The organism is Sphingobium sp. TomTYG65, assembly GCF_055395525.1.
On sequence record NZ_AP027330.1, the window covers coordinates 1,621,380 to 1,676,940 of the forward strand.

At 62.8% G+C, this 55,561-nt stretch carries 55 protein-coding genes, 1 tRNA gene and 1 riboswitch (2 of these 57 only partly in view); of the genes, 31 read left to right on the forward strand and 25 right to left on the reverse strand.

What is annotated here, in order from left to right; genetic code table 11:
• The 3 genes in view from ACZ5Y5_RS07940 to ACZ5Y5_RS07950 are tightly spaced (at most 58 nt apart) and all read left to right on the forward strand, a layout consistent with a single transcriptional unit that may run on beyond the window.
• Positions 1 to 76, forward strand: the 3' end of a protein-coding gene (locus ACZ5Y5_RS07940) for a hypothetical protein (RefSeq protein ID WP_464808113.1). It extends 986 nt beyond the left edge of the window; 76 of the gene's 1,062 nt are visible here — the last part of the coding sequence; its start codon lies beyond the left edge, outside the window; it ends in the stop codon at positions 74 to 76.
• A gap of 58 nt (positions 77 to 134) precedes the next feature.
• Complete coding sequence (locus ACZ5Y5_RS07945) at positions 135 to 1,049, forward strand: sulfite exporter TauE/SafE family protein (RefSeq protein ID WP_464808114.1); 915 nt, start codon at positions 135 to 137, stop codon at positions 1,047 to 1,049.
• A 2-nt stretch (positions 1,050 to 1,051) separates the two neighbouring features.
• Positions 1,052 to 1,816, forward strand: a complete 765-nt coding sequence (locus tag ACZ5Y5_RS07950) for a TIGR02186 family protein (protein WP_464808115.1) — start codon at positions 1,052 to 1,054, stop codon at positions 1,814 to 1,816.
• On the opposite strand, the gene ACZ5Y5_RS07955 is transcribed toward ACZ5Y5_RS07950, so the two are convergent.
• Positions 1,806 to 2,237 carry a DUF488 domain-containing protein gene (locus ACZ5Y5_RS07955; protein WP_464808116.1) on the reverse strand — a complete coding sequence of 144 codons (432 nt, stop codon included), beginning with the start codon at positions 2,235 to 2,237 and terminating at the stop codon, positions 1,806 to 1,808. The genes ACZ5Y5_RS07950 and ACZ5Y5_RS07955 overlap by 11 nt on opposite strands.
• Positions 2,238 to 2,318: 81 nt before the next feature.
• Here ACZ5Y5_RS07955 and ACZ5Y5_RS07960 point away from each other — a divergent pair, with 81 nt between their 5' ends.
• From ACZ5Y5_RS07960 to ACZ5Y5_RS07995, 8 genes are all read left to right on the forward strand, one after another.
• Complete coding sequence (locus ACZ5Y5_RS07960; protein ID WP_464808117.1) at positions 2,319 to 3,314, forward strand: aspartate carbamoyltransferase catalytic subunit; 996 nt, start codon at positions 2,319 to 2,321, stop codon at positions 3,312 to 3,314.
• 66 nt (positions 3,315 to 3,380) lie between these two features.
• Positions 3,381 to 4,604, forward strand: a complete 1,224-nt coding sequence (locus ACZ5Y5_RS07965; RefSeq protein ID WP_464808118.1) for a dihydroorotase — start codon at positions 3,381 to 3,383, stop codon at positions 4,602 to 4,604.
• Positions 4,605 to 4,660: 56 nt separating this feature from the next.
• Positions 4,661 to 4,736, forward strand: a tRNA-Trp gene (locus tag ACZ5Y5_RS07970).
• Positions 4,737 to 4,904: 168 nt separating this feature from the next.
• The gene (secE, locus tag ACZ5Y5_RS07975; RefSeq protein ID WP_464808119.1) at positions 4,905 to 5,111 is read left to right on the forward strand and encodes a preprotein translocase subunit SecE; all 207 of its coding nucleotides are present in this window, start codon (positions 4,905 to 4,907) and stop codon (positions 5,109 to 5,111) included.
• Between the two features lie 21 nt (positions 5,112 to 5,132).
• Positions 5,133 to 5,669 (forward strand): transcription termination/antitermination protein NusG, encoded by a 537-nt coding sequence (gene nusG, locus ACZ5Y5_RS07980; RefSeq protein WP_021238462.1) that lies wholly within the window; start codon positions 5,133 to 5,135, stop codon positions 5,667 to 5,669.
• Between the two features lie 216 nt (positions 5,670 to 5,885).
• Positions 5,886 to 6,317 carry a 50S ribosomal protein L11 gene (gene rplK / locus ACZ5Y5_RS07985; RefSeq protein ID WP_150294672.1) on the forward strand — a complete coding sequence of 144 codons (432 nt, stop codon included), beginning with the start codon at positions 5,886 to 5,888 and terminating at the stop codon, positions 6,315 to 6,317.
• A 4-nt stretch (positions 6,318 to 6,321) separates the two neighbouring features.
• Positions 6,322 to 7,020, forward strand: coding sequence for a 50S ribosomal protein L1 (rplA, locus tag ACZ5Y5_RS07990; RefSeq protein WP_464808120.1), 699 nt, complete (start codon positions 6,322 to 6,324; stop codon positions 7,018 to 7,020).
• A 219-nt stretch (positions 7,021 to 7,239) separates the two neighbouring features.
• Positions 7,240 to 8,988, forward strand: coding sequence for a DEAD/DEAH box helicase (locus ACZ5Y5_RS07995; protein ID WP_464808121.1), 1,749 nt, complete (start codon positions 7,240 to 7,242; stop codon positions 8,986 to 8,988).
• Positions 8,989 to 9,020: 32 nt separating this feature from the next.
• On the opposite strand, the gene ybaL is transcribed toward ACZ5Y5_RS07995, so the two are convergent.
• Positions 9,021 to 10,655 carry a YbaL family putative K(+) efflux transporter gene (ybaL, locus tag ACZ5Y5_RS08000; RefSeq protein ID WP_464808122.1) on the reverse strand — a complete coding sequence of 545 codons (1,635 nt, stop codon included), beginning with the start codon at positions 10,653 to 10,655 and terminating at the stop codon, positions 9,021 to 9,023.
• A gap of 812 nt (positions 10,656 to 11,467) precedes the next feature.
• Here ybaL and rplU point away from each other — a divergent pair.
• The 6 genes from rplU to ACZ5Y5_RS08030 all read left to right on the forward strand — a co-directional run bounded on the left by rplU (position 11,468) and on the right by ACZ5Y5_RS08030 (position 16,203).
• Complete coding sequence (gene rplU, locus ACZ5Y5_RS08005) at positions 11,468 to 11,764, forward strand: 50S ribosomal protein L21 (RefSeq protein WP_464810502.1); 297 nt, start codon at positions 11,468 to 11,470, stop codon at positions 11,762 to 11,764.
• A 30-nt stretch (positions 11,765 to 11,794) separates the two neighbouring features.
• A complete protein-coding gene (gene rpmA, locus ACZ5Y5_RS08010; protein WP_007683600.1) occupies positions 11,795 to 12,064 on the forward strand; it encodes a 50S ribosomal protein L27 in 270 nt (89 codons plus the stop codon).
• A gap of 272 nt (positions 12,065 to 12,336) precedes the next feature.
• Positions 12,337 to 12,912, forward strand: coding sequence for a GNAT family N-acetyltransferase (locus ACZ5Y5_RS08015; RefSeq protein WP_464808123.1), 576 nt, complete (start codon positions 12,337 to 12,339; stop codon positions 12,910 to 12,912).
• A 119-nt stretch (positions 12,913 to 13,031) separates the two neighbouring features.
• Positions 13,032 to 14,126, forward strand: coding sequence for a GTPase ObgE (gene obgE, locus ACZ5Y5_RS08020; RefSeq protein ID WP_464808124.1), 1,095 nt, complete (start codon positions 13,032 to 13,034; stop codon positions 14,124 to 14,126).
• A gap of 25 nt (positions 14,127 to 14,151) precedes the next feature.
• On the forward strand, positions 14,152 to 15,282 hold the full coding sequence (proB, locus tag ACZ5Y5_RS08025; RefSeq protein ID WP_464808125.1) for a glutamate 5-kinase: 1,131 nt from the start codon (positions 14,152 to 14,154) through the stop codon (positions 15,280 to 15,282).
• A gap of 6 nt (positions 15,283 to 15,288) precedes the next feature.
• Complete coding sequence (locus tag ACZ5Y5_RS08030) at positions 15,289 to 16,203, forward strand: NAD-dependent epimerase/dehydratase family protein (RefSeq protein WP_464808126.1); 915 nt, start codon at positions 15,289 to 15,291, stop codon at positions 16,201 to 16,203.
• 13 nt (positions 16,204 to 16,216) lie between these two features.
• On the opposite strand, the gene ACZ5Y5_RS08035 is transcribed toward ACZ5Y5_RS08030, so the two are convergent.
• Both ACZ5Y5_RS08035 and radA read right to left on the reverse strand, forming a co-directional pair.
• Complete coding sequence (locus ACZ5Y5_RS08035; protein ID WP_464808127.1) at positions 16,217 to 16,714, reverse strand: CvpA family protein; 498 nt, start codon at positions 16,712 to 16,714, stop codon at positions 16,217 to 16,219.
• Positions 16,715 to 16,724: 10 nt separating this feature from the next.
• On the reverse strand, positions 16,725 to 18,092 hold the full coding sequence (gene radA, locus ACZ5Y5_RS08040) for a DNA repair protein RadA (RefSeq protein WP_464808128.1): 1,368 nt from the start codon (positions 18,090 to 18,092) through the stop codon (positions 16,725 to 16,727).
• Positions 18,093 to 18,282: 190 nt separating this feature from the next.
• Here radA and ACZ5Y5_RS08045 point away from each other — a divergent pair, with 190 nt between their 5' ends.
• The 3 genes from ACZ5Y5_RS08045 (at position 18,283) to ACZ5Y5_RS08055 (ending at position 21,983) form a co-directional block, all read left to right on the forward strand.
• Positions 18,283 to 18,978, forward strand: a complete 696-nt coding sequence (locus ACZ5Y5_RS08045; protein WP_464808129.1) for an endonuclease/exonuclease/phosphatase family protein — start codon at positions 18,283 to 18,285, stop codon at positions 18,976 to 18,978.
• Between the two features lie 181 nt (positions 18,979 to 19,159).
• A complete protein-coding gene (locus ACZ5Y5_RS08050) occupies positions 19,160 to 21,553 on the forward strand; it encodes a patatin-like protein (RefSeq protein ID WP_464808130.1) in 2,394 nt (797 codons plus the stop codon).
• On the forward strand, positions 21,501 to 21,983 hold the full coding sequence (locus tag ACZ5Y5_RS08055; protein ID WP_464808131.1) for a hypothetical protein: 483 nt from the start codon (positions 21,501 to 21,503) through the stop codon (positions 21,981 to 21,983). The genes ACZ5Y5_RS08050 and ACZ5Y5_RS08055 overlap by 53 nt, the downstream gene beginning before the upstream one ends.
• Here the strand turns inward: ACZ5Y5_RS08055 and ACZ5Y5_RS08060 are convergent, their stop codons facing one another.
• Positions 21,984 to 22,277 (reverse strand): 4a-hydroxytetrahydrobiopterin dehydratase, encoded by a 294-nt coding sequence (locus ACZ5Y5_RS08060; protein ID WP_464808132.1) that lies wholly within the window; start codon positions 22,275 to 22,277, stop codon positions 21,984 to 21,986.
• Between the two features lie 40 nt (positions 22,278 to 22,317).
• Between ACZ5Y5_RS08060 and ACZ5Y5_RS08065 the strand changes: the two genes are divergently transcribed.
• From ACZ5Y5_RS08065 to ACZ5Y5_RS08080, 4 genes are read left to right on the forward strand one after another with little or no spacing between them, the layout of a single operon-like run.
• A complete protein-coding gene (locus ACZ5Y5_RS08065) occupies positions 22,318 to 22,725 on the forward strand; it encodes a metallopeptidase family protein (RefSeq protein ID WP_464808133.1) in 408 nt (135 codons plus the stop codon).
• Positions 22,722 to 23,324 carry a heme ABC exporter ATP-binding protein CcmA gene (ccmA, locus tag ACZ5Y5_RS08070; protein WP_464808134.1) on the forward strand — a complete coding sequence of 201 codons (603 nt, stop codon included), beginning with the start codon at positions 22,722 to 22,724 and terminating at the stop codon, positions 23,322 to 23,324. Before ACZ5Y5_RS08065 ends, ccmA begins: the two co-directional genes overlap by 4 nt.
• The gene (locus tag ACZ5Y5_RS08075; protein ID WP_464808135.1) at positions 23,321 to 23,968 is read left to right on the forward strand and encodes a heme exporter protein CcmB; all 648 of its coding nucleotides are present in this window, start codon (positions 23,321 to 23,323) and stop codon (positions 23,966 to 23,968) included. Before ccmA ends, ACZ5Y5_RS08075 begins: the two co-directional genes overlap by 4 nt.
• A complete protein-coding gene (locus tag ACZ5Y5_RS08080) occupies positions 23,965 to 24,855 on the forward strand; it encodes a DMT family transporter (protein WP_464808136.1) in 891 nt (296 codons plus the stop codon). Before ACZ5Y5_RS08075 ends, ACZ5Y5_RS08080 begins: the two co-directional genes overlap by 4 nt.
• A gap of 48 nt (positions 24,856 to 24,903) precedes the next feature.
• On the opposite strand, the gene ACZ5Y5_RS08085 is transcribed toward ACZ5Y5_RS08080, so the two are convergent.
• Positions 24,904 to 25,182 carry a chorismate mutase gene (locus ACZ5Y5_RS08085; protein WP_464808137.1) on the reverse strand — a complete coding sequence of 93 codons (279 nt, stop codon included), beginning with the start codon at positions 25,180 to 25,182 and terminating at the stop codon, positions 24,904 to 24,906.
• A gap of 101 nt (positions 25,183 to 25,283) precedes the next feature.
• Between ACZ5Y5_RS08085 and ACZ5Y5_RS08090 the strand changes: the two genes are divergently transcribed.
• The 7 genes from ACZ5Y5_RS08090 (at position 25,284) to ACZ5Y5_RS08120 (ending at position 33,890) form a co-directional block, all read left to right on the forward strand.
• Positions 25,284 to 26,312: a polyprenyl synthetase family protein gene (locus tag ACZ5Y5_RS08090; RefSeq protein ID WP_464810503.1), complete on the forward strand. Its 1,029-nt coding sequence runs from the start codon at positions 25,284 to 25,286 to the stop codon at positions 26,310 to 26,312.
• 52 nt (positions 26,313 to 26,364) lie between these two features.
• The gene (locus ACZ5Y5_RS08095; protein ID WP_464808138.1) at positions 26,365 to 27,144 is read left to right on the forward strand and encodes a TSUP family transporter; all 780 of its coding nucleotides are present in this window, start codon (positions 26,365 to 26,367) and stop codon (positions 27,142 to 27,144) included.
• Positions 27,145 to 27,208: 64 nt separating this feature from the next.
• A complete protein-coding gene (gene hrpB / locus ACZ5Y5_RS08100) occupies positions 27,209 to 29,677 on the forward strand; it encodes an ATP-dependent helicase HrpB (protein ID WP_464808139.1) in 2,469 nt (822 codons plus the stop codon).
• A 59-nt stretch (positions 29,678 to 29,736) separates the two neighbouring features.
• Entirely contained in the window at positions 29,737 to 30,015 is a 279-nt protein-coding gene (locus tag ACZ5Y5_RS08105; RefSeq protein ID WP_464808140.1) for an ETC complex I subunit, read from the forward strand.
• A gap of 118 nt (positions 30,016 to 30,133) precedes the next feature.
• Positions 30,134 to 30,376 (forward strand): acyl carrier protein, encoded by a 243-nt coding sequence (locus ACZ5Y5_RS08110; protein ID WP_464808141.1) that lies wholly within the window; start codon positions 30,134 to 30,136, stop codon positions 30,374 to 30,376.
• 136 nt (positions 30,377 to 30,512) lie between these two features.
• The gene (gene spt, locus ACZ5Y5_RS08115) at positions 30,513 to 31,775 is read left to right on the forward strand and encodes a serine palmitoyltransferase (protein WP_464808142.1); all 1,263 of its coding nucleotides are present in this window, start codon (positions 30,513 to 30,515) and stop codon (positions 31,773 to 31,775) included.
• Positions 31,776 to 31,898: 123 nt separating this feature from the next.
• Positions 31,899 to 33,890, forward strand: coding sequence for an ATP-binding protein (locus ACZ5Y5_RS08120; RefSeq protein ID WP_464808143.1), 1,992 nt, complete (start codon positions 31,899 to 31,901; stop codon positions 33,888 to 33,890).
• On the opposite strand, the gene ACZ5Y5_RS08125 is transcribed toward ACZ5Y5_RS08120, so the two are convergent.
• From ACZ5Y5_RS08125 to mraY, 19 genes are all read right to left on the reverse strand, one after another.
• On the reverse strand, positions 33,847 to 34,722 hold the full coding sequence (locus ACZ5Y5_RS08125) for a hypothetical protein (protein WP_464808144.1): 876 nt from the start codon (positions 34,720 to 34,722) through the stop codon (positions 33,847 to 33,849). The genes ACZ5Y5_RS08120 and ACZ5Y5_RS08125 overlap by 44 nt on opposite strands.
• 118 nt (positions 34,723 to 34,840) lie before the next feature.
• Entirely contained in the window at positions 34,841 to 35,485 is a 645-nt protein-coding gene (locus tag ACZ5Y5_RS08130) for a DUF938 domain-containing protein (protein WP_464808145.1), read from the reverse strand.
• Entirely contained in the window at positions 35,482 to 37,053 is a 1,572-nt protein-coding gene (gcvPB, locus tag ACZ5Y5_RS08135; RefSeq protein ID WP_464808146.1) for an aminomethyl-transferring glycine dehydrogenase subunit GcvPB, read from the reverse strand. Before gcvPB ends, ACZ5Y5_RS08130 begins: the two co-directional genes overlap by 4 nt.
• Positions 37,050 to 38,408, reverse strand: a complete 1,359-nt coding sequence (gene gcvPA, locus ACZ5Y5_RS08140; protein WP_464808147.1) for an aminomethyl-transferring glycine dehydrogenase subunit GcvPA — start codon at positions 38,406 to 38,408, stop codon at positions 37,050 to 37,052. The genes gcvPB and gcvPA overlap by 4 nt, the downstream gene beginning before the upstream one ends.
• Positions 38,409 to 38,520: 112 nt before the next feature.
• Complete coding sequence (gene gcvH / locus ACZ5Y5_RS08145) at positions 38,521 to 38,892, reverse strand: glycine cleavage system protein GcvH (RefSeq protein WP_464808148.1); 372 nt, start codon at positions 38,890 to 38,892, stop codon at positions 38,521 to 38,523.
• Positions 38,893 to 38,916: 24 nt separating this feature from the next.
• Positions 38,917 to 40,068 (reverse strand): glycine cleavage system aminomethyltransferase GcvT, encoded by a 1,152-nt coding sequence (gene gcvT, locus ACZ5Y5_RS08150; protein ID WP_464808149.1) that lies wholly within the window; start codon positions 40,066 to 40,068, stop codon positions 38,917 to 38,919.
• Between the two features lie 179 nt (positions 40,069 to 40,247).
• Positions 40,248 to 40,347, reverse strand: a riboswitch (glycine riboswitch).
• Between the two features lie 68 nt (positions 40,348 to 40,415).
• Positions 40,416 to 40,709, reverse strand: coding sequence for a hypothetical protein (locus ACZ5Y5_RS08155; RefSeq protein WP_464808150.1), 294 nt, complete (start codon positions 40,707 to 40,709; stop codon positions 40,416 to 40,418).
• 44 nt (positions 40,710 to 40,753) lie between these two features.
• The gene (locus ACZ5Y5_RS08160; RefSeq protein WP_464808151.1) at positions 40,754 to 41,911 is read right to left on the reverse strand and encodes a deoxyguanosinetriphosphate triphosphohydrolase; all 1,158 of its coding nucleotides are present in this window, start codon (positions 41,909 to 41,911) and stop codon (positions 40,754 to 40,756) included.
• A 9-nt stretch (positions 41,912 to 41,920) separates the two neighbouring features.
• Positions 41,921 to 43,591 carry an SPOR domain-containing protein gene (locus ACZ5Y5_RS08165; RefSeq protein ID WP_464808152.1) on the reverse strand — a complete coding sequence of 557 codons (1,671 nt, stop codon included), beginning with the start codon at positions 43,589 to 43,591 and terminating at the stop codon, positions 41,921 to 41,923.
• A 118-nt stretch (positions 43,592 to 43,709) separates the two neighbouring features.
• A complete protein-coding gene (ftsZ, locus tag ACZ5Y5_RS08170; RefSeq protein WP_464808153.1) occupies positions 43,710 to 45,161 on the reverse strand; it encodes a cell division protein FtsZ in 1,452 nt (483 codons plus the stop codon).
• 110 nt (positions 45,162 to 45,271) lie between these two features.
• Positions 45,272 to 46,558, reverse strand: a complete 1,287-nt coding sequence (ftsA, locus tag ACZ5Y5_RS08175) for a cell division protein FtsA (protein WP_464808154.1) — start codon at positions 46,556 to 46,558, stop codon at positions 45,272 to 45,274.
• A 5-nt stretch (positions 46,559 to 46,563) separates the two neighbouring features.
• Positions 46,564 to 47,505 (reverse strand): cell division protein FtsQ/DivIB, encoded by a 942-nt coding sequence (locus tag ACZ5Y5_RS08180; RefSeq protein WP_464808155.1) that lies wholly within the window; start codon positions 47,503 to 47,505, stop codon positions 46,564 to 46,566.
• Positions 47,498 to 48,457, reverse strand: coding sequence for a D-alanine--D-alanine ligase (locus tag ACZ5Y5_RS08185; RefSeq protein ID WP_464808156.1), 960 nt, complete (start codon positions 48,455 to 48,457; stop codon positions 47,498 to 47,500). Before ACZ5Y5_RS08185 ends, ACZ5Y5_RS08180 begins: the two co-directional genes overlap by 8 nt.
• A 121-nt stretch (positions 48,458 to 48,578) precedes the next feature.
• Positions 48,579 to 49,481 (reverse strand): UDP-N-acetylmuramate dehydrogenase, encoded by a 903-nt coding sequence (gene murB, locus ACZ5Y5_RS08190; protein ID WP_464808157.1) that lies wholly within the window; start codon positions 49,479 to 49,481, stop codon positions 48,579 to 48,581.
• A gap of 37 nt (positions 49,482 to 49,518) precedes the next feature.
• Positions 49,519 to 50,940 (reverse strand): UDP-N-acetylmuramate--L-alanine ligase, encoded by a 1,422-nt coding sequence (gene murC, locus ACZ5Y5_RS08195; protein ID WP_464808158.1) that lies wholly within the window; start codon positions 50,938 to 50,940, stop codon positions 49,519 to 49,521.
• Positions 50,941 to 51,064: 124 nt separating this feature from the next.
• On the reverse strand, positions 51,065 to 52,231 hold the full coding sequence (gene murG, locus ACZ5Y5_RS08200) for an undecaprenyldiphospho-muramoylpentapeptide beta-N-acetylglucosaminyltransferase (RefSeq protein ID WP_464808159.1): 1,167 nt from the start codon (positions 52,229 to 52,231) through the stop codon (positions 51,065 to 51,067).
• The gene (locus ACZ5Y5_RS08205) at positions 52,228 to 53,430 is read right to left on the reverse strand and encodes an FtsW/RodA/SpoVE family cell cycle protein (protein ID WP_464808160.1); all 1,203 of its coding nucleotides are present in this window, start codon (positions 53,428 to 53,430) and stop codon (positions 52,228 to 52,230) included. The genes murG and ACZ5Y5_RS08205 overlap by 4 nt, the downstream gene beginning before the upstream one ends.
• Before the next feature lie 32 nt (positions 53,431 to 53,462).
• The gene (gene murD, locus ACZ5Y5_RS08210; RefSeq protein ID WP_464808161.1) at positions 53,463 to 54,785 is read right to left on the reverse strand and encodes a UDP-N-acetylmuramoyl-L-alanine--D-glutamate ligase; all 1,323 of its coding nucleotides are present in this window, start codon (positions 54,783 to 54,785) and stop codon (positions 53,463 to 53,465) included.
• Positions 54,786 to 54,790: 5 nt separating this feature from the next.
• Positions 54,791 to 55,561 carry the 3' portion of a phospho-N-acetylmuramoyl-pentapeptide-transferase gene (gene mraY, locus ACZ5Y5_RS08215; protein ID WP_464808162.1) on the reverse strand. It continues 303 nt past the right edge of the window, so only the last 771 of its 1,074 coding nucleotides appear in the window; the start codon falls outside the window, past its right edge — the gene reads right to left on this strand; it ends in the stop codon at positions 54,791 to 54,793.

A 55,561-nucleotide genomic window follows, 5' to 3' on the forward strand; every position in this document is an offset into this window, starting at 1 on the left:
AGAATGGCGGGAGCGGGTTGCGGGCCAGGCGAGCCCCCCTTCCGGGCTCGCCGTGACGCTCGGCGCGGATTTTTGAGAGGAGCGCACCACCCCGCCTTTATCTCGCCGCGCAATGGGCTTAACCCTGTGAGTCCATGGATCTCTACCTGCCCATCGCCAATCTGTCGGTGAACGCGCTGGTGATCATCGCCCTGGGTGGCGTGGTCGGCCTGCTTTCGGGCATGTTCGGTGTAGGCGGCGGGTTCCTGACGACGCCGCTTTTGATCTTCTACGGCATCCCGCCCACTGTCGCCGCCGCCTCTGCCGCCTCGCAGGTGACCGGCGCGAGCGTGTCGGGCGTAGTTACGCACATGGCGCGGGGCACCGTCGATTTCCGGATGGGCGGCGTACTCATCGGCGGAGGCGTGATCGGTGCAGGCATTGGCGTCCTGCTCTTTCGCCTCCTGCAATCGGTGGGGCAGATCGATACGGCGATCGGCATCCTCTACGTCCTGATGCTGGGCGGCATCGGCAGCCTGATGGCCAAGGAATCGATTCAGGCGCTCATCACTTTGAAAACCGGCAAGCGCCTTCCAGCGCGAAAACGGCGGCACCATCCGCTGGTAGCAGCGCTGCCGATGCGCTGGCGCTTCTACCGATCGGGCCTCTACATCTCGCCGCTCGCGCCGCTGCTGCTGGGCATCGCGACCGGCATACTCACCACCCTGCTGGGCGTCGGCGGCGGCTTCATCCTCGTCCCCGCCATGCTCTACCTGCTGGGCATGACCACGCAGTCGGTGGTCGGCACTTCGCTCTTCCAGATCCTGTTCGTCACCATGGCGACCACGATGATGCACGCCATGACGACCAAGGCCGTCGATCTCGTCCTGGCGATACTTCTGCTCATCGGCAGCGTCACCGGCGCGCAAGTCGGCACCCGCATCTCCATGACGGTCCGTCCCGAATATCTACGCATCCTGCTTTCGGCCATCGTCCTGCTGGTCGCCGCGCGCATGGCGCTCGGCCTCGGCTTCCGCCCCGACGAAATCTACACGGTGGAAGTACGCTGAGCATGCGCGCCCGCCTCGCGCTTCTCCTGCCCGCGCTGCTGCTCACCAGCGCGGCCGGGGAGCCCAAGTTGGTCCCCGACGTCTCTCAGCGCGAGGTGGAAATCCAATATAGCTTCACCGGCGCGGATCTCCTGCTGTTCGGCGCCATCATCTATCCGGACGGACGCCCACCCAAGAAACCGGCCGATATATTGGTGGTGCTGAAAGGCCCCGACCAATCCATCATGATGCGCGAAAAGCAAAAGGTGGCGGGCATTTGGATCAACGCCGACAGCGTCCGCTTCCGCTCCGCCCCCAGCTTCTATGCGATCGCATCCTCGCGGCCCATCGCCGATGTCGTTGATGACCGAACGGCGGCCATTTACGAGATGGGCGTCAACAAGCTGCAGCTATCTCCCTCCTCGCTCAACGACAGCGCCGAACTTGACCGCTTTCAGGCTGGCCTCATCGACCTGCGCGAACGGACCGGTCTCTTCGCCGAGCATCAGGGCACGGTGGAAATCAGCCAGGGCGTATTGTACCGCGCACGCATCCCGCTCCCTGCTCGCGTGATTGTGGGCGACTATACGGCCGAAACATTCCTCGTTCAGGACGGCCGCGTGGTCGCCGCCGCTGTTCGCGACATCACCATTCGAAAATCAGGGTTCGAACGCTTCATGGCGGTCGCAGCGGAGCAATGGCCATTTTTCTACGGCCTCACCGCTATCCTGTTAGCCGTCGGCATGGGCTGGGCCGCCGGAGCGGTGGCGCGCCGCTTCAGGGCTTGAGGTCGACGCGCTCGTCATCGGGAAAGAGATATTCGAGCAGCAAGGATCGGTGGCACCCATCCGCTTCCCGCTCGAAACAGAGCAGCGCGGTCGGCCTCTCCCCCGCCATGTCGCGTAACTGCTCCGCCTGGACAATGGCGTCGGGAAGATCCAACTGAGCCGAATAAATCTCGCGCAGCTTCGCATGATTGCCCTTGCGTGCCGCCTCCCGACCCTCGGCCGGCGTACCGAGCGCCTTCAGCCCCACATAATCGATCCCCGCCTCTTTCAGCCCCGCCGCCAGTATGTTCTTCGAAAAACCCGGCCGCCGGGACAGGGGCACCGCCCTGATGTCCGCCAGTAGCATCACGCCAGCATCCTGCAGCGCCGCGATCAGCTCCGCCTGGGTCGCGCCCTCATATCCTATCGTGTAAATCCGCATGCCGCTGAGATAGGGAGCAGCGCGACACTTCCAAGCTTCGCGCCTTGCCCTCTCCCATAGGCTCGCCTAAAGGGTCCTTTCATGCCCGACATCACTGCTCCCTCCGCCTCGCCTGACCTTTCTGGCCGGGCGCTGTTCCCGCATCGGCATCTGCTCTCCATCGCCGACCTGAAGCCATGGGAAATCCGTTTCCTGCTCGACGAGGCGGAACATTGGGCAAAGACCAATCGCGACAATGCACGCAAGCATGACGACCGGCTGAAAGGCATGACGCAGATCAACGCCTTCTTCGAAAACAGCACGCGCACGCTGCTGTCCTTCGAAATTGCGGGCAAGCGGCTGGGCGCGGACGTCGTCAACATGCACGCCGCCCAGTCCAGCGTGAAGAAGGGCGAAACCCTGATCGATACGGCGATGACGCTCAACGCCATGGCCGCCGACGTCATCGTCATCCGCCATGCGAGTTCGGGCGCAGTGGCACTGATCGCTGACAAGGTCGATTGCCCGGTGCTCAACGCCGGGGACGGCTGGCACCAGCATCCGACCCAAGCCCTGCTCGACGCCCTCACCATCCGCCGCCGCAAGGGCGGCTTCGAAGGGCTGATCGTCGCCATCTGCGGCGATGTGCTGCACAGCCGCGTGGCCCGCTCCAACATGCTCTGCCTTGCCGCCTTGGGCGCGCAGGTGCGCGCGGTCGCCCCTCCCACGCTGATGCCGCCCGAAGTGGAAATGCTGGGCGCAACCCCCTTCCATCGCATGGACGAAGGGCTGGCCGGCGCCGATGTCGTCATGATGCTGCGCCTTCAGAATGAGCGCATGGACGGTGCCTTCATCCCCTCGCCGCGCGAATATCATATGCTCTACGGCCTGACGCCCGAGCGGCTGGCGCTGGCCAAGCCGGACGCGCTCGTGATGCACCCGGGCCCCATGAACCGCGGCGTCGAAATCGCCAGCGTCGTGGCGGATCATCCGGAACGCTCGGCGATCACCGAACAGGTGGAGATGGGGGTCGCCATCCGCATGGCATGCCTTGATGTGCTGACGCGAAGCGCGCGCGGCGTCGAGGGATGGTCTTGAACATCTCGACCAACAACAAGGAGGGATGGGCTTGAACATCCCGGCAAATACAAAGAAGGGCTGGCAATGAACAAGCTCGCTATCGTGAACGGCAAGCTGGCCGATCCCGCCCAACCCGAACTCACCAGCGGCGTCATCCTGATCGAAGGAGACCGGATCACCGCTGCCGGTGACGTTCCCGTGCCCCAGGGCGCGGAGCAAGTCGACGCGGCGGGCCTGGTCGTCGCGCCGGGCCTCATCGACCTGGGCGTCTTCGCCACCGACAAGCCAGCCTTCCACTTCGGCGGCATAACCCGCGCCGCGCTGATGCCGGATCAATCCTCTCCGCTGGACGACGCTGGCCTCATCCGCCAGGCCACACGAGCAGGCAAGCCCGATTTCTGGGTCCATCCGATCGCAGCAGCCACGCGCGGCCTGAAGGGAAGCGAACTGGCCGAAATCGGCATGATGCAGGCGGCCGGCGCAAAAGCGGTCGGCACCGGGCGGCAGTGGATCGCGGACTCCGGCGTCATGATGCGCGTTCTCGCCTATGCTTCCGGTCTCGGGTTGACCGTCATCACCCATGCCGAGGATAATGGGCTCGCGGGCAAGGCAGTCGCGACCAGCGGCGAAACCGCCACCCGGCTAGGATTGCCCCATGCGCCCGCCTGCGCCGAAGCGATGGCGATCGCGCGCGACATCATGCTGGCGCGCGAAACCGGCGCAGCGATCCACTTCCGCCTTGTGACCACAAAGGCAGGTTTCGACCTCGTACGCGCTGCCAAGGCCGAAGGGCTCAAGGTCACCTGCGGCATCAGCCCGGCCTATCTCTACCTTGCCGACAATGCTGTCACCGACTTCCGCACGTTCGCGCGCCTGTCGCCGCCGCTGCGGTCGGAGGATGACCGGCGGGCCTCGATCGCAGCGGTTGCGGATGGGACGATCGATGTGATCACGTCCAGCCACGATCCGCGAGGGCCAGAGGACAAGCGGCTGCCCTTCGCCGATGCCTCGCCGGGCATGGCGGGCGCGGAAACGCTTCTCGCCCTCTCGCTCAATCTCGTGCGCGAAGGCCATCTCTCCATGACCCGGCTGATGACGCTGCTCAGCGCCAATCCGGCCCGGATATTGGGCGTCAATGCCGGGAGCTTCGCAACCGGCAGCGCGGCCGACCTGATCTTCATCGATCCCGACACACCCTGGATCATCGACTCTGCAAAAATGGCCGCACAGGCGGGCAACACGCCCTTCGATCGCGTGCCCGTGCAAGGCCGCGCGCGGCGGATCATGAAGGGCGGCGTTTTCCTCTAAGTTTCCTGCTTGCCCTCCCCGGCAGGCCACGCTAAAGCGCCCTCCTTCGCCGGCACAGGAGTGTAGCTCAGCTGGTAGAGCGTCGGTCTCCAAAACCGAATGCCGGGGGTTCGAGTCCCTCCACTCCTGCCAAGCAACTGATCGCTGATCCTTGATTTTTCAATGGTTCGCGGCTAGCTGCCCGAGCGAAGATGGGTCGCGAAGCCAGCGGCCGCACCCCGGGACGCCGACATGGCGGGGTCCGGAGGGCGGACTGTTGCTTCGCGCTTTGGTGTTTGTTCGAAAGTTTTTGAGGCAGTGATGGCGAAGGTTTCTCCGGGCGAATTCGTCAATCAGGTGAAGACCGAAGCGTCTAAGATCGTGTGGCCGACAGGCCGCGAAACGGTCATGACTGCGGTGATGGTCGGTATCATGACCACGCTGCTCGGCCTCTTCTTCTTCGGGATCGACACCTTTTTCGGCAAGGTCGTTCAGTGGCTGCTGCAGCTCGCCGCTGGTCAGGCCTGATTGGGAGTTTGAGACGGTAACATGGCGCGCTGGTACATCATCCACGCCTATTCGGGCTTCGAAAACAAGGTCAAGGAATCGATCCTGTCCGAAGCCGAGCGCATGGGCCTCTCCCAGCTGGTCGAGCAGGTGGAAGTCCCCACCGAGACCGTGACCGAGGTGAAGCGCGGCAAGAAGGTCCAGGTCGAACGCAAGTTCATGCCGGGCTATGTCCTCGCCAAGCTGGCGATGAACGACGACATCTATCACCTCGTCAAGAACACGCCGAAGGTGACGGGCTTCCTTGGATCGTCCGGCAAGCCGCAGGCGATCAGCGAGAGCGAAGCCGCCCGCTATTTCGGCGCCCGCAAGGAAGCGGAGGCCGCGCCCAAGCACAAGGTCAACGTCGATTACGAAATCGGCGACAGCGTCAAGGTGCTGGACGGCCCCTTCGCCAGCTTCAACGGCACCGTCGAGGAACTGGATTTCGAAAAGAACCGCGTCAAGGTGTCCGTGTCGATCTTCGGCCGCGCCACGCCGGTCGAACTGGACTTCGAGCAGGTCGAACTGTCGAAGTAAGAGAGATTACGTCATCCCAGCGACCCGTTAGGGCGGCGTAAGCCAACGCTGGGATCTCGTGCCTCGGGCCGTTCCCTTGCGGCCTGAGATGCCAGCATCCGCTGGCATGACGACAGGGGAAGCTAGTGCGGGAGGCGTCCTTAGGGTCGCTGCTTGACCGCTAAACTTGAACCGGTGGATTTATTCGCAAATCTGCCAGCAACAGAGTGAGTGAAAATGGCCAAGAAGATTACGGGCTATATCAAGCTCCAGGTGCCCGCTGGAGCCGCCAACCCCTCGCCGCCGATCGGTCCGGCGCTGGGTCAGCGCGGTGTGAACATCATGGAATTCTGCAAGGCGTTCAACGCCTCGACGGAAAAGATGGAAAAGGGCACCCCGCTGCCGACCATCATCACCGTCTATGCAGACCGTTCGTTCAGCTTCGTGACGAAGCAGCCGCCCGCCACCTACCTGATCAAGAAGGCCGTCAACCTGAAGTCGGGTTCGAAGGAACCGGGCAAGGTCGTCGCTGGCAAGATCACCCGCGCCCAGCTCGCTGAAATCGCGCAGGCCAAGATGGCCGACCTGAACGCGAATGACATCGACGCTGCGACGAAGATCATCGAAGGCTCCGCTCGCGCGATGGGCCTCGAAGTGGTGGAGGGCTAAGACCATGGCAAAGCTGACGAAGAAGGCGAAGGCTCTCGCCGCTGCCGTTGACCGCGAAAAGCTGCACGGCGTTGACGAAGCGCTGGGCCTGATCAAGACCCACGCGACCGCCAAGTTCGACGAAAGCGTCGAAATCGCGATCAACCTGGGCGTTGACCCGCGTCACGCCGACCAGATGGTCCGTGGCGTCGTCACCCTGCCCGCCGGCACCGGCAAGGACATCCGCGTCGCCGTGTTCGCCCGTGGCGACAAGGCTGAAGCCGCGACCGCCGCTGGCGCTGACGTTGTGGGTGCCGAAGACCTGCTCGAATCGATCCAGGCTGGCAATATCGACTTCCAGCGCGTGATCGCGACCCCCGACATGATGGGTCTGGTCGGCCGCCTCGGTAAGGTGCTGGGCCCCAAGGGCCTGATGCCGAACCCGAAGCTTGGCACCGTGACCCCGAACGTCGCTGAAGCGGTCAAGGCCGCCAAGGGCGGTCAGATCGAGTTCCGCGTTGAAAAGGCTGGCATCATCCACGCCGGTCTTGGCAAGGCGAGCTTCTCGGCCGAAGACCTGCGCAAGAATTTCGACGCTTTCGTTGACGCGATCGTCAAGGCTAAGCCGTCGGGTTCGAAGGGCAAATATGTCCGCAAGATCGCCCTGTCCTCCTCGATGGGTCCGGGCGTGAAGGTCGATGTGGCGGAAGTCGCTTCGGTCTGATCCCTTAGCGGATAAGCAATAAAGGGGCCGCCTTCCCTCTTTGCGGGGGAAGGCGGCCTTCTTATTTGGGCAGTTCCAGGCCAGTTTTTATGGCCCCAGGAACGGTGTGAACTTCGGGGTGTGTGACCTTGCACCCCGGGCTTCAGCAGCAGCTGGAGCAGATCAGGTCATCATGTATCCGTCGGGAATGGCGGGTCGCCTTTACCGATGGAAAATATAATGAATTTCGAACATCTCCCCGCCCTCCTCTCCGACGCGTTGACGCGGAAAGGCTATGAAAGCCTGACGCCGGTGCAGGCCCAAGTCACCCAGCCCGAAGCCGAGGGCCGCGACCTTATCGTCTCCGCGCAGACCGGCTCGGGCAAAACGGTCGCCTTCGGCCTCGCCATGGCCAGCGAACTGCTGGGCGAACAAAGCCGCCTGCCGGTGGCCAGCAAGCCCCTCGCGCTCGCCATCGCGCCGACCCGCGAACTGGCGCTGCAGGTCAGCCGCGAACTCGAATGGCTCTATGGCGAGGCCCGCGCCCGCATCGCGACCTGCGTCGGCGGCATGGACGCCGCAAAGGAACGCCGCGCATTAAGCCACGGCGCGCATATCGTCGTTGGCACGCCGGGCCGCCTGCGCGACCATCTGGAACGCGGCGCACTCGACCTCTCCGGCCTAAAGACCGTGGTGCTCGATGAAGCCGACGAGATGCTCGACATGGGCTTCCGCGAGGACTTGGAGGAAATTCTCGACGGTGCACCCGAAGAGCGCCGCACCCTGCTCTTCTCCGCCACAATGCCAAAGCCGATCGTGGCGCTCGCCAAGCGCTACCAGAAGGACGCACTCCGCATTTCCACTGCCAGCGACGAACGCGGTCATGGCGACATCAGCTACCAGGCCGTGACCGTCGCGCCCGCCGATATCGAAAATGCCGTCGTCAATCTGCTCCGCTATCATGAGGCGGAGACCGCGATCCTTTTCTGCGCCACCCGCGATAATGTGCGCCACCTGCACGCCAGCCTCACCGAACGCGGTTTCGCCGCCGTGGCGCTGTCGGGCGAACACAGCCAGAATGAGCGCAACCATGCGTTGCAGGCTTTGCGCGATCGCCGCGCGCGGGTCTGCGTTGCCACCGACGTGGCCGCACGCGGCATCGACCTTCCGAACCTCAGCCTGGTCGTGCACGTCGAAATCCCGCGCGACGCCGAAACGATGCAGCACCGTTCGGGCCGTACGGGCCGCGCGGGCAAAAAGGGTACGGCCGTGCTGATCGTTCCTTATCCGCGCCGCCGCCGCGTCGAATCCATGCTACGAGGCGCGAAGATCCCAGTCGAATGGGGTACTCCCCCGAGCAAGGAAGCCATTCAGGAGCAGGACAATGCACGCCTGCGTGCCACCCTGATGGAAAAGGCCGAATTGGACGAGCAGGATTGGGCATTGGGCGCCGAACTGCTGGCCGAAAAGTCAGCCAAGGAAATCGCGGCGATGCTGGTGAAGAGCGCTCGCTCCGCTCTCCCTGCACCCGAGGAGCTGCTGGACGCAGGTGAAGCGCCACCTCGCCGCGACGGACCCCGGCCGGGCTTTGAGGAAACCGTCTGGTTCCGCATGGATATCGGCCGCCGTCAAAATGCCGACCCGCGCTGGATCCTGCCGCTGATCTGCCGTCGCGGCCATGTGTCCCGCCAGGACATCGGCGCGATCCGCATTGCTGCGAACGAGACGCTGTTTGAAATCCCAAGCGCTATCGCCGCCCGCTTCGTCGGTGCGGTAAAGCGAACTGGGCAGGCCAGCGATGAAGGCGCTGAAGTCGCCATCGAACAAGTCGAAGGCACGCCCCGCGAAGCGGCGCGAGACAATCGTCGCGAAGGCCCGCACGGCAAGGGACGCCCCAATGCCGAACGCGGCCCCCGTCCGCCTGCGCACAGCCCGCGCCCCTTCAAGGCCGGTTTCAAACGGGGGGCGCCCCGCAAGCCCAAGGGCTAAAGGACAAGAGGCCGCTCTTCGACAGAGCGGCCCTAGCCTGCGCCGCAGAGCGACAGCATTTTGGCGGCGAGCTCACGTTCGCCCATGACGATGTGAGGGACGCCCAAACCTTCCAGATGCGCGACTTCAGCATCCGAATGGGCGCGGGCGATGACCTGGATATTAGGGTTCAGATGGCGCGCATGCTCATGGATTGCACCGCCCTCAAAACCCTCCGGCACCGCGATCAGCAAGCGACGCGCTTCGCAAATCCCCGCGGCAAGAAGGTGACGGTCCTCCAGAGCGCTGCCGCGTACGACCGACAGCCCCGCCTCCTCCGCCTCCTCCGCTCGCTCAGGATCACCTTCAACCACTACCAGATGCGCGTGCCTTTCCGCCAGACGTGATGCGATCATCTTGCCTACCCGGCCATAGCCCACAAGAATCACGTGACCGATCCGCCGCGTCACCTGCGCCCTTTCAGTCTGCTCATCATCTTCCTCCGGCTTGTGCTTACGCACGATCAATGAAAAAATCAGCGGATTGAGGAAGATCGAAACGATCGCGCCAGCGAGGATCAAATCCCGCGCTTCGGCAGGCAATATGCCAAGGCCGGTGCCGAGCGACGCCAGAATAAAGGAAAATTCGCCGATCTGGGCGAGGCTCGCCGCGATCGTGAGCGCCGTCTCGCCAGTATAGCCGAAGGCGCGAACGATAACGAAGGCAGCAATGGACTTTCCGATGATGATGATTGCTACCGTAGCGAGCAGAGGCAAAGGCTGCTCGACGAGTACCGCCGGATTGAACAGCATGCCGACCGAAACAAAGAACAGCACCGCGAACGCATCACGCAGTGGCAGAGTTTCCTCCGTAGCGCGCCGGCTGAGCGGCGTTTCGCCCAGGATCATGCCTGCGAAGAAAGCTCCAAGCGCGAAGGACACATCGAAGGCGACCGCAGCTCCGAAAGCCACCCCAAGCGCGATCGCCAGAACGGCGAGGCGAAACAGCTCCCGCGACCCGCTGTGCACCACCCAGTGTAGCGCCCAGGGGATGACCCGGCGACCGACGATCAGCATCAATGCGACGAACCCAGTTACCTTCAGCAAGGTGCCGAGCAGCGGCGCCAGCAACGCACCACCGCCTGCAGATGCGTTCGCATTATTCATGACTCCGGCTAGTGCGGGTAGCAGGACCAGCGCCAGCACCATGACCAGATCCTCGACGATCAGCCAGCCGACAGCGATTCGTCCGCGCCGCGTCTCCACCAGGTCAGCACCTTGCAGCGCGCGAAGAAGGACCACGGTGCTGGCGACCGACAAGGCCAGGCCGAATACCAGACCGCCCAGCAAGGGCCACCCCATGACGTGCGCAAGGCCCATTCCCAGCAATGTCGCCACTGCAATTTGCCCAATCGCGCCTGGCACGGCGATGTTCTTTACTGAAAGCAGGTCGCGCAGCGAAAAATGCAGCCCGACGCCAAACATCAGCAGGATCACGCCGATCTCGGCAAGTTCGTTGGCCAGTCCAGCATCGGCAACAAAGCCCGGTGTGAACGGGCCGACGACGATACCTGCGGCGAGGTAGCCGACCAAAGGAGAGAGCTTTAGGCGATGAGCGATGGCGCCCAAGATGAAAGCAACTACGAGACCCGCAACGATCGTTCCGATCAGGGGCGTGTGATGGGGCATATTTGGCCTTTTTCTGTTCGCAAGGGCGCAGCGTACACTGGCCCCGGCGCATTATCATTCCGCGATTGCCCCCATCACTGCAGAGTGCAGCGCTCCTGCGGCGGCCAATCCAGTCATCACAGCAGGCATGAACCACCGGGGAGGCCAACTGCAACGCGATTTTCTGCCAGCCATGGAAGGCTCCTTCCAAGGGAGGCCCTCATATCGGGTCGGGCAACGACTGTCAGAACGACGTGGGAGGCGCCCGCGCTCGCCGGGAAGAAAAATGGCCTTGTGCGAAGTGCACCGTGCCCGGAGAATATCGGCCTGACGCCATCACAAGGGCCGTTGCAGTGACCAGGACAAACGCGGCTGCAGCAAACCAATGCTGCACCTGCGCAGCACTATAACGAACCGGGTCCGGACCAGCCTCGACAGAGAGCGCCTTTTCCACAGTGAGGGGCGACCGCGCCTTGAGTACGACGCTGACCGATGCCGGGTTGAACGCGGAACCGGTCAGCCTGCTGGATGGCGGACCAAGAGGAGCAACAGCGGACAGCAGCGCGACGACGATCGCCATCCACAGGGCAGCGATGAAGGACCTGCGTCCTACCATGCTTCTGTCCCCGTGCCGTCTCAACGTCATGCGCTTTTTGGTTCCTTTCCCGCGAGAGATAGGCGTGTACCCGTCCAAAAACCAGTGTCCATGGCGCCCCATATCGGTTGACAGCGGCGAGTCATTCAACTACCGGGCCACATTCCCGCGCGGGTCAACAGGACTTTATGTCCTCGGCGATCTGCGTAAAGCAGATTTGAACGAGAAGAGAAGAGCCATGTTCGCAGTCGTGCGCACGGGCGGCAAGCAATATCGCGTCGCCGCCGGAGACAAGATCGTCGTCGAGAAGCTGGCCGGTGAGGCTGGTGACAAGGTGACCCTGGATGACGTCCTGTTCGCCGGTGAAGGCAGCGACGTGAAGGACGCCAGCAAGATGACCGTCGCCGCCGAAATCATCGCACAGGCGAAGGGTGAGAAGGTCATCGTTTTCAAGAAGCGTCGCCGGCACAACTACCGCCGCCGCAACGGCCATCGCCAGAATCACACGATCCTCAAGATCGTGTCGATCGCCTGAGCCGCAGTCCAGTTTCGAGGAGTTTGAGTCATGGCACATAAGAAAGCTGGCGGTTCGTCGCGCAACGGTCGCGATTCAGAATCGAAGCGTCTTGGCGTGAAGAAGTTCGGCGGTCAGGAAGTGATCGGTGGCAACATCATCATCCGCCAGCGCGGTACGCGCGTCTATCCCGGCCGCAATGTCGGCATGGGTAAGGACCACACGTTGTTCGCGCTCGGTGAAGGCCGCGTGGTATTCCACACCGGCAAGCTCGGCCGCAAATATGTGTCGGTCGATGCGATGGCCGAAGCAGCCGAATAACGGACGATCGATGACGGATCGTCCCTCGCAATTGGGGCGATCCTCCTGGTGGTACGACGTTTAGTCCCCACCATTGTTCGAGGGAAATAAAGGGGCGCCCCGCACGGGAGCGCCCCTTTTTCCATTCGGCGGCATCTCCCCTCATTTTCCCTCAAGCCTCTGGAACCCTGCCCCTTCTCGCGCGTCATGCGGCCGGGGTTCAGCCAGAGGAAAAGTCGTCAAGCCGTAACTTTTCGCGGCCATTGGCGCGTCAGTTAGAGGAGAGATTTAAAATGTTCGCCCGCACCCCCCGCCTGCTCCTGAGACCCGGCTGGATAGAAGATGCATCCGCCCTGGCCGAGGCGATTGGCGAGCCGGCGGTCCTGCGCAACTTGACGAGCGCCCCTGCCCCTTACGGCATCGGAGATGCGCGTGCGTTCCTTTCGCTGCCGCATGATTCGCGCCTCCCGCAGTTGCTGGCGTTTTCCCGTACCCGCGGTGCGCCCCGGCTGGTCGGCGGGTGCGGCTTGCATGTGGCTGAGGATGGGGTGCCCGAAATTGGTTACTGGATCGCTCGCCCTTACTGGGGTTTGGGATTTGCCACCGAGGCAGCAAGCGCGGTCCTCAGCATGGCGCGGGCTGCAGGCGTATACGGTGTCCGCGCGGCCCATTTCGCGGACAATCCCGCCTCGGGCAACGTGTTGCGCAAGCTCGGCTTCCGCTACACAGGACGCGTTGAGCAGCGGTATAGCCCGGCGCGTGGCATGACGGCCGACTGCCTGATCTTTGAAGAAGGTGCCTTCGGACGAATGGTAATCGACCCGGCCATGGACCTTTATGAAGATGCCTTGCCTGCCTTGGCTGCATGACTGATAAATGGGGGCGGGACCAATCGGTGCCGCCCCTCCATCGCTGCAACACATATGTTTGATTGAGACCATAGACGGCGAGGTTTAATTCCGCAGCATAAGCGGCTATGGGCCAGCCCATGCATTTTCTGGATCAGGCGAAGATTTACATCAAGTCCGGCTGGGGTGGCCCCGGTGCGGTCAGTTTCCGGCGGGAAAAATATGTCGAATATGGCGGCCCCGACGGCGGCAACGGCGGCAAGGGCGGGGACATCATATTCGAAGCCGTTGCGGGGCTGAACACCCTGATCGATTTCCGCTACACGCAGCATTTCAAGGCGCAGCGGGGGCTCCCCGGCGCGGGCAAGAATCGCTACGGCGCGGGGGGCGAGGATCTCGTCATCAAAGTACCTGTCGGCACACAAATTCTGTCCGATCCTCAACCCATTGAGGGGACGGAAGATGAAGACGGCTATCCTGATTATGAGGAACAGGAACTGCTCGCCGACTTCACAGAGGTCGGGCAGCGCTTAGTGCTGCTTCGCGGCGGCGACGGCGGACGCGGCAACCTGTCGTACAAGACAAGCACCAACCGCGCCCCGCGGCAACATGGCACCGGATGGCCCGGTCAGGAAATGTGGGTGTGGTTGCGGCTAAAACTGCTCGCCGATGTCGGTTTGGTCGGCATGCCCAATGCAGGTAAATCGACCTTCATCAATCAGGTGACAAACACCAAGGCAAAGGTCGGAGCTTATGCGTTCACCACGACCAAGCCTCAGCTTGGTGTCGTGCTACACCGCGATCGCGAGTTCGTTCTGGCCGACATCCCCGGATTAATCGCGGGCGCGGCCGAGGGTGCCGGGATCGGCGACCGATTCCTCGGTCATATCGAGCGTTGCCGGGTGCTGCTCCACTTGGTCGATGCAACAGGGGACGATCCCGTCGAACAGTTTCGCATCGTACAGGATGAACTCGCCGCCTATGGCGAGGGCCTGGAAGACAAACCGCAGATCGTTGCGCTGAACAAGGGGGACTTGCTGGGCCACGAGCTGATGGAGGATATTGCGGCTCAGCTCCGCGAAGAAGCGGGCGTGGAGGACGTGTTCATCATATCCGGCGCGACCGGCGAGGGCGTCCCCGCGTTATTGGATGCCGTCCTCCCGCTGCTTGCGGAACCTCAGGCAGACGAAGATGCACCCGATGAGGAAGGTGACACGCCATGGTCGCCCATCTGATTGCACGGTGAACGGAATTGAATCTGTGACCCTTCCCCTTTCCGGCTTCCCGCCTTCTGAAATCCGGCGTCTGGTCATCAAGATCGGGTCCGCCTTGCTGGTCGACCCCGCTGGCGAGGTGCGCGAGACATGGCTGCGCACGCTGGTAGAGGATGTCGCCGCGCGCAAGGCCGCTGGGCAGCAGATCATTATTGTTTCCTCTGGCGCGATCGCGCTTGGCGCGCGTCGGCTTAAGTTGCCCAAGGGCGGGCGCGGCAGTCTTGAGGATGCACAGGCAGCGGCCGCGACGGGGCAGATCGCGTTGTCGCAATGCTGGGCGCGCCTGCTGCAGGACAAGGGCATCACAGCAGCGCAGATGCTGGTCACGCTGGACGATCTTGAGCACCGTCGTCGCTACCTCAACGCATCAGCCACGCTGGAGCGGCTGATGGCGCTGGACGTCGTTCCAGTGGTGAATGAGAATGACAGTGTGGCGACGGCAGAGATCCGCTTTGGCGACAACGACCGGCTCGCGGCGCGCATCGGACAGGCGGCACGGGCCGACGCAGTCGTGCTGCTTTCCGATGTCGATGGGCTTTACACGGCGAACCCGCATGTCGATGCGAGCGCCATGTTGATAGAGACAATCGAGCGCATCGATGCGCGGATCGCTGGTATGGCGGACAGCGGATCAGCTTCCGGCATGGGTTCGGGGGGCATGACCTCCAAGATCGAAGCCGCCCGGATCGCGACCGGAGCTGGTGCGCATCTGGCGATCATCTCTGGCAAGGTGGACGCCCCGCTGTCCCATTGGACCAACGGGGGCCGGGGATCGGTCTTCCTGGCGGCGCCTGCAAAGCGCGCGCGCAAGGGATGGCTCGCCGGGCGGCTGACGGTGCGAGGACGGATTGTTGTCGATTCCGGCGCGGAAAAAGCGCTGGGGCGCGGCAACAGCCTGCTGCCTGCAGGCGTCGCGCGCGTGGAGGGAGCGTTCGCGCGCGGCGATGTGGTCGATATCGTCGGGCCGGCAGGGCAGGTGATTGCGCGCGGCCTCAGCGAATATGATAGCCAGGAAGCGGAGCGCATAGCGGGCAAGCGCAGCGAGGATATCGCGGCTTTGTTGGGGCACCTCCCCCGGTCTGTGCTGGTCCATCGCGACCATATGGCGATGGTCTGACATTTCATGAAACTGCGTATCGCAATGACCGGCGCGACGGGATTCGTCGGCGCTGAAACACTTAATCAGGCCTTGGAAGCTGGCCACCATGTGACGGCAATTACCCGCAAGGCGCAACCGCCGCGCGCGCGGCTGAAATGGGTGCATGGCTCGTTGGAAGATCGCCCGGCGCTGAACACACTCGTTCGGGACGCCGACGTAGTGATCCATATTGCAGGTGTCGTGAACGCGGCGGACCGCGATGGCTTTGAAGTCGGGAATGCCCGCGGCACCATGGCGGTGATCGACGCCATGCGTCAGCGGGGTGTGCGGCGATTAGTCCATATATCCTCGCTGGCGGCGCGAGAGCCGAAGCTGTCCGACTATGGATGGTCGAAGGGCCTGGCCGAGAAGCATGTAAAGGCGAGCGGATTGGATTGGACGATCGTGCGACCGCCTGCGATCTATGGACCGGGCGACCGCGAAATGCTGGAACTGTTCCGCATGGCGAAGCGCGGCATCATGCTGCTGCCGCCCGGCGGCCGGTTATCGCTGATCGAGGTGGGCGATCTGGCGCGGCTGCTGCTGGTGCTTGCCAGCGAAAAAGAGATGAGCCTTGCTCACTGTTACGAAGCCGATGACGGCACGCCGGGGGGCTGGGATCATCTGGAGTTCGGCCAAGCTATCGGGCGGGCGGTGGGACGTCCGGTCCGGACCTTCGCCACGCCGAACTGGGCGCTGGGCGTCGGTGCACGGCTGGACCGGATGCTGCGGGGCAAAGGGGCGAAACTGACCCAGGATCGGGTCAGCTATTTCTGCCATCCTGATTGGGTGGTGACGAAGCGCAAGCAGCCCCCCAAAAAACTGTGGACGCCCAAGGTGGTCACTGAAGAAGGCCTAAAGGCTACGGCTGCGGCCTATCGCGCGAAGGGATGGCTGTAGCCTATTCCTCAGGCTATCTGGCCCGACGTTCGGCGACGAATTCGCTGATCGCCTGACCGCTGGCATTAAGTAGCGGGTAGGTCCTTGCATCAGAGAGCCAGTCCGGGCGACGGGCGGTGCTGCCGTAGAAGGTGTCGTACACCAGGCTGAAGGCGAGGAAGACGAGGGTCGCGCCGATCAATCCTTTGACCGCACCGAAACCGGCACCCAAAACGCGATCGACAGGGCCGAGTATCGATTGACGGGTGCGGCGGCCGATGGCGTGGGCGAGTAGCTTTCCTGCGCCGAAGGTGATGCCGAAAACAAGAAGGAAAGCAAGAATTGCAGCGCCGCTGACGGTTCCTACAAGGGGGGTGAGCAGTTCGGTCGCGGAGCTGTGGAAGAGGCGGATGGCGAAGATTCCGAGGACCCAGGCGATCAGCGACAATGTTTCGAGAACGAAACCACGTAACAAACCCAGTGCGGCGCAGCCGCCGATGGCGAGGAGAACAAGGATATCGACGGCGTTCATGGACGCCGGGCTATCCGCGGCCGAGCATCTGGTCAACCAATTGGCTTAATGCGCGATAACCACTGACGGCTATCCCCTTCACCCCATCTGCCACGGCAGAGGGAACATAGGCCCGTTCGAAGCCGAGCTTGGCGGATTCGCGCAGGCGCAGGGGCGCATGAGACACCGGGCGGATTTCGCCCGATAGCGCGATTTCGCCGAAAAGAACGAGGTCTGCAGGCACGGGGCGTTCCGCCAAGGCGGAGATAAGCGCGGCAGCGACGGCAAGGTCGGCGGCGGGGTCCGACAGCCGGTAACCGCCCGCGACGTTCAGATAGACTTCGCAAGTCGAAAAGCTAAGGCCACAACGCGCCTCCAGCACGGCCAGGACCATCGCCAGGCGGCCGCTGTCCCAGCCAACCACCGCGCGCCGGGGCGTCGCGCCGCTCGAGAGGCGGACGACAAGCGCTTGTATCTCGACAAGAACGGGCCTGGTGCCCTCCAGCGCCGGAAAGACGGTCGCGCCCGTTACGGTCTCGTCACGATGGGTGAGAAACAGCGCGGATGGGTTGGCGACTTCCTCCAGCCCCTCCGCCACCATGGCGAAGACGCCAATCTCGTCGGTCCCGCCGAAGCGGTTCTTGATGGCGCGCAGGATGCGATACTGATGGCTGCGCTCGCCTTCGAAACTGAGGACGGTATCAACCATATGTTCAAGGACACGAGGGCCCGCGATGCTGCCGTCCTTCGTCACATGGCCGACAAGAATGACGGCTGTGCCGCGCTGCTTGGCGAAGCGGATCAATTCCTGAGAGGAAGCACGCACCTGGCTGACCGTACCGGGCGCGCCTTCGATCAAATCGCTGTGCATCGTTTGGATAGAGTCGATGACAAGCAGGGCCGGCGGCTCCCCCTCCCCCAGCGTGGTCAATATGTCTCGGACGGAGGTGGCACTGGCGAGTTGCACAGGCGCGTTGCCGAGGCCAAGACGCTGCGCGCGAAGACGGACCTGATCCGCCGCTTCTTCGCCGCTGATATAAGCGACCGAAAGGCCACGGGCGGCGATGCGCGCTGCGGCCTGAAGCAGCAGGGTCGATTTGCCTATGCCGGGATCGCCGCCGATCAGGGTCGCTGAGCCCGGGACGATGCCGCCGCCCAGCGCTCGATCAAACTCAGCGATGCCAGTGCTTGTCCGCTGCGGCAGTTCGACCTGGCTATCCAGCCCAACGAGCCTCAGAGCGCGGCCACCGCTTTGCAGGTCGTGGCGGGCAGAGAAGATGGTTTCGGCCGCTTCCTCGACGATGCTGTTCCATTCGCCGCAGTCGTCGCACTGCCCCTGCCAGCGGGAAGAGAGCGTGCCGCACTGCTGACAGACGAATTTGCGCTTTGCTTTGGCCATCAAAAACCTTGTTCGATCTCGCTTCTCGACTTCGCTCAAAGCGACCGGGGGTGGTATGGCGGGATAGCGCGAACGTTTCAAGAACAAAGAGGCGTCAGGAAAGCCCTTCAAGAGGCTCACGGCAAGCGGCGTAGGCGGGAAAGATGATTGAAAGATGGAAACTGCCGCGCAAGTGGCGCATTGTTTCATCATGAAATCCTTCCGCGTTGCTAGCTACAACATCCGCAAGGCCATCGGTACGGATCGCCGCCGAAGTCCGGAGCGGGTGCTGGAAGTGCTGGCGGAGGTGAATGCGGACGTCATCGCGCTGCAGGAGGCGGACAGGCGTTTTGGGGTGAGATCCGCCGCGATCCCGCCTTGGCTGCTTGAATCCCTCAGCCCCTACAAACCTGTACCCTTGAACGTGCAAGCGGATTCGATGGGCTGGCACGGGAACGCCATCCTGGTGCGCAAGGAGGCAGAGATTGGCGCCCATGACGTGCTGCACCTGCCCTGCCTGGAGCCCCGCGGCGCGACGATGGCTGAAGTGACGCTGGGCAAGGCCAGGATGCGAATTTTCGGAATGCACCTGGACCTTTCGGGCCTCTGGCGGCGCAAGCAGGCAGCGGCGGTGATCCACGCGGCGGGATTGCGCGAGGACATGCCTACAGTGCTGATGGGTGACCTGAACGAATGGAGTGCGGGACGAGGATGTCTGGCGGACTTCGCGCGGCATTACAGCTTTGCACCCTGTGGTCGGAGCTTTCATGCCCGGCGACCCGTGGCGCAACTCGACCGGATCATGCACTGCGGGCAGCTGAAGCTTGTCGATAGCGGGGTGCATGACAGTGCAGCGGCGCGGAAGGCATCCGACCATTTGCCGATCTGGGCGGAGTTCCGGTTGTGAGGGTGCGCGATGGATTGATCCCGCCCGGTACCTGCCCCTCCTCTTTTGCGTTGGGTTCCAGCTTGTCGAGAAGCAAGCGCCGGGTTCTCGACAGCTGCTTCTCGACTTCGCTCGAAGTGGACGGGAGGAAAAGAGGCTCGATATCGAACGTGGCTGACACGATCTTAGGAAAAGCACGCTCATGAAGGAGCGCGAACTCCGTCTTGCGCTGGTTTGTTATGGCGGGATCAGCCTGGCCGTTTACATGCACGGCATCACAAAGGAGATCTGGCGGCTGGCGCGGGCTAGCCGGGGCTTTCATGATGGATCGACCAGCGGGAACAGCAGCGAGGCGGTGTATCGAAAGCTGCTGGAAGACCTGGAAGCAGCGAGCGGCGTGCGGTTGCGGGTCATGCCCGACATCATCGCGGGCGCTAGTGCGGGTGGGATCAATGGCATCTTCCTGGCGCAGGCAATCGAGACAGGCCAGTCGCTCGAGCCGCTGACGAACATGTGGCTGGAAAATGCCGATGTGGAACGGCTGCTGGATCCTGACGCCCGGCCTACGCGGCGGATCACGAAATTCTGGGCGACGCCGCTGGTGTGGATGGCGGCCCGGCATCCCGGCGACACGGTGGAGCGCACCGTCGCGCCCAACACGCGTGAGGAGGTGCGGCACAAACTGTCCAATTTCATCCGGTCGCGCTGGTTCGAGCCGCCCTTTGGCGGGGAAATCTTCACAGCGATGATTTTGGACGCGTTCGACGCCATGGAGGCGGCAGAGCGCGGGCCGCCGCTGCTGCCGGAGGGGCATCCGCTGGACCTGTTCGTCACCGTGACGGATTTTGAGGGTCATCCGCAGAGCCTCAATCTCAACAGCCCGCCCCAGGTGGTCGAGACGGAGCATCGCCTTTCCATCGGTTTTAGAGCGCGTGGACGCGGCGACCGGATCTTCGCCGATCCGGCCGAACTCGTCTTTGCCGCAAGGGCGACCGCCAGCTTTCCGGGCGCTTTCCCGCCCTTTACCGTGCGCGAACTGGACAAGGTGCTGAAGCGCCGCCATCGCGCCTGGCCGACGCGCGACGCCTTTCTGGCGCATGCCCTGCCCCGGCATTGGGCACGCGGCACGGCCGAGGATGCCGTGCTGATCGATGGGTCCGTCCTGGCGAACGCGCCCTTCGCTCAGGCGATCGGGGCGTTGCGCAACCGGCCTTCGCGACGGGAAGTGGATCGGCGTTTCGTCTATATCGATCCCAAGCCGGGTCACCGCTCGATTCAGCTCAACAAGGAGGGCGACAGGGCAGAAGAAGCAGTCGGCGAAGCTGCGCCCCTACCCGGTTTCTTCCGCACCATCTTCGGGGCACTGAGCGACATTCCGCGTGAACAGCCGATCCGCGACAATTTGGAGGCCATCGACCGCCACTCGTCGCGTATTCGCCGCATGGTGCGCATCCTGAACGCGCTTCGGCCTGGGATCGAGGCGGAAGTGGAAAGCGCAATGGGCGGCATGCTGTTCCTCGACCGGCCCACCCCTGCGCGTCTGTCCGCATGGCGCGCCAAGGCGCAGCAGCGCGCTGCCAGTTCGGCAGGCTTCGCCTTCCCAGCTTATGGGCATCTCAAGCTGTCCGGCATCGTCGAGGATCTCGCCGCGCTGCTCTTCCGCCTGAGCGAAGAGGAAAGTCCGCTGATGCGCGAAAATTACCGGCAGGCGCTTTGGTCGCATGTCCGATCGATCGGCGCGGATCAGCTGACCGAGGATGTCGGGCCAGGATCACCGCCCGTCCTCTTCTTCCGCACGCATGACCTTGCCTTCCGAATCCGGCGGCTGCGGTTCCTGGCGCGGAGGCTTGCCGATACGTTGGAGGTCGAATCGCAGGCCGACGACGCTGCGGTCCAGAAGATGCATGACGCCATCTATCAGGCCCTCGCCCATTATACCGAATGCGAAGGGACGGACTTCTACAATGGCGCGATTCGGTCAGCGGCGCAGGAGGTCCCAAACGATCCGGCAGCCGCGCTGGATGCGATCGCGCAGGCACGCGGACTGGGTGATCGCGACAACGTGGCGGACATGATGCTGGCCGAAGCGCTCGCCGACCTACCCAAAGCTGAGCGGAGGACGATGCTGCTCTCCTATCTGGGCTTCCCCTTTTACGACATCGCCACTCTACCGTTGCTTCAAGGCCACGCTATGGATGAATATGATCCGGTGAAAGTGGACCGGATTTCGCCCGAAGATTGCAGCGCGATCCGTGCAGGCGGCGCAGAAGCAACATTAAAGGGCATAGAATTCAACAATTTCGGTGCCTTCTTTAGCAGGGCCTATCGCGAGAATGACTATTTGTGGGGACGCCTTCATGGCGTCGAGCGCCTGCTGGATATCGTAATTTCCGCATTACCGGCGGCAAGCCGCCTTCCCGAAGAGAGCGTGCGCGCCTATAGGCAAGCCGCTTTCATGGCGATTCTCGATGAGGAGGAACAGCGACTTCCGCATGTTGCTGATCTGATTGCCATTTTGCGGGAGGAAGTCGGTGGGCGCACGGGTGGGGCTGTTTCCATTGATGGTGATGCTGACGCTGATGGCGGGATGCCGTGACGCGTCCGGCGATGCCGTGTCCGCAGACAATGCTACTTCACCGCTGCCGGTGCTTTCCGCCAATGCGATCGAGGGCGAGCCAATCGAAGTCGTCGCCGCGCGGCAGCGGCCTTCCGCCGAAGTGACTGTGCGCGCGCAGCCTGCGCCACTCGGATCGCTGGACCTGCCGCCCTCCCCTGACGCTGCGCTTGCGACGCCATTCCCACAGGAAGTCACCAGCTTCATGGTGGACCGCGACAGTTGCGATCACTTCCGGGGCGAGGAACCCTATGATGGGGAGCGCCGCGTTTTCCTGATGGAAAGCATTGCCGAACTGTGCACCGGCACGGATGCGAAGCTGGCGATGCTGCGGCGGCGCTATGCCGGTGATCCCGCGGTCATCGCCGCGCTACACGGCTATGAGGATCGCATCGAAACCCAAGCGAACTGATCAGGCGGTCAGCAGCGCGTCGATGGCCTTCGCCATGTCGATGTCGCGACGGGAAAGCCCATCCGCATCATGTGTCGTCAGGGTGATATCGACACGATTATAGACGTTGAACCATTCGGGATGATGGTTCGCCTGTTCGGCCAGCAGGGCGACGCGCGTCATGAAGCCGAAAGCGGCGCTGAAATCGGAAAAGGTGAAGCGGCGGTGGATGCCCTCCGGCTCCGCGGTCACCGTCCATTCCGGCAGACTGGCGAGTTCCTGATCCCGCTCTTCCGCGGTCAGTTTACCAATCATGGCTCTATCCTCATAATTTTGTTTGGCCTATGTCGCAGCCATGTCCAACAATGGTCAACCCCCTCTTTTGCCCCCGACACGCGCCCAGATAGAAAGCTTGGCCCTGGAGGCGTTAGGGCGATTGCCCGATCCCTTCCGCACACACCTGTCCAATGTGGTGCTGTTCGTCGAGGAATTCGCTGAGGATCAGGTGCTGAAGGAGATGGGGATCGATGATCCTTTCGGCCTGACCGGCCTTTACAGTGGACGTCCGGTTGGGGAACCGGCGCAGACCGGCGACAGTCCGCCGACCGTCCATCTGTACCGGCGACCGCTGCTGGATGAATGGGTGGAGACGGGCGTGCCACTGGACGCGCTGATCACCCATGTGGTGGTGCACGAGATCGGGCATCATTTCGGCCTTTCAGACCTGGACATGCAGGTGTTGGAGGACATGGTCGCATCATGAGCGATGCAGCGCTGCGCTTGTCGGGCATTGCCTGCGCGCGCGGCGGGCGGCTGCTGTTCCGGGGTGTGGACCTGGCTCTGAAAGCGGGTGAAAGCGCACTGCTGCGGGGCCCCAACGGGATCGGGAAATCGAGCCTGATGCGAATTTGCGCAGGGCTGCTACGCCCGGTCGCGGGGACGATTGAGCGGCGGGGGCGGATCGCGTTGGCGGACGAGCGGCTGGCGCTCGATATGGAAGAGCCGTTGCGGGCGGCGCTGGGATTTTGGGCCCGGCTGGACGGAGCGGATGCGGTGGCGCTGGACCGGGCGCTGGATGCGATGGCCCTTGGGCCACTGGCCGACATACCAGTGCGGATGCTCTCGACCGGACAACGGAAGCGCGCGTCATTGGCGCGGGTGATCGCTGGCGGGGCTCCGCTGTGGCTACTGGACGAGCCCGGCAACGGGCTGGATGACGCGTCGCTCGAGCTGCTGGGTAAAGCGGTGGCGGCGCATGTGGCTGGTGGCGGGATTGTCGTGGCGGCTTCGCACCAGCCTCTGCCGATGACAGCGCCGGTGACGGTCGAACTTGCCAATTATGTGGCGGAGGATGCGGCGTGAGGCTGGTCCTGTTGCTGGCGGCGCGGGACCTGCGTCAGGCATGGCAGTCTTCGGGACTGTGGCTGCCGGTTGCGTTTCTGTTGCTGGTGGCCAGCCTCTACCCCTTCGCCGTGGGCCCTGACGCGGCGCTGCTACGGCGATCGGGCGGAGGCATGTTGTGGATTGCGGCGCTGCTGGCGAGTCTGCTGCCGGTCGATCGTCTGGTTGCGCCGGACCGGGACGCGGGCGTGCTCGACCAGATTGCGCTGCGAGGGGTTGGTGAGGAACTGGTGGTCCTGGCGCGGCTGATCGCGCATTGGCTTGGCTTCGGGCCTGCGCTGATGATCGCCACCTTGCCAGCAGCCGCCTTGCTGAAGCTGGACAGTGCGACAATCGGAATGCTGGAATTGGGATTGTTGATCGGGACCCCTGCCCTCGCCGCCCTCGGGCTGCTGGTGGCGAGCCTGACGGCAGGGCTGCGGTCCAGTGGAGCGCTGGCGGGATTGCTGGCATTACCGCTGGCGGTGCCGCTGCTGATCTTTGGCGCAGGCACGTTGGGCGACGGAAGCGGAGCGGCGCTCAAATTCCTGGGCGCGGCGTCGCTGCTGCTGGTTGCGATCACGCCTTTTGCCGGCGGAGCGGCCATAAGGGCAGGACGGGAATGATCGCGCTTGCCGCTTCGCTGCTGTTCGTCCTGATCTGGTCAACGGGGTTCATAGTCGCGCGGGGAACGGTTCCTCACGGCGCACCCGAGTTGATATTGAGCATCCGGCTGACGCTGACGGCAGTGCTGCTGGGCATGATCGCTCTCGGCGCGCGGCAAAGGGCGCCGAGTGGGAAGCGTTTGTTTCTGCATCTGTTCGCCGGGGCAATGTTGCACGGCATCTATCTCACGGTGAGTTGGTGGGCCGTCTACCATGGCATGCCTGCAGGGATCATGGCGCTGCTAGGCGCGCTGCAGCCGCTGATGGTCGCGGTGGCGAGCGTGTTCTTGTTCGGAGAAAGGCTGCTGAAGCGCGCTTGGGTAGGACTGGCCATAGCCATTGCAGGGGTCACTTGCGTTTTGCTGCCAGCGATCGAGCGATCCGGCGCGGGCGGGATCCCGATGATCCCAGTAATTGCTGGTTTGGTGGCGATTATCGCGATGACGGGCGGCACACTGGTGCAGCGTGGCGCAATCGCAGGCGACGGCATCTGGATTTCAGGCGCGGTGCAGAATGCTGGAGGAGCAATGGTCGCGGTCGCGGCGGCGCTGACGGTCGGCGAGATGCGCTGGGACAATGCGCCGTTGCTGTGGCTCGGCCTCGGTTGGTCAGTGCTGGGCTTGTCGGCCGGCGGGCTGTCGCTGCTAATCTGGCTGGTGCGGACACAGGGCCCGACTCGCATGTCGATGCTGCTGCTGCTCGTTCCGCCGCTTGCAGCCGTGGAAGCGTGGCTGCTGTTTGGGGAAAGGCTGGGTCCGATCCAGTTGATCGGGTTCGCGTTGGCTTTGGTGGGCGTTCTGCTCGGAAGGTCGCAGGGTAAGCGGGAGACCGTTAGCGAGCCGGCCTGACTATCTCGACCGCGCTCGAAACGAACAGGTTAGCGTCGCGCTCTCCGCTTATCCTTCCCGCAGCCGCTCATGGTGGCGGATGACTTCGTCGATGATGAAGCGCAGGAATTTCTCAGTGAAATCGGGGTCGAGATTGGCGTCCGTCGCGAGCTGGCGAAGGCGCGCGATCTGCCGTTCTTCGCGGCCGGGATCGGCGGGCGGCAGATCGTGGGTTGCCTTATATTCGCCCACCGCCTGGGTGATCTTGAAGCGCTCTGCGAGCATGAACACGAGCGCCGCATCGATATTATCGATGCTCTCGCGATACCGCTTCAAAGTTTCGTCCACGCTCGTCCTCCGTTCTTCGGGCGCTTTTTGCGCCATCCATCGCCGTGCGCAAGCTATTCCCGCTTGCCATCTGCATTTTGCGCCGCCACATGGGCCGGGTCATGACCGCACCCGCCTCCGGCAATGTCCACCCCATCGGCCGCGCTAACGGCGCGCCTTCGCTCGCCCCCATGATGGCGCTGGTTGCCCCGGGCATGAACCAGGTGAATGCGGTGATCCTGGACCGGATGCAGTCGCGCATTCCGCTGATCCCGGAACTGGCAGGCCATCTCATCGCGGGGGGCGGCAAGCGGATGCGGCCCATGCTCACCCTCGCCTGTGCGCAACTGGTGGGTTATGCGGGGAGCCGCCACTACAAGCTGGCAGCCGCCGTTGAGTTCATCCACACCGCCACGCTGCTGCACGACGATGTAGTGGATGGCTCGGGCCTGCGCCGCGGCCGCAAGACCGCCAACATTATTTGGGGCAACAGCGCCAGCGTGCTGGTCGGGGACTTCCTCTTTTCCCGCGCCTTCGAACTGATGGTCGAGGCGGAGTCGCTCAAGGTGCTGAAGATTCTGTCCAACGCATCGGCCGTGATCGCGGAGGGGGAGGTCAACCAGCTGACGGCGCAGCGCAAGATCGACACCAGCGAAGAGCAATATCTCGACATCATCGGCGCGAAGACGGCAGCTCTGTTCGCCGCTGCCTGCCGGATTTCCGCCGTTGTCGCGGACCGTGATGAAGCGGAAGAAAAGGCGCTGGACGTCTATGGCCGCAACCTGGGCATCGCTTTCCAACTGATCGACGATGCCATCGATTATGAGTCGGATGGAGCCACCATGGGCAAGGATGCCGGTGACGATTTCCGCGATGGGAAGGTGACGCTGCCTGTAATTCTCGCCTATGCGCGCGGGTCTGAAGAGGATCGCGCCTTCTGGAAACAGGCTATCGCGGGTAATCGGGTGAGCGACGAAGACCTCGCCTACGCAACGCAATTGCTGCGAAAGACGGGCGCCATCGACGATACGCTGGCGCGGGCGCGACTATATGGACAGCGCGCCATCGATGCGCTGGGCCAGTTTGATGCCGGCACAGCCAAGGCAGCGCTGACGGAAGCCGTCGAGTTCGCCATAGCACGCGCTTATTGAGGGGTTCGCGACGCCCGCTCGTACTACGGAATAGCAGCGGGGCGTTCCTTACATGATTCTATCTCCGGAAACTTTGGCTTTCCTCATGGCGGCGGCGCTGGCCGCCGGATGCATCGATGCGATGGCAGGCGGCGGCGGGCTGATCGCCCTGCCCGCCCTGCTCGCTGCCGGAGTGCCGCCCGTTCCTGCCGTCGCCACGAACAAGCTGCAATCGTCCCTTGGCACCTTTGGCGCGTGCGTCGCTTATGCGCGGGCAGGCCATATGGACCTGAAAACCTATCGCTGGCCGGTTTTTGCTGCCTTTACGGGCTCCATAGGCGGCGCATGGCTGCTGCAGCGCGTAGATTCGACCCTTTTGGCAGGCCTGATGCCTGCGCTCCTCATTGTTCTGGCTTTATATTTCACCTTCTCACCCAAAGTGAGTGAGATGGACCGACGCAGCCGCGTGGGGATCGTCATCCTGAGCCTGCTGATCGGCGTGATCGGCTTTTACGATGGCTTTTTTGGGCCTGGCGCTGGGGCTTTTTACACGACCGTGTTCGTGGCGCTGGGCGGGCTGGGGCTCGTGCGGGCAACGGCGCAGACCAAGGCTGCGAATTTCGCGAGCAACATTGCGGGGCTCATGACCATGATCATTGGCGGTCATGTCATCTGGGTTGCCGGGCTGGCGATGGCGGTGGGAAGTATCACTGGTGGGCAGATCGGATCGCATCTCGCCATGCGGTTCGGGAGCAGGCTGATCCGGCCGCTGCTGATCATCATGTCGCTCGGGCTGACTGCGAAGATGCTGCTGGACCCGAAAAACCCGGTTCATGCGTTGCTGTTCGGATAGGCCGGCGGAATCTTCCAGATCCCCCGCAACTCTTGCAGGCCGTGACGAATAAAGCGACAGGGCGATGATGAGCACTGCGCTGCCGATATATGATGTTCTGCCCCGACTCCTTGAAGCCTTGCGCAAAGGGAGCAATGCAGTGCTCGTCGCACCGCCGGGCGCGGGCAAGACGACAGCCGTCGCCCCCGCTTTGCTGGGTGAACCGTGGTGCACTGGACAGATATTGCTGCTTTCTCCCCGGCGTCTGGCGGCTCGGGCGGCGGCGGAGCGCATCGCCGAGTTGATGGGCGAAACAGCAGGCGGAACCGTTGGCTACGCGACGCGCATGGACAGCAAGCAGTCGGCAAAGACGCGGATTCTAGTACTGACAGAGGGCATCTTCGTGCGGCGGATACAGGATGATCCGGAGCTTTCGGGCGTGTCCGCGGTACTGTTCGATGAAGTGCATGAGCGCAGCCTGGATAGCGACTTCGGATTGGCACTGGCGCTAGATGCGCAGGCGGCGCTGAGGCCGGACCTGCGGGTCGTCCCAATGTCCGCTACGCTGGACGGGGCGCGCTTTGCCGCCCTGCTCGACAATGCGCCCGTGCTGGAAAGCGAAGGGCGCATTCAGCCGCTGGAACTCAGGCATTTGGGGCGATCGGCAGAAAAGCGGATCGAGGAGGAAGTGGCCGCTGCCGTGCGGCGGGCTTTGTCGGAAGAAGCGGAAGGCGACCTTCTCGTCTTCCTGCCCGGCGTGGCGGAGGTCGAACGAACGGCAGAGCGGCTGGATGGGCTCAGCGTCGAGGTGCATCGGCTACACGGAAGCCTTGACCCTGGCGCTCAGCGGGCCGCCATACGGCCTTCGCGTGAAGGACGGCGAAAGGTCATATTGGCCACCTCCATCGCCGAAACCAGCCTGACCATTGAAGGGGTTCGCATCGTCGTCGATTCCGGCCTATCGCGCCGTCCCCGCTATGACCGGGCTGCGGGTGTTACGCGCCTCGTGACCGAAAGGGCGAGCCAAGCGGCAGCGACGCAGCGGGCGGGCCGTGCCGCGCGGCAGCGCCCTGGCGTCGCCTACCGCCTGTGGGAAGCTGCGGCGACAGCAGGCATGCCGCCATTCGATCCGCCCGAGATATTGGAAAGCGACCTATCGAGCCTGCTGCTTGACTGCGCGCTATGGGGCGTAAGTGATCCCGCGAGCCTGCGATGGCTCGATCCTCCACCGGCTGCCGCGCTGAGCGAGGCGCGAAAGCGGCTGACGGTGCTTGAGGCGCTGGATCAGGATGGGCGGATCACTGTGCATGGAAGGGCGCTTGCCCAACTGCCGTTGGAGCCACGGATCGGCCATATGCTGGTACGAGCCGGCGAGATGGGGCTGGCAGATGTCGCTGCCGAAGTCGCCCTCCTTCTGGGCGAGCGCGGGCTGGGCGGGCCGGATGTCGACCTGTCACAACGGCGGATGCGCTGGCGGCGCGAAAGCGGTAAGCGGGCCGACGCCGGCCGGGCCATGGCGAAAAGATGGGCTAGGCTCGCAACGCTGCCTCCCGCACCTAACCCTTCGTTGAGATTGGGGGGGGCAGATCACGAAACGGGCCTCTGCCTTGCCCTCGCCTTTCCTGACCGCGTCGCGAAGCGGCGCTCCGCAGATGGCGCTGACTGGGCGAGTGTCGGCGGCCGCGGCTTCCGGCTTGACCCTGCCTGCCCACTCGCGCGGGAAGAGTGGCTGGCCATCGGGGAGGTGCAGGGCAGTGCGGCGGGCGCGCGAATATTGTCAGCAGCGCCTATTGGTGAAGACGAGGTCCTGCGCCTGTTCAGCGGCCGGGTGACGGAGCATCGGACGGTGCGCTTCCGGCCTGAGACCGGCGGCATAGAAGCGCTGCGGGAAAGGCGGCTGAGGGCTCTAAGGCTGTCATCGGGGTTCGATGATCGACCGGATGCGGAAGCGGTGATCGCCGCGCTTGTGGATGGCGTAAGACGCGGCGGGCTGGACCTCTTGCCCTGGTCGGAAGCCGCGCTGTCGCTGCGGATGCGGGCGGGCTTTGCCGGAGTGGAAGCTTTGTCTGACGAAGCGCTGCTCGCCAGCCTTGGCGAGTGGCTGCCGCCCCTGCTCGCGGGCAAGCGGCGCTTGTCCGACATCGACCGGTCGCAGCTTTCCGGGGTACTCGAAGGGCTGATCGGATGGGACGGCAAGCAGCAACTCGACCGGCTCGCGCCGCCGGATTTCCGTTCGCCAGCGGGCAGCAGTCATGCAATCGACTATGCGGCCGAAGGAGGGCCGAGGGTGGAGTTGCGCGTACAGGCGCTGTTCGGCCTCGCCGAGCATCCGGTGGTCGGAAGCGCGCGCATACCGCTCGTCCTGTCGCTGACTTCGCCTGCCGGGCGGCCGATCCAGACGACACGCGACCTGCCCGGTTTCTGGGCGGGCAGTTGGAGCGCGGTGGCGAAGGAAATGCGCGGGCGCTACCCTCGCCATCCTTGGCCCGACGATCCGGCAGGTGCGGCCGCCACCCTGCGCACGAAACGCGCCGAGGCCCGTGGCAAGCCTTGACTTGAGGGCGTTCGCTGGTGCAACGGAGCCATCGCCTTCCCAAGGAGTTTGACGCCACGATGGCCGCGCGTATCTATCAGATCCAGAAGAACGCCCTTCAGTCCGGCAAGGCTCGGACCGACAAATGGGTCTTGGAATTTGCGCCCAGCGAGGCGAAGAAGCCCGATCCACTGACGGGCTGGGCCGGTTCCGGCGATACGCAAAGCCAGGTAAAGCTGACCTTCCCTTCGGTCGATGCAGCACGCGCCTATGCGGACAAATATGGGATCGATTACCGCTTCATCCCAACTCCGCCCAAGACGCTGAAGATTCAGGCATACGCCGACAATTTCCGCTGAGGCGTGAATCGGCGGCACAATCGGGCGCGATGCTGCCCGATTGCCGCCTTATTCCCTTGCCAAGAGGCAAAGCTTGGGGGCAAAAGCCACCCTTTGATGGGAAAGCTTTGAACAGATAATGACGGATCGCCAGCAGATTTTCGACAGCATCACCGCGCAGATCGCGCCTTTCAACAAGAAGGGCGTTGAACTGACCGAGGCCACCAGCTTCGCGGGCGACCTGGAGTGGGACAGCCTGACAGTGATGGATTTCGTCGCCGCGATCGAAGACGAGTTCGACATCATCATCACGATGAACATGCAGGCTGAGATCGAAAATGTCGGCCAGCTTGTCGATGCCGTGGCGAAGCTGAAGGGCTGAGCCAGCTTACCTTTCCCGTTTTCCTCCATCCGGTTCAACCTTGCTGAGAACCGATGGTCGAGATGACGGGGCAAAAGTTTTCGACTGACGCATCCCGGCTTTGCTCGATGCTGATCAAACCGAACGGATATATGTGATGACCGACGCTGCGGAAACCGCCACCGACGCCCACACGCCCGCCGAAGTGGTTGGCGCGCGTGACCTGTTTTCCAAATTCGACCCTCTGATCGCGGAGCGCGAGGCGCTGTTGGCGACCGGGGTGCGTGACCCCTTCGCCATCGTGATGGACGAGGTGAAGTCCCCGACCCAGGCAGTCATCAAGGGCAAGGACACGATCCTGCTCGGCACCTATAATTATATGGGCATGACTTTCGACCCCGACGTGGTGGCTGCCGGCAAGAAGGCGCTCGACGATTTCGGGGCGGGCACGACGGGCAGCCGCGTGCTGAATGGCACCTACCAGGGCCACAAGGAAGTCGAGGAAGCGCTCAAGGACTTTTACGGCACTTCCGGCGCCATGGTCTTTTCGACTGGCTACCAGGCCAATTTGGGTATGATCTCAACGCTGGCGGGGCGTGGTGATTATGTCGTGCTGGACGCGGATAGCCATGCGTCCATCTATGACGGCTGCTTCTTGGGCGATGCTGAAATTGTGCGCTTCCGCCACAACAGCGTAGAGGATCTGGACAAGCGCCTCGGCCGCTTACCCGCCGACGCGCAAAAGCTGGTGGTTCTGGAAGGCGTCTACTCAATGTTGGGCGATGTCGCCCCTCTGCCCGAAATGGTAGCGGCGGTGCGCAAGCATCCCAACTGCATGATCCTGGTCGATGAGGCTCACGGGATGGGCTTTTTCGGACCCAATGGTCGCGGCGTTTATGAAGAGCAGGGCGTCGAAAAAGATGTCGATTTCGTCGTAGGCACCTTCTCCAAATCGGTTGGGACGGTCGGCGGCTTTTGCGTGTCCAACCATCCCAAGTTTGAAGTGCTGCGGCTCGTTTGCCGCCCCTATGTCTTCACCGCATCCCTGCCGCCGAGCGTGGTCGCTACCGCAGCAACCTCGATCCGCAAGCTGATGCATGCGGGCGAGAAGCGAGCGCATCTGTGGAAGAACAGCCAGCGTCTGCACAGAGGGCTGACGAACCTTGGCTTTAAACTGGGCACCGAAACTCCTCAGTCCGCCATCATCGCGGTGATCCTGACGGATCAAACCCAGGCGGTGGCGATGTGGCAGGCGCTGCTGGAGCTGGGCCTTTACGTGAATATGGCTCGGCCGCCCGCCACGCCTGCTGGAACATTCCTGCTGCGTTGCTCGCTTTGCGCGGAACATAGTGACGAGCAGGTCAGTCAAATCATTGGCATGTTCGAGGCGGCAGGCAAAGCGACCGGGGCGATCGGCTGAACGCCCCCAACGGGCTGATTTGCTGTCAGGCGACATCATCATCCGATAAGGCGAGCGTACATCAAGGAACCTTTTCATCCTTGATATTTCGGCGGTAATACTGTTCGACTAATGTACGGGTTGATGGCGGACAGCTATTACATGGAAGATCAAGAGTCTGGCTGGCAAGCGGCGGTTCGACGCTTCCTTCCGCTGGTCTTGGTGATATTGCTGGTGGGGGCGCTCGGCACCCTGCTTTACAGCGCCAGCAACGCATCTCGCGATCATGAACGGGCGTTGATGGAACAGCGCCGCAGCTTCGAAATCATAGCTCTTGCGCGGGCTTTTGAAGCCAAGACCGCGCGGGCTGAAGTGACGCTAGCCCGCTATGTGATCAGTCTTGATCCTGATGTCGGACGCTTGTTCCAGGACCAGTGGCGCACCGCATCGAGCCAATTGAAGCTTCTGAGCTATGCCACGCGTCAATCGGGGTGGCAGCGGGACAATGTGCGGGAGCTGCAGCACGCGTTCGAGCAGCGTGGCAAGACGTTGAGCGAAATCGGGCTGCGCACGACCTACGACCAGAAGATGGCCGCGTTGGCTCAATTCCACCGCGCCGGGCGGTCAGAGGATCTTAAGCATATCACGGCACTGCTCGATCGAGTGATCCAAGCCGAAAATGGCCGGCTGCAAGAGCGAAGCCTGGCCGTGAAGCTGGCTGGTAACCGGACACAATTTGTCGATCGGACCTCGCGCCTGTTTGGTCTGGTGCTGTTGGTCTGCGTTCTGTTTGCGCTCTGGATGGTGAATGCTGCCTATACCGAGCGCCGAAATGCGCGGCGGATAGCAGATATGGAGGCCGAACGCGCTGACAGACTCGAGGAGGCAGTTGCGGCTCGGACGGCCGAACTTTCCGATGCCTATGAGCAATTGAAGAAGGAGACGTCCGAACGCGCTGCCGCTGAGGAAAATTTGCGGCAGATGCAGAAGATGGACGCGGTGGGCCAGTTGACCGGCGGCATCGCGCACGACTTCAACAACATGCTGGCGGTGGTCGTTGGCGGACTGGAACTCGCCAAGCGCAAACTGCGCCTGAAGCCCCAGGAAGCCGCTCGACATCTGGACAATGCGATGGAAGGAGCCAACCGCGCCGCGGCTTTGACCCGCCGTCTGCTTGCCTTCGCCCGGTCCGAGCCTTTGCTACCCAACGCCATTGATCCGGATCAGTTGGTCAGGGGCATGGCGGAACTGATCGATCGTTCCATCGGCGACCAGATCACCGTGTCATTCGACAATAAGGCCGCAGGTTGGCACATTTTCGTCGATCAGCATCAGATGGAGAACGCCGTACTGAACCTGTGCGTCAATGCTCGCGATGCGATGGACGGGCGCGGACGGCTGACGATCGAGACGCGCCAGGCTCAGTTGGACGAACATGAGATTGGCGAGTGCGCTGCGGGCGATTATGTCGTCCTGAGCGTTAAAGATGATGGCTGCGGCATGCCTCCCGAAGTGCTGGCGCGGGTGTTTGAGCCGTTCTTCACGACCAAGCCAGTGGGCAAAGGCACTGGCCTTGGCCTCAGCCAGATATTCGGCTTCGTCCGGCAGAGCCAAGGCGAGATCCGTATCGAGTCCGAGCTGGGCGAAGGCACAAGCGTGCATATCTATCTCCCGCGCAAGATGGGTGTCGAAGAAACCGGATCGAGCGAAGCAACGCTACCCGACCGTGAGCCGGTATTGCATCCGCCCACGCGCATATTGGTCGTCGAGGACGATCCACGCGTGCTGAACCAGACGATGGCGGCGCTCGCGGAACTGGGGCACCTGCCGGTCGCCTGTGATCACCCTTCAAAGGCCGCGAAGCTGCTCACCAGCCACCGCGACGTCGGGCTTATCATCAGCGATGTGCTGATGCCCGACATGACTGGCCCGGAAATGATTCGCACCCTTCCCGCAGCGCATGCACATGTCCCGGTATTGTTCGTCACAGGCTATGCTGGGGACATCGCCGAAAGTTCGGAATTTGGCGGTCACGAAGTGCTGCGCAAGCCCTATACCTTGATGGGACTGTCCCATGCGTTGTCCAACGCACTCAGCGGATCGCACCACCCCGGAACAGCCGCGGCAGCAGAGTAAGCGCGCCTAAAAGAGGCCAGCGGCGCTGCCAGGGCTTGATGGCGATCGCTGTACCGGCATGTCGGTTGATCTTCCACGCGAGATAGTCGATGCCGCCGGCATAGGTGAAGCTGGCCTTCGCCAATCTTACGACCGAAAGCCATTTGCCACGCCGCTGAAGCTGCCGCCACCGCTCGGCAGCGTTGTGAGGGGATGAAGGCAGCCCCTGCGCCAGCGCGGCATTACCAAAGCGGCTATACCGCTGGGGGTCTGCATCGACGATAGAGAGCGAGCGGCCCTTTTTCTCTGCACGCAGTTCGGCATTGTAGGTAAGCGTGAAGCCGGTTTTCCAGAGCGCCAGCGCATCCTGCGCTTCCGACATAGGCCAAGCCAAAGAGAGCAATGTGGGCGCGGCATTGGCCACCGCGCTGATGGCGCGCTGGCGCGCGAGATCATCTGCGGCCCAAAGCAGCCGAGATGGTTGGGCAAATCGCGCCCAGACCGAGACATTGTCCGCAGCAGAGCTGTTGAGCCGGGCGAAGTCGGCTTCCGAAAGAACGGCATATTTGGCGATCAAGCCATTATGTTCGAAAGGAAAGACATTGGGCGGGATCAGCCGATTGGCGGCTGCAAGCCAACTTTTGCCATAGGCCGCGCGATAATCCGACACGATCAGGTAGAAATCCAGCATCAGTCCGTCGAGGTTCCTCTCCCGTAGGCAGGAACCGTAGAAGAGTACCGCTCGAGCGGCGTCGGGATATTGAGCGGCCAGCGCACCAGCCATCGCAGCCGCTCGCGGATCGGCGGGTTCGGCAAGTTCGGCGGTGACGAGGGAGAGAAGGTTTTGCGGCATCGATCCTGTCCGGCACGCCCAGCTCTTGCGAAGCACTGATACGAGGCGTGTGGCCTGTATCAGCCGTAGATCAAAGGGCGGTCCTAGGCTCCTGCCTTCGCAGGAGCACGCCATTCTTTCAAGTATGACGTCGGAATAAGAGCGACAGGTTGTTGGCGGGCATATCCATCAGGCCATCGAGGCGCAGCCCTTCGACGTTGGCAGCAGCGATCACATCCTCCACCCGACGCAAACCCCATTGCGGATCGCGCGCCCGGAGAGAGGCGTCGAAGGCAAGATTGCTGGGCGCCGTTTGCACGTCATCCTGCAAATAAGGTCCATAGAGATACAGCAACCCGCCCGGCGGCAGGCACGCCCCTGCCCCCCGCATCAAGCCGATCGTTGCGCGCCAGGGCGAAATATGGACCATGTTGATGCAGAGGATCGCGGCGGCATGTTCAACGGGCCATCGCGCGGCGGCATCAAGATAAATCGGCGGGCGTAGATTTGCCAATCCCGATTCCTCGCGCCACGCTTCGATGGATGCGAGCGATGCAGGGTCGGGATCGCTCGGCTGCCAGTCGAGATTAGGCAGCGCCGCCGCAAAATGGACCACATGTTCGCCGCTACCGCTCGCCACCTCCAGCACTAGGCCAGAGGGCGGCAGTTCTCCCCGTAGCACGTTCAGGATGGCATCGCGGTTGCGTTCCGTCGCCGGAGCGTAGCGCTTACCCGCGAGAATGGCGCCGGAACCGGGTTCCCACGGCTCCGGCCCCTTCGTCATTCAGCGGCATCCGCCAGCGCAGGCTCGGTCCAGGTGAGGACAGGCTTGCGGGCTGCCAGCGTTTCATCAAGGCGACGGCGGGGTGCGAAATAGGGCGCGCCCTTCAGCGCCTCATCGCCCGCCTGGGCGCGCTCAGCAAGACTGCGTAGCGCGAGGATGAACTGGTCAAGCGCGGCTTTGCTTTCTGTCTCGGTCGGTTCGATCAGCATCGCACCATGGACGACCAGCGGGAAATACATGGTCATCGGGTGGAAGCCTTCATCGATCAGGCCCTTGGCGATGTCGAGCGTGGTGAAGCCTTCTGCCAAGCCCTTATCGCTGAACAGCGCCTCATGCATGCAGGGGCCGCTGTGCCCAAAGGGAGCGTCGAGCACATCATCCAGGCTGCGCAAAATATAATTTGCGTTCAGCACCGCGTCGCTTGCAACTTGGCGCAGACCGTCCGCGCCGTGGCTAAGGATATAAGTCAGCGCGCGGGTAAACATGCCCATCTGGCCATGGAAGGCAACCATGCGGCCGAAGGTTGCCCTATGATGCTCCTCAACAGTTTCTTCTTCGACCAGCACGAACTTGTCGCCCTGCTTTTCCACGAAGGGTAACGGCGCGAAAGGGGTGAGCGCCTGGCTCAGCACCACTGGGCCGGAACCGGGTCCGCCGCCGCCATGCGGCGTTGAAAAGGTCTTGTGAAGGTTGATGTGCATCGCATCGACACCGAGGTCACCGGGACGCACGCGGCCGACGATGGCGTTGAAGTTCGCACCGTCACAATAGACGAAAGCTCCGGCGGCATGGACCGCGTCGGAGATCGTCTTCATATCGCGCTCGAACAGGCCGCAGGTGTTGGGATTGGTGATCATGACTGCGGCGACATCGGGGGCCAAGCGGGCCTTGAGCGCTTCGAGATCAACGCGGCCATCTGGGGTCGCTGGAATATCTTCAACCTTGTAGCCGCAGAAGGCGGCCGTGGCGGGGTTGGTCCCGTGCGCGCTTTCAGGCACGAGGATGACGCTGCGGGCGTCACCGCGCGCTTCCAGAGCGGCGCGGATCGCGAGCAGGCCACATAATTCGCCATGGGCACCCGCCTTGGGACTCATCGCGACCGAGTGCATGCCGGTGAGCTTGATCAGCCATTCGGCCAGCTCGTGAATGACGGCAAGAGCCCCCTGCACCGTCGATTGCGGCGCCAGCGGGTGGAGGTCCGCAAAGCCCGGCATCCGCGCAACCTTTTCATTAAGGCGCGGGTTGTGCTTCATCGTGCAGCTGCCGAGGGGGAACAGGCCAAGATCAATGGCGTAGTTCTGCCGGCTGAGCCGGGTGTAGTGGCGGACCGTTTCCTGCTCCGACAGGCCGGGCAGACCGATGCTATCGGTGCGTGCTAGATTGCCGAGACGGCTTTCCACCTTGGGAGTCGCTGCAAAATCGACCCCGGTGGTGTCGGTCGAACCGATTTCGAAGATCAGCGCCTCTTCCAGCATCAGCGCGCGGTTGCCGGTAGCGGTTGCGGGAACGGCGTCGCTTTCGTTCGCGGCCTGGGGCGTGGTCGGGCGGCCTTCCTTCAGCATGGTCATGCCAATTCCTCCTCAAGCGCCTTGGCAAGGGTTTCGATATCCTCCGGCGTTACAGTCTCGGTGACCGCGACGACTAGGCCGTTGCCGATTTCCGGCGCGTCCGGGAACAGTCGGCCCAGCGACACGCCACCCAACACGCCCTTATCCGCCAAATTGCGGACAGTTTCGCGCGCGTCCTTTGACAGGATCAGAGTGAACTCGTTGAAAAAGCTGTCGTTGAGCAGCTTGACGCCCGGAACCCGTGATAGGCGGTCAGCCGCCTGAACGGCGAACGCATGGTTGAGGGAGGCGAGTTCACGCAGGCCTCTCTCCCCCAGCAACGTCATATGGATGCTGAACGCCAGGGCGCACAGGCCGGAATTGGTGCAGATGTTCGACGTCGCCTTTTCACGGCGGATATGCTGCTCACGAGTCGAGAGCGTCAGCACGAATCCACGCTTCCCCGCCGCGTCCAGCGTTTCGCCGCAGAGGCGGCCTGGCATCTGGCGGACATATTTCTGCTTACACGCGAAGAGGCCGAGATAAGGGCCGCCGAACTGAAGGCCCACGCCGATCGACTGACCTTCGCCCACAACGATGTCCGCACCCATATGGCCCGGAGCCTTGATCGCGCCGAGAGCCACAGGTTCCGTCACGACCGCCACGAGCAGCGCGCCCGCCGCATGAACCGCTTCAGCGAGCGCAGTGAGATCGGCGATCCGGCCGAGGATATCGGGATATTGGACAACGACGCAGCTCGTATCCTTGTCGATGCCAGCGATCAGCGCATTGATATCGGTGGCAGCCTCAAGGCTCGGCGCTGCATGCACCAGCGCGTCGCCAGTGAACTTGGCCATCGTCTTGGCGACCGAGACATAATGCGGATGCAACCCGGACGACAGGATCGCCTTGCCCCGCTTCGTGATGCGGCGGGCCATGCCAATCGCTTCCCAGCAAGCTGTTGAGCCGTCATACATCGACGCGTTGGCGACATCGCAGCCGAGCAACCGGGCGACCTGAGTTTGGAATTCGAACAGGACCTGGAGCGTACCCTGCGCGATTTCCGGCTGATAAGGGGTGTAGGCTGTCAGGAACTCGCCGCGCTGGATCAGGTGATCGACGCTGGCGGGGACATGGTGCCTATATGCACCTGCGCCGAGAAAGAAGGGCGCTTCCCCTGCCGACAGATTCTTCCGCGCCAGCGCTGCCATATGACGCTCGACCGCCAATTCGCTGGCATGATCGGGCAGACCCGCGATCTTTTCGCTGAGGCGCGCTTCGGCAGGGACGTCCGCGAACAAGTCATCGACTGAGGACGCGCCGATGACAGACAGCATCTCCTGCCGGTCGGTGTCGGTAAGGGGTAGGTAGCGCATGAAAACTCCTTCTCCCGTCCCGATTATGGGCGGGGTCGAGGGAGGGCTTGTCAATCCAGCGCTGGACAGGCCCTTCCCTGGCCCCTCCCGCACGCGGAAGGGGGACTGTTACTTAAAGCGAGGCCACGAACTTCTTGTAGGCGGCTTCGTTCATCAGCCCTTCCAGTTCGCTGGCGTCGGTCACGCGCAGCTTGAAAAACCAGCCATCTTCCTCCGCGTCGCTGTTCACCAGCGCGGGTTCATCCTCGAGCGCGCTGTTAATCTCGACCACTTCGCCAGAAATGGGCGCGTAAACGTCCGACGCGGCCTTGACCGACTCCACGACGGCTGCATCATCGCCCTTGTCGAAGTTGGTGCCTTCGCTCGGCAATTCCACAAAGACGATGTCGCCCAGTTGCTCCTGCGCATAGTCCGTAATGCCGACAGTAGCGATTTCGCCCTCGACATCGATCCATTCATGTTCGTCGGTGAAATAACGGCTCATCTTACTTCTCCCCTCGGAAGGAATTCAGGCCTTGCGGCGGTAACGGTGCGGAACGAACGGCATCGGCGCGACGGTGGCGGCGATGCGCTTGCCGCGCACTTCAATCTCCAGCGCGGTATCGAGCGCACTATGGGGCAGACTGACCCAGCCCATGGCGATGGGCGCGCCAACGGTCGGCGCAAAGCCGCCGGAGGTCACTTCACCCACCTGAGCGCTGCCCGCATAAATGGGCGCACCTTCTCGCGCCGGGAGGCGGCCTTCGATCTTCAGGCCAACGCGCTTCGAACCGGGCCCATCGGCCAATTCCTTCATTACGCGGGAATGGCCGATGAAGCCGCCCTCTTCGCGGCGGCGCTTCTGGATGGCAAAGCCCAGATCCGCACCGATCGTGCTGACCGCAGGCGTCAGGTCGTGGCCGTAGAGCGGCAGGCCCGCCTCAAGGCGCAGCGAATCGCGCGCGCCTAGGCCGATCGGCTTTACCTGAGGCAGTTCGCACAGGGCGTCTGCCAGCAAAGCGACATCCGCGGCAGGAACGCTGATCTCAAAGCCATCCTCTCCGGTGTAGCCTGAGCGGCTGATCCAAAGATCGACCCCACGCCAAGTGAACAGCCCGGACTGCATGAAGAGCAAGTCTGCGGTTTCCGGGATGAGGCTGGCGAGCGCCTCGCCCGCCTGTGGCCCCTGGAGAGCAAGCAGCGCCTGATCATCCATATGGTTCATGACGACCTCGTCAGGCAGATGCTCAATCATCCAGCCCATATCGTCATATTTGGTAGCGCCATTGACGACCATGTAGATATCCGCGCCGTCGAAAGCGTCGCCACCAAGGCGAGAGACCATCAAGTCATCGAGGATGCCGCCTTCTTCGTCGAGCAGCATGGAATAACGCTGACGAAAAGGCTTCAGGCCCTTGATATCGCTTGGCAGCAGATGCTCCAGCGCATCGTCCACGCCGTCACCCGAAAAAAGCAGCTGGCCCATATGGCTGACGTCGAACAGCCCGGCATGCTCACGGGTCCAGCTATGTTCGGCCATGATGCCTTCATATTGGATCGGCATGTGATAGCCCGCGAAGCCGACCATTCGTGCGCCCTTGGCACGGTGCCAGCCATCTAGCGGCAGATCCTGCAGCGGCAATTCTTCTTCGATGTGAGTGATGTCGTCATTGCCGGACATGAGGAGACGGCCTTTCCGTGCGAGTTACTGGCGACAAACGCCGCAGTCCGGAATCGGACCCGTCACGTATGCCACCCCCTCTGTCACGGAACCTGAGAGCTTTGACCATCAGCCAAGCGGCCGAATGGCTTACCCCTTCGGTGGGACGGCGTTCAAACCGTCCGCTTTCCAGAGTGCCTGCCCATGATGCGGTCCTTTGGCCTGAGAGATTCCGGGGCGGTTGCTCCTTCGGCGACGGGGCGGCCTGAAAGGCTTCCCATGCTCTCCCGCATCATGTCCGGAGCCCGAATCTGCCGGGCGCCAGCGACCCCTTCGCATTGCGGGAAATGAGCCGCGCCGTCAATTGCTCAATCGGCTGCATCCTCTTCCCTTGCGAGCCGTTCGGCCAGCGTGCGGGTAGCTTTGCGCAAGTCGCCGAGGCGCGCATTTGCGGCGGCGTCGCCCAATCTGACATCGTCCAGGCTGTCGTCCCCCTCAAAGAGCCGGAGAAAATGTTCGACGCCGGTGAAATTGGAGTCCGCGATCAAATGAGCGCAAAGCTCCACCCTGCCCGACCACCGGCGATCACCGAAACGGCGCAGCAAGGCGGCCAAGTCTTCCATCTGCGCTGCAAGCGCGGCGATCTGCGGATGAAGCTTCATGTTCAGGAAGCTAGGCGGGGCGCTGCCAGAGCGCAATGGCCGCCTCAGGGCAGCACCACTTCCCCGAAAATCTCGGCATGACGCTTTTCAGCATAGCGATCGGTCATACCGGCGATGAAGTCGCCGATGTGGCGGCTGCGTCGAGGTTCCTCGAGCAGACAGTCATCCTGCCACTCCGAAGGCATCAGGTCCGGTCGCTGCTGATAGGCGCGGAAGAGATCCCGCACGATGATGCGGGCCCGATCCGCAGCCGCAAGTTGCGAAGGATGATGATAGAGCGCCGCATACATGAAGCGTTTGAGGTCACGCTCCTGCGCGGCAAGCTCGGGAGAAAAGCAGACGAGTGCGCGCCCAGCGGCACGCACATCTTCGGGGGTGGCAATTCGCGCTTCGGCGATGTTGCGCCGCGTCGATGCGATCAGATCATTGGCCATTACACCGATCTGTTCGCGGACCAGTTCGCGCAACAGCCGTTCTTGGGGAATGTCAGGATAACGGGCGCGGACTCGATCCCAGCACCGTTTGACGAGAGGGACCGTAAGCAACTGCTCAAGCGTCAAAAGACCCGCGCGCAGACCATCGTCGATGTCGTGATTATCATAGGCGATGTCATCGGCGATCGCAGCAAGTTGGGCCTCAAGAGAGGCATGGCTACCAAGCTCCAGCGGAAAGAGCGCATCCACCTCCTGCATCGCCCACCCTGGACGATCGATCGGGCCATTATGCTTGGCGAGACCCTCCAGCATTTCCCAGCTGAGATTGAGACCAGGAAAGCAAGGATAAGGCGATTCAAGCAGCATCAGCGTACGCAGCGTGTGGGCGTTATGATCGAAACCGCCATGATCATCGAGCGCCGCCTCAAGCGCGTCCTCCCCTGCATGGCCGAAGGGCGGATGGCCAATGTCGTGAGCGAGGCAGAGCGCCTCCGTCAAATCTTCATTGAGGCCAAGAGTGCGGGCCGTGGTGCGGCCGATCTGCGCGACTTCCAGGCTGTGCGTCAGGCGAACGCGGAAGTGATCGCCATCCGGGGATACGAAGACCTGCGTCTTGTGCCGCAGCCGCCGGAAGGCGATGGAATGGATGATGCGGTCGCGGTCGCGCTGGAAAATATCACGAGGGCCGCGCATCTCTCCCCCCGGCTCGGGATGGAGGCGGCCACGGCTGTTATCCGGATGCGAGGCATAAGGTGCGAGGGTCGTCATGGGACGCCCTTACTTGCCTCCTATCCGCTCGACCACCTCTCCAGCGTCGCTTTGCCAGGCAAAAGCATCAGCACCAGCGGACTTGAGCTTGGATTCCACCGCTTTCGCGCGGGCGAAGCTGGCGAAGGGCCCGATCAGCAGCCGATTCGTGCGGCCCCAGCTTGCCACCCAGCTATCCTGGGGGGCGACATCGTCATATTTGCGGCGCAAGCTCTTGAGCGTGAACGCCAGGGCGCCGCGGTCAGCGCCGGTTCCGATCTGAACCCAGCTACGCGAAGGGTTGGCGGCGAGCCGCGCTTTTTCTTCGGCTGCCTTCTTCGCCTTGGCATCTGCTTCCGCCTTGGCCTTGGCGGCAGCGTCGGCCTTTGCCTTCGCTGCTGCCGCTGTCTTCTTGGCCTTTTCTGCCGCAGCCTGTCGCTCAGCTCTACGGGCCGCCTGGATCGCCTCGACCTCCGACAAATCAACGGCCGCCACGGCGGATTGGCGCTCTGTCTCGGGCACATCAATGGCTCGAATGATTTCTGCCAATGTCCGAGTTGCTTCGGGGTTCGGCTGCGGACGAGCAGAGGGCGCAGCTTGTTGGGCCACAGGTGCTGAAGCCTGAGCCAGGCTGATGGCGTTCAGTTGGCTCGCGGCGGTCGCTGGCGGGGTCGATGGACTCGTGGTCGAAGGCGTGGCGGGCGCAGGCGGCCCCTGCACCTCAGCCGAACGTGGCGCGGGCGATGATGGGGTGAGCGAGGACGGCGCCGGTGAGGGAACTGCGGTACGCACAGGCGACAAGGGCGACGGAACAGGCGCGCGAGCGGCTGGAGCTGACCGATCAGGCTGTACCGGCTGAACGCGCGTGTTTGCGCTAACGGGCGGCTGATGGGCGGGCTGGGCAGGAGCAGCGGCAACGGGCACAGCCGGTCTTGGCGAAGCCGCGGCCATCGATGTGCCAACGCTCATCGGGAAATGGCCGAAATGCACGGCCGCCGCCTTCTGAGCGGGTGTCAGATAAGGCATCTTCTCCATATAGGGCGCCAATGCAGCAGCAAGCTGGGCCGGCATGGTCTGATTGGCGATCTTGCGGGCATCGGCCTGCTTGTTGTTCATCGCAAGAATGAAAGCGCGATAACGCCAGGCTGCCCGGTCGCTTTTATAGAGCAGAGGCTGCAAAACCTTTTCAGCCGCTTCTAGCTGCCCCGATATGCCCAATGAGGCGGCATAGCGGTAGAGAAGCTCAGAATCGTCCGGTGCGCGTTTGAGCGCAGCCTGGTAATCGCGCTGGGCACCCGCCTGGTCACCGGTCATGTCACGGGCGAGACCGCGATCCGCAAGCAGCGTCGCGTCGCCAACGCCGAGGCGCGTCGCCTGATCGAACAGCCGCAGTGCCTCCGCTGGATTTTGGGACTTAAGCATGACGCGGGCGAGGCCGACCTTCACCCGGCCATTATTGGGTTGGATCGCATCGGCACGCCCGAAAAAGCCCGCTGCCGCGCGAATGTCATCCATATCGATCGCGGCTTCACCAGCGCCAATCAGCGCATCAACGTCGCGAGGGTTGGACGCAAGACGCGATAAATTGCGGCTGAGATTTTCAGCGCCGGACGGCCGGACAGACTGGATTTGGGCGGGCTGGGACTGCGCGGCTCCTGCGAGAAACAGGCCGCCAAGGATCCATAAAGCTGAGCGTTTCACACAAGTCCTTTAGCGGATGAATGCGTGAATGGGAAATTTACCGCAAGAAAAAGCGCGCCCGATCGCCCTATGCGACCGATGGCGCGCTTCAACGCTATAAATCAAATTCGCCGCGGCCTTACTGGTTGCTTTGGCGATTCAGGAAGCGCGGGATGTCGGGAGTGGAACCGGCATCGTCGCTGGCCGCTGCATTCTTGTCCACGCCACGGGTCAGACCTGCCATCCGCTCAAACAACGTGCCGCCGGTTGCGACGCGCGGCGCTGCTTGAGGCGCGGGCGCCGGCTGCGGTTCGGCCGCGTCAGCGCCGAGCAGCAACTCGTCCTGCGAAAGGTCTTCATCCGAGAAGACCGCGGCCGGACGCGCAGATGCTGCGGGAGCGGGCTTGAGTGCTGCGGCTTTCTCTTCAACGGGCGCAGCGATCGGCGCAGGCTCGGGCGCAGCGGGAACGTCCAGTTCCAGCGTCTCGGGCTCCGGCTCAGGCGCTGCAACCGGCGCAGGTGCGGGCGGAGGTGCCTGACGCGAAGCTGCCGCAGCGGGCACCGCCACAGCCGGACGGCTGGCGAAGCTGAACGGCTGGGTCAAAGGCGCAGCCCCGGCGGTCGCTTCGCTGTCGATGCCTGTCGCGACGACCGACACGCGGATTTTGCCATTGAGACCGTCGTTGAAGGCCGAACCCCAGATGATGTTCGCATCGGGATCGACCAGCTCGCGAATGTGGTTCGCCGCTTCATCGACTTCCATAAGGCGCATGTCATCGCCGCCGACGATGGATACGATTACGCCCTTGGCGCCACGCATCGACACGCCGTCCAAAAGCGGGTTGGCGATCGCCTTTTCAGCAGCCTGCAGCGCACGACCATCGCCCTCGGCTTCGCCGGTGCCCATCATAGCCTTACCCATCTCACCCATCACCGAACGAACGTCGGCGAAGTCGAGGTTGATGAGGCCGGGCATGACCATCAGGTCAGTGATGCCGCGAACGCCCTGCTGCAACACCTCGTCAGCCATCTGGAAGGCTTCCTTGAAGGTGGTGTTGGGATTGGCGATGAGGAACAGATTCTGGTTCGGGATGACGATGAGGGTATCGACATGCTTCTGCAGCTCTTCGATGCCCGCCTCGGCGGACTTCATGCGGCGGTTGCCTTCGAAGGTGAAGGGCTTGGTCACGACGCCGACCGTCAGGATGCCCTTGTCACGGGCAGCCTTGGCGATGACGGGAGCCGCGCCAGTACCAGTGCCGCCGCCCATGCCGGCCGCGATGAAGCACATGTGCGCGCCGTTCAGCGCTTCCTCGACCGAAACGATGGTTTCCTCGGCGGCCGCCTTGCCGATTTCCGGACGCGATCCGGCGCCCAGACCTTCAGTGATCTGCGGGCCCAGTTGGATGCGGCGTTCTGCAGGCGAGGCGTTCAAGGCCTGCGCGTCGGTGTTGGCGACGATGAAATCCACGCCCTCAACCGACGCGGCGATCATGTTCGCGATGGCGTTGCCGCCCGCGCCGCCTACGCCGATCACCGCGATGCGAGGCTTCAACTCGTCCACATGCGGCGGGCTGATCTCAATGCTCATAAATTCTAGCTCCCTCCAGCTTCGGCGACATGAGCGAAACTGTCATCGAAGGTTAATGCAACAGAAAATGGTGTATTTCACCAGCAAATTTCGTTCAGCTTTCGATTTATTCAATAGTTCGTCTTCATCGCTCGCACCATCCGCTGCCACCATTGAGGTGCATTGATACGATGAACGGTCTGAGGAGCGGGCGCTATCGTTCTAAGATCAACCGGGTTCGATGCGCCATAAAGCGCAAGACCAGCCAATGTCGCAAAGGCAGGACCGCTATGCGCCTCCGGCAGCGCAGCCAATCCGCGCGGCCTGCCGATGCGGACGGCACGGCCCAACGCGCCCTGTGCATAATCGGCGATGCCCTTCAATTCCGCCCCGCCGCCGGTCAGAACGACCTGCCTACCCGTCGGCGTATTGAACCCCATGCCTGCAAGCGCGGCGTTGATCTCTGTCATCAGCTGATTGAGCCGCTCGCAGATCACGGCGACCAAGGCAGCCCGCGTGATCTTGCCTCCATCCGCATTGGGGCCCGCGCTTTGACCCGGCACGGCCACATCGCCGTGCGGCGGCGCTATCTCGATCATGTCACGGAAGTCCCGGCGATTCTGCATAGCCGAACCATAAAAGCATTTTATCCGCTCCGCCTGGCTGCGGCGAATACCAAAGGCTGATGCGATATCATCGGTGATGTCCGAGGCGCCGATCGGAATGCTGTGCAATCCTACAAGCATGCCACCCGCATAGAGCGAGACATTGGTAACGCCCGCCCCAAGCTCGACCAAGGCGACGCCCAGGTCCCTCTCCTCTTCCGACAGGCAGGCAAGGCCGGTGGCGATCGGCGACGCGACGATGGAGTTGACGTTGAGATAGGCCCCTCGGACGCACAGGTCGAGATTGGCGAGAGGCGCGCCGTCCGCCAACACAACATGGATATCGACGCCCAAAAGGTCCGCGTGCATGCCAAGCGGCTTTTTGACCGGCACCTTTCCATTGATCGTAAAGCAAGTGGGCTGCGCATGGAGCACCACTCGGCCATCGGGATCGATGCCCTGCTGCCCCGTAGCGAGCAGATCATCTATGTCGGCCTGCTCCACGCGGTAGCCGCCCATGTCGCGCTCCACGGTGACAACGTCACTGACCAGGCTGCCGCCCGAAAAGCTGACCCACACATCTTCGATATTGGTGCCGGCGACACGCTCCGCCTGCTCCACGGTCTCGCGGACGGCGAGTTCGGTTCGTTCCATGTCAGCGATGAAGCCGCGACGCACGCCCCGGCTCTCACGCTGCCCCGTGCCCAGGATCGCCAGCTCACCCGTTTCGGTGCGACCCGCAATCAATGCGGACACCTTCCACGATCCTATATCGATCGCGGTGACGAGCTTATCGACCTTGGGTTGCGCCATGATGGTCAGCCTTCCTCGCCGGTCGCCGGGGCTTCAGCCTTGGTCGCGGCTTTCTCGGCGCCGGCTTGGTCCTGGGGGAGGCGAAGGACGAACCGGTCCGGGTCGCGCATGTCGAACTTCACAATGCCCCGCCCGAGCAGGCGATTGACGCCGTCCATGCGGGCGAAGTTGACCAGCGCAGCAGCAGAAGCCCGATCTCCCTCCGGCAGCGAAAGTGTTTCACCCGATTGAAAGCGCAGATCCCAACGGCGGTTCCCGACCCAGGTCGCCCCCGCCAGCATCGGCTTCAGCGCAGGCGCGTTTTCCATCAGCTTGTTCAAGCCCGCAGTCTGGCGATTGGCGTCAGGCCCCACCACCAGCGGCAGATCGGGCATGTCATCGGTGGCGACGGACTGGAGCACGACTCCCTGTACATCGATAAGGTGCAATTGGCCGTCATGCTGCCACACCGCGACAGGATCGCGTTCAACGATATCGACGACCAGCGTGTCAGGCAGGCGGCGTGAGATGCGCGCGTCCTTGACCCAGCCCAGCTTCAACATCTCGCTCCGGACCTTGGGCAGGTCGAGGGACAGCATGGAGCGATCAACCTGTCCAAGCGCGATATTATAGACCGGCAGCTCATCCATGCGCTCAACGCCGCGCACTTCGACCTTCTGCACTTCAAATCCAGCGCTCGCGGCGACTTCCGCTGCCTTCTGCTCCGCCATGGCGGGTACGCCCAGCAGGACAGCGATCCCGACAATGGCAGCAACGACGATCCCAACGATCGCCCAGCTCGCCATCCGCTGCAGCGTTTCCTCACTGACGGGCAAATTATGGACAAGGCGGCCGAGCCAGGAACGGCGCTTGCCCGGCTTACCCCTACCAGGACCGTTGCGGCCGCGCGGTCCGGACGTGCGCGTCAGTCGCGCCGTCCCACCGCGCCGGATGCGTGCTTCACCCATTGCCTGCCCCCTTTGCGCTCCGCTTTTGCTTCAGCGCGTCTTCGACAATACGCTCGACCAGTTCGGCATAGTCAATGCCCAGCTTTGCCGCCTGCTCAGGAACCAGGCTCAAGGGCGTCATGCCCGGCTGGGTATTCACCTCAAGCAGATAAAGCCCTTCCACTCCCTGGCTGTCGTCCCAGCGGAAGTCGGAACGCGATGCTCCCTTGCAGCCCAGCAGCTGGTGAGCGCGAAGCGCAAGCGCCTTGCACGCTTCGCTGATCTCGTTGGGTATCTCCGCCGGGCAGACATGCTCGGTCATGCCATCGGTATATTTGGCGTCAAAATCATAGAAGCCGCTCTTGGGACGCAGTTCCGTCACCAGAAGCGCCTCATCGCCCAGCACCGCGGTGGTGAGCTCGCGGCCGCGAATATAGGGCTCGGCGAGCAACTCGTCGAAATGCTGCCACGGACCTTCAACATCGCGGCCGATCGGGGAGCCGTAATTACCGTCCGGCGTCACGATGGCGACACCTACCGAGCTGCCTTCATTGACCGGCTTAACGACATAGGGGCGTGGGAGCGGATCAGCTTCAAACAGGCTATCACTGCGGACGATATGGCCGCCGGGCATGGGGATGCCATGGGGCACCAGCGCCTGTTTGGTCAGTTGTTTGTCGATCGCGATGACCGACGTCGCGAGGCCAGAATGGGTGTAGGTAAGACCCATCAGGTCCATCATGCCTTGCACCGTGCCGTCCTCTCCCGGGACGCCATGGAGCGCGTTGAAGACGACGTCAGCGCCTGCTTGCGCGAGACGAGCAGCGACATTGCGATCCATGTCGATCCGCGTGACCTTGTGCCCGCGCGATTCCAGCGCCTTGGCGACGCCTTCGCCCGATGAAAGCGAAACAGGCCGCTCGGCGGACCAGCCTCCCATCAGGACGGCAACATGCCAGGGGCCTCGAGTCATGCGTTAAACTCCGAAATACGTCCGTTCGGGCTGAGCTCGTCGAAGCCCGCTCCTTCACTTTTGGAGAAAGAAGAGCCCTTCGACAGGCTCAGGGCGAACGGCGGGAGGATAAGCAAACCAGTCACTTCTTCACTCCCACGCGCTGGATTTCCCATTCCAAGTCAACGCCGCTCTTTTCTTTTACCCGGCGTCGGACCTCTTCGCCGAGCGCTTCGATATCCGCGCTGGTCGCATCGCCCAAGTTGAGGAGGAAATTGGTGTGCTTTTCCGAAACCTGCGCACCGCCTAGTTGCAAGCCGCGGCAACCGGCTTCGTCCACCAACTGCCAAGCCTTGTGCCCGGCCGGATTTTTGAAGGTCGACCCCCCCGTCTTGCTGCGGAGCGGCTGACTTTCTTCGCGCGCTGCGGCGATGCGGTCCATCTCCGCCTGCACCGCTTCGGGCTGACCAGGTTTTCCGCGAAAAACGGCGCTTACCACCACCGCACCTTGGGGCAGCGTGCTGTGGCGATAGGTATAACCGAGCGCGTCCAGCGGCAGGGTCACACGCTCACCCGAGCGCAGCACAACATCACACTCGACAAGAATGTCGCAGGTTTCACGGCCATAGGCTCCGCCGTTCATGCGGACGAAGCCACCCACTGTGCCGGGGATGGAGCGCAGAAATTCGAGACCCGCAATACCCGCATCACGCGCAGTCGATGATACGAGGATGCCCGAGGCCCCTCCCCCGCAGCGCAAAGTGGTGGCATCGATCTGCTCAACCTTGGCGAAGGGCTTGCCCAAGCGCACAACAACCCCTGTCACGCCGCCATCCCGAACAATGAGGTTGGAGCCCAATCCGAGAGCCATCACTGGGATTGCAGGATCGAGCCGCGCGAGGAAATCGGACAGGTCCTCGACATCCTTGGGCTCGAACAGCCATTGCGCGGCTCCTCCAGCCTTGAACCAGACGAGAGGAGCGAGCGGAGCATCAGCCTTGAGCGACCCGCGAACCGAAGGAAGGGGCGCTACTGTTGTCGTCAACTGCGGGACCCCCGAGGAGAGATGTGGGACGGCCGCATCAGGCGGCTTCCTTGGCGGCGACGGCGGCGGCGAGACCAGCAGCCCATTTCGTGATGTCTCCGGCCCCGAGGCAGATGATCATGTCGTCTGGCTGAATATCCACAGCGATGGCGCGGGCCAAATCTTCAGCCCCATCCACTGTGGCAGCGGAGCGATGACCGCGCCGCTTGAGACCCGCCACCAGTTCGGCGCTGTCCACACCCTCGATCGGCTGCTCGCCTGCCGGATAGACCGGGGCCGCATAAACGATGTCGGCGTCGTTGAATGCCTGCTGGAACTCATCCATCAGATCGCGCAAGCGGGTGAAGCGGTGAGGCTGGACCACGGCGATCACACGGCCCTTCGCGCCTTCGCGCGCTGCGGCGAGTACCGCCTTGATCTCGACCGGGTGGTGGCCATAATCGTCGATCACGGTGGCGACGCCCTGACCCGCCGGGATTTCGCCGACCTTGGTGAAACGGCGCTTGACGCCGCCGAACTTCGCAAAGCCGGTCTGGATCGTGGCATCGTCGATCCCCATCTGCAGCGCCACGCCAATCGCAGCCATGGCGTTCAGCACATTGTGGCGGCCGGGCATCGGCATTTCGATGCCTTCAATTCGACGAAGCGAACCGTCTCGCTCGCGGATCTGCACATCGAAGCGATTGCCGCCGGGGATCGGCTGAACATTTTCACCGCGAATGTCGGCCTGAGCAGAGAAGCCATAGGTGACGATGCGCCGGTCCTGCACACGCGGCAGGATGGCCTGCACCTCCGGATGATCGAGGCAGAGCATCGCCGCGCCATAGAAGGGCACATTCTCGACGAATTCGACAAAGGCGTCCTTCACCTTCTCGAAGCTGCCATAATGGTCGAGATGTTCAGGATCGATATTGGTGACGACAGCCAGCGTGCCGTCGAGGCGCAAGAAACTGCCGTCGCTCTCATCGGCTTCGACCACCATCCAGTCGCTCTTGCCGAGGCGGGCGTTGGAGCCATAGCTGTTGATGATGCCGCCATTGATAACGGTCGGGTCCACCCCGCCCGCGTCCAACAGCGCCGCGACCATGGAGGTGGTGGTGGTCTTGCCATGCGTACCGGCTACAGCAACGGTGGACTTCAGGCGCATCAGCTCAGCCAGCATTTCCGCGCGGCGGATGACGGGTATGCGCTTTTCCAGTGCCAGATCGACTTCCGGGTTGCCTTTCTTGATGGCGGTGGACGTCACGACCACAGCGGCATCACCGAGATTCTCGGCTTTGTGGCCGATCATCACCAGGATGCCCTTCTTGCGGAGACCTTCCACGACATAGCCTTCAGCGACGTCGGACCCTTGAACCTTATAACCCAGATTGTGCATCACCTCGGCGATACCGGACATGCCGATGCCGCCAATGCCGATGAAATGGATCGTGCCGATGTCGGTGCCGACACCCTTCATGCGATAATCTCCAGAAAAATACCGTCATTCCAGCGGAAGCTGGAATCTCTCCCCTCTACAGAAGCGACGGACCAAGAAGGCCCAAAATCCCAGCTTCCCCTAGGGTGACGAAGGGGGATCACGCTCACGCAGGGACGCCCTGCAGATTCAGGCTAGTCGGCACCGGACCGACACGCAGGGGGTCGTTCATGATGGGGGCTGGTCCAATGCTTTCGAGCAAGTCGGCCATGTCGCGCGCGGCATTGGGGCGGCCGCAGGCGCGAGCGCGCTTGGCAGCGTTTTGAAGCGCGCCCGGCTCCAGCGCCATCTTCTGCATCTGCTTGGCCAGTTCAACTGCGGTGAAACGGGACTGCGGGATGGTTCGCGCACCACCCGCCTCGGTCATCTCGCGGGCATTCGCGGTCTGATGATCATCCATTGCGCTCGGCAATGGAACCAGGATTGCCGGGCGCCCCGCACATGTGAGTTCCGCCAGGGTCGAAGCGCCCGCGCGTGCGATGACAAGATGCGACCAGCTCAGCTTTTCGGGCACATCATTGAAATAAGTGGCTAGGTCGGCCGGGATTTCGAGATCAGCGTAGAAGCGGCGGACGCGTTCAATATCTTCCGCCCGGCATTGCTGCGTCACCTGCAGACGGCGACGCAGGCTGAGAGGCAGCATGCCCAGGCCATCTGGAACAACCGACGAGAGGATGCTGGCGCCCTGACTGCCGCCGATCACCAGCACGCGGAAAACGCTTTCGTCCGTCAGCGCAGGAAACTCTTCGTCGCGAAGCGCCTTCACTTCCTCCCGGACAGGATTGCCAACGAGGTGAACCTTTGCCGCATATTTATCGCGCAGGCGCTCCACCCGCGGATAGGCTGTCGCGATGGCATCGACGCGGCGAGCCAGCAGACGATTTACCCGGCCCAGGACCGCATTCTGCTCATGAATGGCGGTCGGAATGCCGTCGGCCAGCGCACCAAGCAGGGCCGGCATGGCAGGATAGCCGCCAAATCCGACAACTGCCGTCGGGCGGAAAGTCTCGTTCAGGCGGCGGGCCATCGCGCGGCCCGCGAGGATTGCCTTCAGGGCGCCCGGCCAGCTCCTCGGGTTCTTGGTCATCCGGCCGGCCGGAAGCACATGAACCTGCGCGCGATCGAAGATGCCAGGGATCTTGGCGCCCCGCTCATCCGTCACCAACGCGACGTGATGACCGCGGGCCATCAGTTCCTCGGCCACGGCATGCGCCGGAATCATATGACCACCCGTCCCGCCAGCGGCGAGGACGAAGTGACGGGAAATGCTCATCGACCACTCCATTTGACGACCGTGTGCCGACCCATGAAGGGGTTGCGCCGCGTAAACGCGAGCAGCAGGCCGACGCCGATACAAAGCGCCAGCATAGAGGAGCCGCCATAGCTGATAAAGGGCAGCGTCATGCCCTTTGACGGAAATATCTGAGCATTGACGCCCATGTTGATGATCGCCTGAAGGCCGAACTGAGTAGTGAGGCCCGCTGCGGCCAGAATGGTGAAATTGTCATCCTCATCCAGCATGCGAAGCAGGACCCGCACCACCACAGCCAGATAAACGCAGGCGATGGCGATGCAAGCGAGAAGACCGAACTCTTCGCCGATCACGGAAAAGATATAGTCGGTATGCGCTTCGGGCAGCCGGAACTTGTTCTGGCCGCCGCCCGGACCCACGCCGGTAAAACCGCCATGGGTAATCGTACGGAAGGCCAGTTCCGTCTGGTCCGGGCCGGTATCCTGCGCCACGCCGATGCCAAGGAAGTCATTGATGCGCTGGCGGCCATTTTCGTAAAACATGTACATGACCACCAACCCGGCCAGCGCCAAGCCTGCCATTGCGCCGATAAATCGCATCGACACGCCCGACAGCAGCAACAGGCATCCCCAGCAGGCGAGGAAGATCACGGTCTGGCCGAAATCCGGCTGCTTCATGAGTATCGCCGCGATCAACAGCGTCAGCACGCCCGTCAGCGGTATGACCGGCAGCGACATGTCCTTGCCACGGAGGGACAAGAGCCAAGCCATGGACACCACATATACCGGCTTTAGGAACTCAGAGGGCTGAAAACGGAAGCCAGGCAGGTCGATCCAGCGCCGTGCGCCATTCACGGTCGACCCCAGGATCGGCACACAGAGCAGCATAACGATGAAAAAGGCTGAAAGAAACAGCGCCAGACGGCGAGCCTGCTGGCGGGGTAGCATCGAAATGATCAGCATGATCGGCAGGCCGATGAACACCCACATCAGTTGGCGGTAGAAATAGATAAGCGGCGTTACCGACACGGCGCTTGTAGAACGATCAATCGCGGCGACCGGCGATGCGGCGGCCACGGCGACGAGGCCGATCGCCATCAGGGTGACGATCAGGGAGAGGAGGACGCGGTCGATCTCCCAGAACCAGATGGCCAGAGCCGTACGCTCGCGCGGAACGGTGCGGTTCTTGAACCCCTTCACCAGTTCACCTGCCCTGAACATTCTGCTCGCCCCTTTTCGCCCCGTAACCCGCCTTAGCCTTCAACGCCCCCTTCTTCCAGCGCCGTGACGGCCGCGACGAAGGCATCGCCTCGCGCCTCGAAATCCCGGAATTGGTCGAAACTGGCGCAGGCTGGCGAAAGCAGCACAACGTCCCCCGGCTGCGCCACCCGCGCGGCCCGGCGGACTGCGGCCGATAGCATTTCGCTGTCATCCACCGCCATATGCTCTCGCAGCAGGTCGGCGAACATATGACCCGCTTCACCGATCGTGTAAGCGGCGGCGACATTGCCGAACCACGGCGCACATTCGTCGAGATTATCCGTCTTCGCGAGGCCGCCGACGATCCAATGGAGACGCGGACGGCCCTCAACCGGTGGATAAGCGGCAAGCGCAGGCGCAGTCGAAGCGGGATTCGTCGCCTTGCTGTCGTTGACATAAAGGACCCCGTTCAGCTCCCGCACCCGCTGCATACGATGGGGTAGGCTGGCATAGCTCCGCAGGGCAGCCTCGATTGTGGCTTCGTCGATGCCCAACGCACGCGCGACGGCGATGGCGACGGCCGCATTCTGCGCGTTGTGCGGTCCTTGCAACGAGGGCCAGCCTGCCTGAGCGGCTGGATTGATGTCCGTGGAGCGCACCTCTAGCCGACGCGCACCGGGCTGGGCGGCGATGGAGCGACTGGGATCGTCCTCGACCGCGATCACCGCCACATGGCCGGGCGACTGCATCGCAAAGAGCCGGGCCTTGGACGCGACATAGCCTTCAAAGCCATTATAGCGGTCGAGGTGATCGGGCGTGATGTTGAGCAGAACCGCGACGTCGCAGTCGAGACTCTGTGTCAGATCGATCTGGTAGCTCGACAACTCAAGGACATAGACGCCCCCGTTCGGAAGAGGGGCCTGCCCCAGAATAGGCAGGCCGATATTCCCGCCCATACGCGTCGGGATGCCAGCTGCCTCGATGATATGGTGGACGAGCGCTGTGGTAGTCGATTTCCCGTTCGTGCCGGTGATGCCGACCACGCGATGCGCGGGCAGCGTCGGGCGGGCCAGCGCGAACAATTCTATATCGCCAATGACGGGCACGCCCGCCAGCTTAGCATGCATGGCTATCGGATGTTTGTTGAGCGGCACGCCGGGAGAGACGACCACCCCGTCGAAGCCGCTAAGGTCGATGTCGAGGGGATTCGCCAGTTCAGCCTTGTCCGCGACAAGAGCGCGGGCTTCTTCACGGTTATCCCACGCCACGACAGTGGCGCCGCTAGCGACCAGCGCCTCGACCGTGGCCAGGCCCGATCGGGCAAGGCCCAGAACGGCATAACGCTTACCCGCAAAAACAGATGAAGTGAGACCCATCCCGCTCACCGCAGCTTCAGCGTAGCGAGGCCAGCCAGCGCCAGCACGAAGGAGATGATCCAGAACCGGATCACAACGGTGGGCTCGGCCCAGCCCAGTTGTTCGAAATGATGGTGGATCGGAGCCATGCGGAACACACGCTTGCCGGTCCGCTTGTAGAAGAAGACCTGGATGATGACGCTCATCGCCTCGACAACGAAAAGCCCGCCGACGACGCCGAGGACGATTTCATGATGAGCAGTTACCGCGATCACGCCGATCGTGCCGCCCAGCGCCAGGCTGCCCGTATCGCCCATGAATACGGCGGCAGGCGGCGCGTTGAACCAAAGGAAAGCAAGACCTGCGCCGATGATCGCGCCGCACAGGATGGTGAGATTGCCGGCTCCCGGAACATGCGGAATGCCCAGATAGGACGCGTAGTCAGCGCGGCCGACCAGATAGACGATCGCCATGAAAGCCATGCACGCGATGATAACCGGCATAGTGGCGAGCCCATCAAGCCCGTCGGTGAGGTTGACCGCGTTCCCGAACGCCACAATCACGAAAGCGGCGAAGAGGAAATAGAAGGGACCAAGCTCAATCGCCGGGCCATTGTAGAAAGGGAGGTAAAGGGCGGTATTGCCGTGCTGGTGCACGATCAGCCAAGCCGCGATTCCGGCGATCAGGAATTCGAAGAAAAGGCGCATCTTGCCCGAAAGCCCCTTGTGGCTGGCCTTCGTCACCTTGTCATAATCGTCGAGGAAGCCGATCGCGCCAAAGCCCAAGGTCACGAACAG

Excerpts from the sequence above, each read along its gene's own strand:
- ACZ5Y5_RS07945 (WP_464808114.1), top strand. The coding sequence starts at position 135 with ATGGATCTCTACCTGCCCATCGCCAATCTGTCGGTGAACGCGCTGGTG.
- ACZ5Y5_RS07950 (WP_464808115.1), top strand. The coding sequence starts at position 1,052 with ATGCGCGCCCGCCTCGCGCTTCTCCTGCCCGCGCTGCTGCTCACCAGC.
- ACZ5Y5_RS07955 (WP_464808116.1), bottom strand. The coding sequence starts at position 2,237 with ATGCGGATTTACACGATAGGATATGAGGGCGCGACCCAGGCGGAGCTG.
- ACZ5Y5_RS07960 (WP_464808117.1), top strand. The coding sequence starts at position 2,319 with ATGCCCGACATCACTGCTCCCTCCGCCTCGCCTGACCTTTCTGGCCGG.
- ACZ5Y5_RS07965 (WP_464808118.1), top strand. The coding sequence starts at position 3,381 with ATGAACAAGCTCGCTATCGTGAACGGCAAGCTGGCCGATCCCGCCCAA.
- secE (WP_464808119.1), top strand. The coding sequence starts at position 4,905 with ATGGCGAAGGTTTCTCCGGGCGAATTCGTCAATCAGGTGAAGACCGAA.
- nusG (WP_021238462.1), top strand. The coding sequence starts at position 5,133 with ATGGCGCGCTGGTACATCATCCACGCCTATTCGGGCTTCGAAAACAAG.
- rplK (WP_150294672.1), top strand. The coding sequence starts at position 5,886 with ATGGCCAAGAAGATTACGGGCTATATCAAGCTCCAGGTGCCCGCTGGA.
- rplA (WP_464808120.1), top strand. The coding sequence starts at position 6,322 with ATGGCAAAGCTGACGAAGAAGGCGAAGGCTCTCGCCGCTGCCGTTGAC.
- ACZ5Y5_RS07995 (WP_464808121.1), top strand. The coding sequence starts at position 7,240 with ATGAATTTCGAACATCTCCCCGCCCTCCTCTCCGACGCGTTGACGCGG.
- ybaL (WP_464808122.1), bottom strand. The coding sequence starts at position 10,655 with ATGCCCCATCACACGCCCCTGATCGGAACGATCGTTGCGGGTCTCGTA.
- rplU (WP_464810502.1), top strand. The coding sequence starts at position 11,468 with ATGTTCGCAGTCGTGCGCACGGGCGGCAAGCAATATCGCGTCGCCGCC.
- rpmA (WP_007683600.1), top strand. The coding sequence starts at position 11,795 with ATGGCACATAAGAAAGCTGGCGGTTCGTCGCGCAACGGTCGCGATTCA.
- ACZ5Y5_RS08015 (WP_464808123.1), top strand. The coding sequence starts at position 12,337 with ATGTTCGCCCGCACCCCCCGCCTGCTCCTGAGACCCGGCTGGATAGAA.
- obgE (WP_464808124.1), top strand. The coding sequence starts at position 13,032 with ATGCATTTTCTGGATCAGGCGAAGATTTACATCAAGTCCGGCTGGGGT.
- ACZ5Y5_RS08030 (WP_464808126.1), top strand. The coding sequence starts at position 15,289 with ATGAAACTGCGTATCGCAATGACCGGCGCGACGGGATTCGTCGGCGCT.
- ACZ5Y5_RS08035 (WP_464808127.1), bottom strand. The coding sequence starts at position 16,714 with ATGAACGCCGTCGATATCCTTGTTCTCCTCGCCATCGGCGGCTGCGCC.
- radA (WP_464808128.1), bottom strand. The coding sequence starts at position 18,092 with ATGGCCAAAGCAAAGCGCAAATTCGTCTGTCAGCAGTGCGGCACGCTC.
- ACZ5Y5_RS08045 (WP_464808129.1), top strand. The coding sequence starts at position 18,283 with ATGAAATCCTTCCGCGTTGCTAGCTACAACATCCGCAAGGCCATCGGT.
- ACZ5Y5_RS08050 (WP_464808130.1), top strand. The coding sequence starts at position 19,160 with ATGAAGGAGCGCGAACTCCGTCTTGCGCTGGTTTGTTATGGCGGGATC.
- ACZ5Y5_RS08060 (WP_464808132.1), bottom strand. The coding sequence starts at position 22,277 with ATGATTGGTAAACTGACCGCGGAAGAGCGGGATCAGGAACTCGCCAGT.
- ACZ5Y5_RS08065 (WP_464808133.1), top strand. The coding sequence starts at position 22,318 with ATGTCCAACAATGGTCAACCCCCTCTTTTGCCCCCGACACGCGCCCAG.
- ccmA (WP_464808134.1), top strand. The coding sequence starts at position 22,722 with ATGAGCGATGCAGCGCTGCGCTTGTCGGGCATTGCCTGCGCGCGCGGC.
- ACZ5Y5_RS08080 (WP_464808136.1), top strand. The coding sequence starts at position 23,965 with ATGATCGCGCTTGCCGCTTCGCTGCTGTTCGTCCTGATCTGGTCAACG.
- ACZ5Y5_RS08090 (WP_464810503.1), top strand. The coding sequence starts at position 25,284 with ATGACCGCACCCGCCTCCGGCAATGTCCACCCCATCGGCCGCGCTAAC.
- ACZ5Y5_RS08095 (WP_464808138.1), top strand. The coding sequence starts at position 26,365 with ATGATTCTATCTCCGGAAACTTTGGCTTTCCTCATGGCGGCGGCGCTG.
- hrpB (WP_464808139.1), top strand. The coding sequence starts at position 27,209 with ATGATGAGCACTGCGCTGCCGATATATGATGTTCTGCCCCGACTCCTT.
- ACZ5Y5_RS08105 (WP_464808140.1), top strand. The coding sequence starts at position 29,737 with ATGGCCGCGCGTATCTATCAGATCCAGAAGAACGCCCTTCAGTCCGGC.
- ACZ5Y5_RS08110 (WP_464808141.1), top strand. The coding sequence starts at position 30,134 with ATGACGGATCGCCAGCAGATTTTCGACAGCATCACCGCGCAGATCGCG.
- spt (WP_464808142.1), top strand. The coding sequence starts at position 30,513 with ATGACCGACGCTGCGGAAACCGCCACCGACGCCCACACGCCCGCCGAA.
- ACZ5Y5_RS08120 (WP_464808143.1), top strand. The coding sequence starts at position 31,899 with ATGGCGGACAGCTATTACATGGAAGATCAAGAGTCTGGCTGGCAAGCG.
- ACZ5Y5_RS08125 (WP_464808144.1), bottom strand. The coding sequence starts at position 34,722 with ATGCCGCAAAACCTTCTCTCCCTCGTCACCGCCGAACTTGCCGAACCC.
- ACZ5Y5_RS08130 (WP_464808145.1), bottom strand. The coding sequence starts at position 35,485 with ATGACGAAGGGGCCGGAGCCGTGGGAACCCGGTTCCGGCGCCATTCTC.
- gcvPB (WP_464808146.1), bottom strand. The coding sequence starts at position 37,053 with ATGACCATGCTGAAGGAAGGCCGCCCGACCACGCCCCAGGCCGCGAAC.
- gcvPA (WP_464808147.1), bottom strand. The coding sequence starts at position 38,408 with ATGCGCTACCTACCCCTTACCGACACCGACCGGCAGGAGATGCTGTCT.
- gcvH (WP_464808148.1), bottom strand. The coding sequence starts at position 38,892 with ATGAGCCGTTATTTCACCGACGAACATGAATGGATCGATGTCGAGGGC.
- gcvT (WP_464808149.1), bottom strand. The coding sequence starts at position 40,068 with ATGTCCGGCAATGACGACATCACTCACATCGAAGAAGAATTGCCGCTG.
- ACZ5Y5_RS08155 (WP_464808150.1), bottom strand. The coding sequence starts at position 40,709 with ATGAAGCTTCATCCGCAGATCGCCGCGCTTGCAGCGCAGATGGAAGAC.
- ACZ5Y5_RS08160 (WP_464808151.1), bottom strand. The coding sequence starts at position 41,911 with ATGACGACCCTCGCACCTTATGCCTCGCATCCGGATAACAGCCGTGGC.
- ftsZ (WP_464808153.1), bottom strand. The coding sequence starts at position 45,161 with ATGAGCATTGAGATCAGCCCGCCGCATGTGGACGAGTTGAAGCCTCGC.
- ftsA (WP_464808154.1), bottom strand. The coding sequence starts at position 46,558 with ATGGCGCAACCCAAGGTCGATAAGCTCGTCACCGCGATCGATATAGGA.
- ACZ5Y5_RS08180 (WP_464808155.1), bottom strand. The coding sequence starts at position 47,505 with ATGGGTGAAGCACGCATCCGGCGCGGTGGGACGGCGCGACTGACGCGC.
- ACZ5Y5_RS08185 (WP_464808156.1), bottom strand. The coding sequence starts at position 48,457 with ATGACTCGAGGCCCCTGGCATGTTGCCGTCCTGATGGGAGGCTGGTCC.
- murC (WP_464808158.1), bottom strand. The coding sequence starts at position 50,940 with ATGAAGGGTGTCGGCACCGACATCGGCACGATCCATTTCATCGGCATT.
- murG (WP_464808159.1), bottom strand. The coding sequence starts at position 52,231 with ATGAGCATTTCCCGTCACTTCGTCCTCGCCGCTGGCGGGACGGGTGGT.
- ACZ5Y5_RS08205 (WP_464808160.1), bottom strand. The coding sequence starts at position 53,430 with ATGTTCAGGGCAGGTGAACTGGTGAAGGGGTTCAAGAACCGCACCGTT.
- murD (WP_464808161.1), bottom strand. The coding sequence starts at position 54,785 with ATGGGTCTCACTTCATCTGTTTTTGCGGGTAAGCGTTATGCCGTTCTG.